Annotated in this window: 52 protein-coding genes (2 of these 52 cut by a window edge); 27 read left to right on the plus strand and 25 right to left on the minus strand. The window is 59.3% G+C overall.

The features are described from left to right. Window positions 1-112, minus strand: the beginning of a protein-coding gene (gene gloB, locus AC3WP4_RS02245) for a hydroxyacylglutathione hydrolase (RefSeq protein WP_074876291.1). The gene continues 656 nt to the left of window position 1, outside the view; only the first 112 of its 768 coding nucleotides appear in the window; its start codon is at window positions 110-112; the stop codon falls past the left edge of the window. A 65-nt stretch (window positions 113-177) separates the two neighbouring features. Here gloB and AC3WP4_RS02250 point away from each other — a divergent pair, with 65 nt between their 5' ends. From AC3WP4_RS02250 to AC3WP4_RS02270, 5 genes are all read left to right on the plus strand, one after another. Beyond that, a complete protein-coding gene (locus tag AC3WP4_RS02250; RefSeq protein ID WP_074876293.1) occupies window positions 178-936 on the plus strand; it encodes a methyltransferase domain-containing protein in 759 nt (252 codons plus the stop codon). A 92-nt stretch (window positions 937-1,028) separates the two neighbouring features. Beyond that, a complete protein-coding gene (gene rnhA, locus AC3WP4_RS02255) occupies window positions 1,029-1,481 on the plus strand; it encodes a ribonuclease HI (RefSeq protein WP_008028618.1) in 453 nt (150 codons plus the stop codon). A gap of 212 nt (window positions 1,482-1,693) precedes the next feature. Then, entirely contained in the window at window positions 1,694-2,452 is a 759-nt protein-coding gene (dnaQ, locus tag AC3WP4_RS02260; RefSeq protein WP_074876294.1) for a DNA polymerase III subunit epsilon, read from the plus strand. Between the two features lie 141 nt (window positions 2,453-2,593). Beyond that, the gene (locus AC3WP4_RS02265) at window positions 2,594-4,849 is read left to right on the plus strand and encodes an Orn/Lys/Arg family decarboxylase (protein ID WP_074876297.1); all 2,256 of its coding nucleotides are present in this window, start codon (window positions 2,594-2,596) and stop codon (window positions 4,847-4,849) included. A gap of 14 nt (window positions 4,850-4,863) precedes the next feature. After that, entirely contained in the window at window positions 4,864-5,478 is a 615-nt protein-coding gene (locus AC3WP4_RS02270; protein ID WP_102614777.1) for a GNAT family N-acetyltransferase, read from the plus strand. On the opposite strand, the gene AC3WP4_RS02275 is transcribed toward AC3WP4_RS02270, so the two are convergent. After that, window positions 5,444-6,337, minus strand: coding sequence for a LysR family transcriptional regulator (locus tag AC3WP4_RS02275; protein WP_102614776.1), 894 nt, complete (start codon window positions 6,335-6,337; stop codon window positions 5,444-5,446). The two genes, AC3WP4_RS02270 and AC3WP4_RS02275, sit on opposite strands and share 35 nt — an antisense overlap. 88 nt (window positions 6,338-6,425) lie before the next feature. Next, window positions 6,426-6,686 (minus strand): hypothetical protein, encoded by a 261-nt coding sequence (locus AC3WP4_RS02280; protein WP_074876303.1) that lies wholly within the window; start codon window positions 6,684-6,686, stop codon window positions 6,426-6,428. Between the two features lie 176 nt (window positions 6,687-6,862). Between AC3WP4_RS02280 and AC3WP4_RS02285 the strand changes: the two genes are divergently transcribed. Beyond that, complete coding sequence (locus AC3WP4_RS02285; protein ID WP_074876305.1) at window positions 6,863-7,423, plus strand: NADPH-dependent FMN reductase; 561 nt, start codon at window positions 6,863-6,865, stop codon at window positions 7,421-7,423. 152 nt (window positions 7,424-7,575) lie between these two features. Continuing rightward, a complete protein-coding gene (locus AC3WP4_RS02290) occupies window positions 7,576-8,859 on the plus strand; it encodes an arsenic transporter (protein ID WP_102614775.1) in 1,284 nt (427 codons plus the stop codon). 113 nt (window positions 8,860-8,972) lie between these two features. On the opposite strand, the gene AC3WP4_RS02295 is transcribed toward AC3WP4_RS02290, so the two are convergent. Continuing rightward, window positions 8,973-9,923 carry a DUF1853 family protein gene (locus AC3WP4_RS02295; protein WP_102614774.1) on the minus strand — a complete coding sequence of 317 codons (951 nt, stop codon included), beginning with the start codon at window positions 9,921-9,923 and terminating at the stop codon, window positions 8,973-8,975. A gap of 107 nt (window positions 9,924-10,030) precedes the next feature. Here AC3WP4_RS02295 and AC3WP4_RS02300 point away from each other — a divergent pair, with 107 nt between their 5' ends. From AC3WP4_RS02300 to pepN, 6 genes are read left to right on the plus strand one after another with little or no spacing between them, the layout of a single operon-like run. After that, the gene (locus tag AC3WP4_RS02300; RefSeq protein ID WP_007906781.1) at window positions 10,031-10,921 is read left to right on the plus strand and encodes an NAD(+) kinase; all 891 of its coding nucleotides are present in this window, start codon (window positions 10,031-10,033) and stop codon (window positions 10,919-10,921) included. After that, entirely contained in the window at window positions 10,918-11,892 is a 975-nt protein-coding gene (locus AC3WP4_RS02305; RefSeq protein ID WP_371916901.1) for a metallophosphoesterase, read from the plus strand. The genes AC3WP4_RS02300 and AC3WP4_RS02305 overlap by 4 nt, the downstream gene beginning before the upstream one ends. After that, window positions 11,889-12,758, plus strand: coding sequence for a rhomboid family intramembrane serine protease (locus AC3WP4_RS02310; RefSeq protein ID WP_074876313.1), 870 nt, complete (start codon window positions 11,889-11,891; stop codon window positions 12,756-12,758). Before AC3WP4_RS02305 ends, AC3WP4_RS02310 begins: the two co-directional genes overlap by 4 nt. 33 nt (window positions 12,759-12,791) lie before the next feature. Beyond that, window positions 12,792-13,052: a YeaC family protein gene (locus tag AC3WP4_RS02315; protein WP_074876315.1), complete on the plus strand. Its 261-nt coding sequence runs from the start codon at window positions 12,792-12,794 to the stop codon at window positions 13,050-13,052. Beyond that, on the plus strand, window positions 13,049-13,879 hold the full coding sequence (locus tag AC3WP4_RS02320) for a DUF2797 domain-containing protein (RefSeq protein WP_102614773.1): 831 nt from the start codon (window positions 13,049-13,051) through the stop codon (window positions 13,877-13,879). Before AC3WP4_RS02315 ends, AC3WP4_RS02320 begins: the two co-directional genes overlap by 4 nt. Window positions 13,880-13,889: 10 nt before the next feature. Then, window positions 13,890-16,547: an aminopeptidase N gene (pepN, locus tag AC3WP4_RS02325; protein ID WP_102614772.1), complete on the plus strand. Its 2,658-nt coding sequence runs from the start codon at window positions 13,890-13,892 to the stop codon at window positions 16,545-16,547. 68 nt (window positions 16,548-16,615) lie between these two features. Here the strand turns inward: pepN and AC3WP4_RS02330 are convergent, their stop codons facing one another. Both AC3WP4_RS02330 and AC3WP4_RS02335 read right to left on the minus strand, forming a co-directional pair. After that, window positions 16,616-19,714 (minus strand): multidrug efflux RND transporter permease subunit, encoded by a 3,099-nt coding sequence (locus AC3WP4_RS02330; RefSeq protein WP_102614771.1) that lies wholly within the window; start codon window positions 19,712-19,714, stop codon window positions 16,616-16,618. A 15-nt stretch (window positions 19,715-19,729) separates the two neighbouring features. Next, the gene (locus tag AC3WP4_RS02335; protein WP_102614770.1) at window positions 19,730-20,887 is read right to left on the minus strand and encodes an efflux RND transporter periplasmic adaptor subunit; all 1,158 of its coding nucleotides are present in this window, start codon (window positions 20,885-20,887) and stop codon (window positions 19,730-19,732) included. A gap of 267 nt (window positions 20,888-21,154) precedes the next feature. Between AC3WP4_RS02335 and AC3WP4_RS02340 the strand changes: the two genes are divergently transcribed. Next, a complete protein-coding gene (locus tag AC3WP4_RS02340) occupies window positions 21,155-21,856 on the plus strand; it encodes a response regulator (RefSeq protein ID WP_074876325.1) in 702 nt (233 codons plus the stop codon). A 4-nt stretch (window positions 21,857-21,860) separates the two neighbouring features. Next, complete coding sequence (locus tag AC3WP4_RS02345; RefSeq protein ID WP_102614769.1) at window positions 21,861-23,162, plus strand: ATP-binding protein; 1,302 nt, start codon at window positions 21,861-21,863, stop codon at window positions 23,160-23,162. Window positions 23,163-23,168: 6 nt separating this feature from the next. Here AC3WP4_RS02345 and AC3WP4_RS02350 read toward each other — a convergent pair whose 3' ends face one another. The 4 genes from AC3WP4_RS02350 to AC3WP4_RS02365 form a co-directional block, all read right to left on the minus strand. Then, window positions 23,169-24,122, minus strand: a complete 954-nt coding sequence (locus tag AC3WP4_RS02350) for a D-2-hydroxyacid dehydrogenase family protein (RefSeq protein ID WP_102614768.1) — start codon at window positions 24,120-24,122, stop codon at window positions 23,169-23,171. 13 nt (window positions 24,123-24,135) lie between these two features. Next, on the minus strand, window positions 24,136-25,161 hold the full coding sequence (locus tag AC3WP4_RS02355; RefSeq protein ID WP_102614767.1) for an alpha/beta fold hydrolase: 1,026 nt from the start codon (window positions 25,159-25,161) through the stop codon (window positions 24,136-24,138). An 85-nt stretch (window positions 25,162-25,246) separates the two neighbouring features. Beyond that, window positions 25,247-25,681: a YqaA family protein gene (locus tag AC3WP4_RS02360; protein ID WP_076031233.1), complete on the minus strand. Its 435-nt coding sequence runs from the start codon at window positions 25,679-25,681 to the stop codon at window positions 25,247-25,249. After that, complete coding sequence (locus tag AC3WP4_RS02365) at window positions 25,681-26,127, minus strand: DUF411 domain-containing protein (RefSeq protein WP_074876335.1); 447 nt, start codon at window positions 26,125-26,127, stop codon at window positions 25,681-25,683. The genes AC3WP4_RS02360 and AC3WP4_RS02365 overlap by 1 nt, the downstream gene beginning before the upstream one ends. A 365-nt stretch (window positions 26,128-26,492) precedes the next feature. On the opposite strand from AC3WP4_RS02365, the gene AC3WP4_RS02370 reads away from it, so the two are divergent. Beyond that, window positions 26,493-27,023, plus strand: a complete 531-nt coding sequence (locus tag AC3WP4_RS02370; protein ID WP_074876337.1) for a hypothetical protein — start codon at window positions 26,493-26,495, stop codon at window positions 27,021-27,023. A gap of 46 nt (window positions 27,024-27,069) precedes the next feature. On the opposite strand, the gene AC3WP4_RS02375 is transcribed toward AC3WP4_RS02370, so the two are convergent. Further along, complete coding sequence (locus tag AC3WP4_RS02375) at window positions 27,070-28,065, minus strand: aldo/keto reductase (RefSeq protein ID WP_102614766.1); 996 nt, start codon at window positions 28,063-28,065, stop codon at window positions 27,070-27,072. Window positions 28,066-28,183: 118 nt separating this feature from the next. Here AC3WP4_RS02375 and AC3WP4_RS02380 point away from each other — a divergent pair, with 118 nt between their 5' ends. Further along, a complete protein-coding gene (locus tag AC3WP4_RS02380; RefSeq protein ID WP_102614765.1) occupies window positions 28,184-29,110 on the plus strand; it encodes a LysR family transcriptional regulator in 927 nt (308 codons plus the stop codon). Here AC3WP4_RS02380 and AC3WP4_RS02385 read toward each other — a convergent pair. The 5 genes from AC3WP4_RS02385 to AC3WP4_RS02405 form a co-directional block, all read right to left on the minus strand. Continuing rightward, window positions 29,099-30,052: a GNAT family N-acetyltransferase gene (locus tag AC3WP4_RS02385; protein WP_102614779.1), complete on the minus strand. Its 954-nt coding sequence runs from the start codon at window positions 30,050-30,052 to the stop codon at window positions 29,099-29,101. The genes AC3WP4_RS02380 and AC3WP4_RS02385 overlap by 12 nt on opposite strands. Then, on the minus strand, window positions 30,052-31,341 hold the full coding sequence (locus tag AC3WP4_RS02390; RefSeq protein ID WP_074876343.1) for a phenylacetate--CoA ligase family protein: 1,290 nt from the start codon (window positions 31,339-31,341) through the stop codon (window positions 30,052-30,054). The genes AC3WP4_RS02385 and AC3WP4_RS02390 overlap by 1 nt, the downstream gene beginning before the upstream one ends. A 68-nt stretch (window positions 31,342-31,409) precedes the next feature. Then, window positions 31,410-33,812 carry an aldehyde dehydrogenase family protein gene (locus tag AC3WP4_RS02395; RefSeq protein ID WP_102614764.1) on the minus strand — a complete coding sequence of 801 codons (2,403 nt, stop codon included), beginning with the start codon at window positions 33,810-33,812 and terminating at the stop codon, window positions 31,410-31,412. A gap of 1 nt (window position 33,813) precedes the next feature. Next, window positions 33,814-34,944 (minus strand): LuxE/PaaK family acyltransferase, encoded by a 1,131-nt coding sequence (locus tag AC3WP4_RS02400; protein WP_102614763.1) that lies wholly within the window; start codon window positions 34,942-34,944, stop codon window positions 33,814-33,816. A gap of 21 nt (window positions 34,945-34,965) precedes the next feature. Further along, window positions 34,966-36,207: an MdfA family multidrug efflux MFS transporter gene (locus AC3WP4_RS02405; protein WP_102614762.1), complete on the minus strand. Its 1,242-nt coding sequence runs from the start codon at window positions 36,205-36,207 to the stop codon at window positions 34,966-34,968. Window positions 36,208-36,732: 525 nt separating this feature from the next. Between AC3WP4_RS02405 and AC3WP4_RS02410 the strand changes: the two genes are divergently transcribed. Beyond that, window positions 36,733-36,921, plus strand: coding sequence for a hypothetical protein (locus AC3WP4_RS02410; RefSeq protein WP_010460665.1), 189 nt, complete (start codon window positions 36,733-36,735; stop codon window positions 36,919-36,921). A 19-nt stretch (window positions 36,922-36,940) separates the two neighbouring features. Here the strand turns inward: AC3WP4_RS02410 and AC3WP4_RS02415 are convergent, their stop codons facing one another. The 3 genes from AC3WP4_RS02415 to AC3WP4_RS02425 all read right to left on the minus strand — a co-directional run bounded on the left by AC3WP4_RS02415 (window position 36,941) and on the right by AC3WP4_RS02425 (window position 43,517). Next, entirely contained in the window at window positions 36,941-37,312 is a 372-nt protein-coding gene (locus AC3WP4_RS02415; protein ID WP_074876349.1) for a fe2+ zn2+ uptake regulation protein, read from the minus strand. 299 nt (window positions 37,313-37,611) lie between these two features. After that, complete coding sequence (locus AC3WP4_RS02420; RefSeq protein WP_074876351.1) at window positions 37,612-38,613, minus strand: FecR family protein; 1,002 nt, start codon at window positions 38,611-38,613, stop codon at window positions 37,612-37,614. Between the two features lie 98 nt (window positions 38,614-38,711). Further along, window positions 38,712-43,517 carry a dermonecrotic toxin domain-containing protein gene (locus AC3WP4_RS02425; RefSeq protein ID WP_102614761.1) on the minus strand — a complete coding sequence of 1,602 codons (4,806 nt, stop codon included), beginning with the start codon at window positions 43,515-43,517 and terminating at the stop codon, window positions 38,712-38,714. A gap of 232 nt (window positions 43,518-43,749) precedes the next feature. On the opposite strand from AC3WP4_RS02425, the gene AC3WP4_RS02430 reads away from it, so the two are divergent. After that, window positions 43,750-44,790, plus strand: a complete 1,041-nt coding sequence (locus tag AC3WP4_RS02430) for an Ldh family oxidoreductase (protein WP_102614760.1) — start codon at window positions 43,750-43,752, stop codon at window positions 44,788-44,790. A 93-nt stretch (window positions 44,791-44,883) separates the two neighbouring features. Here the strand turns inward: AC3WP4_RS02430 and AC3WP4_RS02435 are convergent, their stop codons facing one another. Continuing rightward, window positions 44,884-45,201: an ElaB/YgaM/YqjD family protein gene (locus AC3WP4_RS02435; RefSeq protein WP_074876356.1), complete on the minus strand. Its 318-nt coding sequence runs from the start codon at window positions 45,199-45,201 to the stop codon at window positions 44,884-44,886. Between the two features lie 165 nt (window positions 45,202-45,366). Here AC3WP4_RS02435 and AC3WP4_RS02440 point away from each other — a divergent pair, with 165 nt between their 5' ends. Then, the gene (locus AC3WP4_RS02440) at window positions 45,367-45,618 is read left to right on the plus strand and encodes a hypothetical protein (protein ID WP_008155229.1); all 252 of its coding nucleotides are present in this window, start codon (window positions 45,367-45,369) and stop codon (window positions 45,616-45,618) included. Here AC3WP4_RS02440 and AC3WP4_RS02445 read toward each other — a convergent pair. Beyond that, window positions 45,593-46,528: a LysR family transcriptional regulator gene (locus AC3WP4_RS02445; RefSeq protein WP_074876357.1), complete on the minus strand. Its 936-nt coding sequence runs from the start codon at window positions 46,526-46,528 to the stop codon at window positions 45,593-45,595. The two genes, AC3WP4_RS02440 and AC3WP4_RS02445, sit on opposite strands and share 26 nt — an antisense overlap. A gap of 85 nt (window positions 46,529-46,613) precedes the next feature. On the opposite strand from AC3WP4_RS02445, the gene AC3WP4_RS02450 reads away from it, so the two are divergent. Next, complete coding sequence (locus AC3WP4_RS02450) at window positions 46,614-47,537, plus strand: carbon-nitrogen hydrolase family protein (protein WP_102614759.1); 924 nt, start codon at window positions 46,614-46,616, stop codon at window positions 47,535-47,537. 140 nt (window positions 47,538-47,677) lie between these two features. Here the strand turns inward: AC3WP4_RS02450 and AC3WP4_RS02455 are convergent, their stop codons facing one another. From AC3WP4_RS02455 to AC3WP4_RS02465, 3 genes are all read right to left on the minus strand, one after another. Next, window positions 47,678-48,151, minus strand: a complete 474-nt coding sequence (locus AC3WP4_RS02455; RefSeq protein ID WP_102614758.1) for an LEA/WHy family protein — start codon at window positions 48,149-48,151, stop codon at window positions 47,678-47,680. Window positions 48,152-48,207: 56 nt separating this feature from the next. Beyond that, window positions 48,208-49,680, minus strand: coding sequence for a nucleobase:cation symporter-2 family protein (locus AC3WP4_RS02460; RefSeq protein ID WP_074876365.1), 1,473 nt, complete (start codon window positions 49,678-49,680; stop codon window positions 48,208-48,210). A 243-nt stretch (window positions 49,681-49,923) separates the two neighbouring features. Next, a complete protein-coding gene (locus tag AC3WP4_RS02465; RefSeq protein WP_102614757.1) occupies window positions 49,924-50,817 on the minus strand; it encodes a LysR family transcriptional regulator in 894 nt (297 codons plus the stop codon). 103 nt (window positions 50,818-50,920) lie between these two features. Between AC3WP4_RS02465 and AC3WP4_RS02470 the strand changes: the two genes are divergently transcribed. Further along, on the plus strand, window positions 50,921-52,012 hold the full coding sequence (locus AC3WP4_RS02470) for a polyamine ABC transporter substrate-binding protein (RefSeq protein ID WP_102614756.1): 1,092 nt from the start codon (window positions 50,921-50,923) through the stop codon (window positions 52,010-52,012). A gap of 21 nt (window positions 52,013-52,033) precedes the next feature. After that, window positions 52,034-52,993, plus strand: a complete 960-nt coding sequence (gene speB / locus AC3WP4_RS02475) for an agmatinase (RefSeq protein ID WP_102614755.1) — start codon at window positions 52,034-52,036, stop codon at window positions 52,991-52,993. A gap of 54 nt (window positions 52,994-53,047) precedes the next feature. On the opposite strand, the gene AC3WP4_RS02480 is transcribed toward speB, so the two are convergent. Further along, complete coding sequence (locus tag AC3WP4_RS02480; protein WP_074876373.1) at window positions 53,048-54,100, minus strand: aldo/keto reductase; 1,053 nt, start codon at window positions 54,098-54,100, stop codon at window positions 53,048-53,050. Window positions 54,101-54,303: 203 nt separating this feature from the next. On the opposite strand from AC3WP4_RS02480, the gene AC3WP4_RS02485 reads away from it, so the two are divergent. From AC3WP4_RS02485 to AC3WP4_RS02500, 4 genes are all read left to right on the plus strand, one after another. Continuing rightward, window positions 54,304-55,020, plus strand: a complete 717-nt coding sequence (locus AC3WP4_RS02485) for a helix-turn-helix transcriptional regulator (RefSeq protein ID WP_074876375.1) — start codon at window positions 54,304-54,306, stop codon at window positions 55,018-55,020. Between the two features lie 52 nt (window positions 55,021-55,072). Continuing rightward, window positions 55,073-55,414: a nuclear transport factor 2 family protein gene (locus AC3WP4_RS02490; RefSeq protein WP_008069241.1), complete on the plus strand. Its 342-nt coding sequence runs from the start codon at window positions 55,073-55,075 to the stop codon at window positions 55,412-55,414. Between the two features lie 96 nt (window positions 55,415-55,510). Next, a complete protein-coding gene (zapE, locus tag AC3WP4_RS02495) occupies window positions 55,511-56,629 on the plus strand; it encodes a cell division protein ZapE (RefSeq protein WP_102614754.1) in 1,119 nt (372 codons plus the stop codon). Window positions 56,630-56,645: 16 nt separating this feature from the next. Then, window positions 56,646-57,012, plus strand: the 5' portion of a protein-coding gene (locus AC3WP4_RS02500) for a DinB family protein (protein WP_102614753.1). It continues 215 nt past the right edge of the window; only the first 367 of its 582 coding nucleotides appear in the window; the start codon lies at window positions 56,646-56,648; its stop codon lies off the right edge, out of view.

Consider the following 57,012-nt stretch of genomic DNA (forward strand, 5'->3'; position numbering starts at 1 on the left):
GCACTGGCGCGGCATCGCCCGGATCGACCACCGCGCAACGCTGGGTGCTGTGGTCTTGTAACAACCAGATGTAGTTGTCGGTGAAGGCGGGCAGGGCACTGATCTGTATCATCGTCGGATTCGCCAAGCGGAAAACAATGGCGCATCTTAGAACTTCCTGGCGCGTTGGAGAATGCAATGACCGATAAAGCGTTCGCTCAGGCTGATCCTGAATGGCTGACATTGATCAGCGCGGCCCGTGAATGGCTGTCCGGCCCCATCGGGCAATTTCTGCTGGACGAAGAACGTCGCATGCTCGAAGACGAGTTGGGACGATTCTTCGGTGGCTACCTGGTGCATTACGGCCCGTCGGCCCAAACGCCGCCGTCGGCACCGCAAGTGCAGCGCAATGTGCGGCTCGGCGCGCCGTTGCCGGGGGTCGAGATCGTCTGCGAAGAGCAGGCGTGGCCTTTGAGCGAGCATGCCGCCGATGTGGTGGTGTTGCAGCATGGGCTGGATTTCTGCCTGTCGCCCCACGGTCTGCTGCGCGAAGCGGCGAGCAGCGTGCGGCCCGGCGGGCATCTGCTGATCATCGGGATCAACCCCTGGAGCACCTGGGGCTTGCGTCATGTTTTTGCTCATGACGCGTTGCGCAAGGCTCGCTGCATCTCCCCGTCGCGAGTCGGAGACTGGCTGAACCTGCTGGGGTTCGCGCTGGAGAAACGCCGCTTCGGGTGCTATCGTCCGCCGCTTGCGTCACCGGCCTGGCAGGCTCGTCTGGCCGGCTGGGAGCGCAAGGCCGGTGACTGGCAACTTTCGGGTGGCGGCTTCTATTTATTGGTTGCGCGCAAGATCGTGGTGGGCCTGCGGCCCGTCCGTCAGGAGCGGCGCGAACCGATGGGCAAGCTGATTCCATTGCCGATGGCCAAGGTCAATCGTCGCCGCATCGATCCGTAAGACACTTTTTATTTTTCCGGCCGGGTTTGCCCCGGCCTCGGGCATCGTCGATCACCGATCGGCGAGCCACGGCATTTTCTGGATAGATTGGCATGAGCGATAGCGTAGAACTCTTCACCGACGGCGCCTGTAAAGGCAACCCTGGCCCTGGCGGCTGGGGCGCTTTGCTGGTGTGCAAGGGCGTTGAAAAAGAACTGTGGGGCGGCGAAGCCAACACCACCAACAACCGCATGGAGCTGATGGGCGCTATCCGTGGTCTTGAAGAACTCAAGCGCTCCTGCGACGTGCTGCTGGTCACCGACTCGCAGTATGTGATGAAAGGCATCAACGAGTGGATGGACAACTGGAAGAAGCGCGGCTGGAAAACCGCTGCGAAAGAACCGGTGAAAAACGCTGATCTGTGGAAGTTGCTGGATGAGCAGGTCAATCGCCACAACGTCACCTGGAAATGGGTGCGCGGGCACATTGGCCATCACGGCAACGAACGCGCCGACCAACTGGCCAATCGTGGCGTGGATGAAGTACGCGGGTACAAGCAGGCTTGATTCCGGCTCTACCGATGCACCGCGTCGTGGCCAATCGCGAGCAGGCTCGCTCCCACATTTGATCTTCGTTGAGCACAAAATCTGTGACCCCCGAATTCAATGTGGGAGCGAGCCTGCTCGCGATGGGTGCAACACGGCGTACCTGAAAGACCCCGGCGAGCGTGTTAACATCGCCGTTTTTGCACGAATGACCCGTTGAGAGCTGAGCACTGATGGCCACCAGATCCGTTGTACTCGATACCGAAACCACCGGCATGCCGGTGACCGACGGCCACCGGATTATCGAAATCGGTTGTGTCGAGTTGATCGGTCGGCGCCTGACGGGCCGGCATTTCCACGTTTATCTGCAACCGGACCGCGAGAGTGATGAAGGCGCCATTGGCGTCCACGGCATCACCAACGAATTCTTGGTCGGCAAGCCGCGCTTCACTGAAGTCGCCGATGAGTTCTTTGAATTCATCAAGGGTGCGCAGCTGATCATCCATAACGCGGCGTTCGACGTTGGCTTCATCAACAACGAATTCGCCCTGATGGGCCAGCACGATCGTGCGGACATCACGCAGCACTGCTCGATCCTCGACACCTTGATGATGGCCCGGGAACGTCACCCGGGGCAGCGCAACAGCCTCGACGCCTTGTGCAAACGCTATGGCGTCGACAACTCCGGCCGTGAACTGCACGGCGCCTTGCTCGACTCCGAGATCCTCGCTGACGTTTACCTGACCATGACGGGCGGCCAGACCAGCCTGTCCCTGGCCGGTAATGCTTCCGACGGCAATGGTTCCGGGGAAGGTGCGGACAACTCCGCCACCGAGATCCGCCGCCTGCCGGTCGATCGTCAACCGACGCGTATCATCCGTGCCAGCGAGGATGACCTGGCCCAGCACATGGCACGCCTGGAAGTCATCGCCAAATCCGCCGGCGCTCCATCGCTCTGGCAGCAACTGGCCGAGGCCAAGGCTCAGGCGTAGCGCTGCGATCTTTTGATCTTGATCAAGCGTAACGCGCCCCGATGACCCATTTCAGTGCATCACACTCGCCACATGCGCTCGAACCCTCTACCCTGAGGTGATTGGTGGACCACGGTCTGCCGCCTCAGGACACTGAGCCCCATGTATAAAGATTTGAAATTCCCGGTCCTGATCGTCCATCGCGACATCAAGGCCGACACCGTGGCCGGTGATCGCGTGCGTGGCATAGCCCGGGAGCTGGAGCAGGAAGGCTTCAGCATTGTCTCGGCGGTGAATTACACCGAAGGGCGACTGGTCGCTTCGACCCATCACGGTCTTTCCTGCATGTTGATTGCGGCCGAAGACGCCAGCACCCACTCTCATCTATTACACAACATGGCCGAGCTGATTGGCCTGGCGCGGGTGCGTGCGCCCGACTTGCCGATCTTCGCGCTGGGCGAGCAGGTGACCCTGGAAAACGCTCCCGCCGACGCCATGGCCGAACTCAATCAACTGCGCGGGATTCTTTATCTTTTCGAAGACACCGTGCCTTTTCTGGCCAGGCAGGTCGCGAGAGCGGCGCGCAAATATCTGGATGGTCTGCTGCCGCCGTTTTTCAAAGCGCTGGTGCAGCACACGGCCGACTCCAATTATTCCTGGCACACACCCGGCCATGGCGGCGGCGTGGCGTACCACAAGAGCCCGGTGGGTCAGGCGTTTCACCAGTTCTTCGGGGAAAACACTTTGCGCTCCGATTTGTCGGTGTCGGTGCCGGAACTCGGTTCTTTGCTCGATCACACTGGCCCGCTGGCGGAAGCCGAAGCTCGTGCTGCTCGCAATTTCGGCGCCGATCACACCTTCTTCGTGATCAATGGCACCTCGACCGCCAACAAGATTGTCTGGCATTCGATGGTCGCTCGCGATGACTTGGTGTTGGTGGACCGCAACTGCCACAAGTCGATATTGCACGCGATCATCATGACCGGCGCCATTCCGCTGTACCTGTGCCCGGAGCGCAATGAGCTGGGAATTATCGGCCCGATTCCCTTGAGCGAATTCAGCCGCGAATCGATCCAGGCCAAGATCGACGCCAGCCCGCTGACCAAGGGACGGGCACCCAAGGTCAAGTTGGCGGTGGTGACCAATTCGACGTACGACGGCCTCTGCTACAACGCTGAGCTGATCAAGCAGCAACTGGGCAATAGCGTCGAGGTCTTGCACTTCGATGAGGCCTGGTACGCCTACGCGGCGTTTCATGAGTTTTTCGCCGGGCGTTACGGCATGGGCACTTCCCGCAGTGAAGGCGGCCCCCTGGTGTTCACTACCCATTCCACCCACAAACTGCTGGCGGCGTTCAGCCAGGCGTCGATGATTCACGTTCAGGATGGCGGCGCGCGGCAACTGGATCGGGATCGCTTCAATGAAGCGTTCATGATGCACATCTCGACCTCGCCGCAGTACAGCATCATCGCCTCGCTGGATGTGGCGTCGGCCATGATGGAAGGCCCGGCCGGACGATCGCTGTTGCAGGAAATGTTCGACGAAGCGCTGAGTTTCCGCCGGGCGCTGGCCAATTTGCGTCAGCACATCGCCGCTGACGATTGGTGGTTTTCCATCTGGCAGCCGCCATCGGTGGAAGGCATCGACCGCGTGATCACCGATGACTGGCTGCTGCAACCCGACGCCGACTGGCACGGCTTTGGCGGCGTGACCGACGACTACGTGCTGCTTGATCCGATCAAGGTCACGCTGGTGATGCCGGGCCTGACGGCAGGCGGGGCCCTCAGTCAGCGCGGAATTCCGGCAGCGGTGGTCAGCAAATTCCTTTGGGAACGTGGCTTGGTCGTTGAAAAGACCGGGCTGTATTCGTTCCTGGTGCTGTTCTCGATGGGCATCACCAAAGGCAAATGGAGCACGTTGCTGACCGAGTTGCTGGAATTCAAGCGCAGCTACGATGCCAATGTCAGTCTCGCGACCTGCCTGCCGTGCGTGGCACAAGAGGATGTCGCGCGCTATCAGGGCATGGGATTGCGCGATCTGTGCGATCAACTGCACGCCTGCTATCGCAGCAATGCCACGGCCAAACACCTGAAGCGCATGTACACCGTGCTCCCGGAAATCGCCATGAAGCCATCTGACGCCTATGATCAATTAGTGCGTGGCGAGGTTGAAGCGGTGTCGATCGATGCTCTGGACGGGCGGATCGCCGCAGTGATGCTGGTGCCGTACCCGCCGGGGATTCCGTTGATCATGCCCGGCGAGCGTTTTACCGAGTCGACGCGCTCGATTATCGATTACCTGGCGTTTGCCCGTACGTTCGACAGCAGCTTCCCGGGGTTTGTCGCTGATGTGCACGGCTTGCAACACGAAGATGAGGGCAATGGACGGCTATATACCGTCGATTGCATCAAGGAATGAGGACCTTTCCCAGTATGCAACCGCTCATGAATCCGAAATACCCAGGGCTGTCGGTACGCGTTGCCGACGATGGTTTTGCAGCCTACATCTGGGGCAGTGATTTCAGTTTTGAAGTCGCGGTCTACGGTGCCGCCGAAATCGGTAAACCGGTGGAGCAGTGGCCGGTGACACCGATCACGCCCTATCGCAAGTGCTACGGCATCGATCCCGAGGAGTTCAGCAGTTTCCGCGATGCCGCTGACAGCGCGATCTTCATGGCTTATCTCGATGATGAGCCCGTGGGTCACCTGGTGGTCAGCACCAACTGGAACGGCTTTGCCCATATCGACGAATTGGCGGTGCATGCGCCGGCGCGTCGTCATGGTGTGGCCAAGTCGTTGCTGGATGTGGCGCAGTTCTGGAGCCGCAAAAAGAAACTGCCAGGCATCATGCTCGAAACCCAGAACAATAATCTGGGGGCCTGCCGGCTCTATGAGCGCCTCGGTTACGTCCTGGGCGGAATCGATCATTTGCGTTATCGCGGAATCGATCCGAACACCGCCGAAGTGGCGCTATTCTGGTATCGATTGTTCGATAACCCGCTGGAAACCCCGCTTAGTTCGCCAGCATCGCCACGGCTTGTTCCGTGATGATGCCCAGCAATGCCTGAACTGCCAGCGATGGCTCGCCGCTCTTGAGGGTCAAGGCATACAGGCTTATTGGCACGGCCGGCGCCAGCGGGCACGCATCCAGCCCGGCCGATTTCGCCCCGAGGGCAGTGAAAGGGTCGACGATGGCCAGGCCTTCACCGGCCTCGACCATGCTGCGCATCATCTGGTGAGTCTGTACCCGGGTGTGAATGACCGGGGCAGGACGCAGGGCATGCAGCTTGTTTTCCAGCGCCGGGCTCAGCGGATCATGACCTTCCAGGCCTACCATCGATTGGCCGGCCAGGTCCTGCAGCGAGATGTACTTCTGTTTGGGTTGCAACCAGCCGTGGGGTGCCAGCAGCTGAAGCTTGCCTTGGGCGATCACCTGGCAATGAATGTCGGCGTGATCGGGGTCATGCAGGCTTAATCCCAGATCGCTTTCACGCAGCAGCAGGTTTCTGACGATCTCGCGGGTTGGTTGACTCAGAAGGGTGCAAGGCGCATCAGGAAGGCGTCGGCGCAGGGCGGCAATGCTCTGTGGCAATAGCTGCTGTGCCAAGGGCGGCGTGCAGATAATCCGCAAGGGCGGAGCCTGATATTGCTTGAGGCTGTTGGCCAGCCGCTGAACCGGTTCGAGCGCTTGATAGACGTGGGCGATCTGGACCTGTAACTCCCGCGCCTCGCGCGTGGCCTGCAAGCGTCCACGCACGCTGGAAAACAGCATGAAACCCAACTGATCCTCGGCGTCGCGCAGAATCCCTTCGACTTCAGCCACAGGCAACTGCAGCCATTCGGCGGCGGTGCCCAGGTGACCGGTCTGCAGGAGCGCCTGGATCACTTCGATATGACGTAAACGCATGCGTGAAGTCCATGTTCAGCAGGTGAGGGAGTCAGTGGCTGAATCCTAACTCAAGTGCGCGCATATGACTTCTGCTCATAACACGGGGTTATGAAGCGACGTTGGTTTCCGGCAGATTGCCGACATAAGTGTCGGGCTCACGCACGATGGTCACGTCCGACTGCACCAGCAAAAACTGGTTGTCATCGAGTTTCCGTACGCGGTCGCCAATGGCCAGCTTGTAAGTGGTAACAGGCACCGAGCCAGTGAGGCCGTCTGCCGACGGGGTGGATTCCTGGAACTCATGCACGGAATAAACGCGGCCTTCCGCGTCTCTTGCATGGAACTGACCGACGAGTACTGCTGCCATCTGCTTAGAACCTCTGGGGATAAATCACTCAATTTGCGGCTCTGTAGACCGTGGTTGGGCGAGGTAAGTTTTCCTACAGGAAAAAAATAGTCAGGGGCGACGTTTTTTCAGTCGCCCACTGGTTGAATCGTCATCTATAACTACAAGCTCTTTCATCCGACAGTCGAGAATCTTCCATGAGCAACGTCTATACGATCGCTGTACTGGTCGGCAGCTTGAGAAAGGAATCGATCAATCGCAAGGTGGCGCTGGCCCTGGCCGACCTGGCGCCTGCCAATCTCAAACTGGTTATCGTCGAAATCGGTGATCTGCCGCTCTACAACGAGGACATCGATGGTGCTTCACCGCCGGCAGCCTACAGCACTTTCCGGCAACAAGTGAGCTCATCCGACGCGGTGCTGTTCGTGACTCCCGAATACAACCGTTCTGTGCCTGCGCCGATGAAGAACGCGATCGACGTGGGTTCGCGCCCCTATGGCAAGAGTGTCTGGAGCGGAAAACCAGGCGCGGTGATCAGTGCTTCGCCGGGCGCTATCGGTGGTTTTGGCGCCAACCATCACCTGCGCCAGTCGATGGTGTTTCTGGATGTGCCGTGCATGCAGCAACCCGAAGCTTATCTGAGCGGTGCCGGTTCAGCGTTCGACGAGGCGGGAAAACTGTCCGAGTCGCTAAAACCGTTTCTGCAAAAATTCATCAATGCTTATGGCCTGTGGGTCGAACAACACAAGAAAGCGTGACAAACCCTGTGTAGGAACATCGCACACCAATCTGTCGTAGCCGCTGCTACATCGATCCCAGTGCGTTTGGGAAGGAGGGAGCAAGTTTGCGCTTTACTCCTCCCGTGCATTGCGGCTGAATCGCGGTTTGTTTTCCGACAAGGCTGCACTGCATGCTGACCGCATCGTTGATTTTCCTGCTGACCATCACCTTGGTGATCTGGCAGCCAAAAGGCCTTGGCGTTGGCTGGAGTGCGGTGTTCGGCGCGGTGCTTGCGCTGATTTTCGGAGTCGTTCAGCTGAGCGACATCCCGCTGGTGTGGCAGATTATCTGGAACGCCACCGGGACCTTTGTCGCGCTGATTGTCATCAGTCTGCTGCTGGACGAGGCGGGGTTCTTTGCCTGGGCGGCGCTGCATGTGGCCCGCTGGGGACGGGGCAGCGGACGCAAGCTGTTTGCTTATATGGTGCTGCTCGGTGCGTTGGTGTCGGCATTGTTCGCCAACGACGGGGCTGCGCTGATTCTTACACCCATCGTGATTTCCATGCTGCTGGCGTTGCGTTTTTCCCCGGCGGCGACCCTGGCGTTCGTCATGGGCGCCGGTTTCATCGCTGATACGGCGAGTCTGCCGTTGGTGGTGTCGAATCTGGTGAACATCGTTTCCGCTGACTTCTTCAACATTGGTTTCAATCGTTACGCGGCGGTGATGATCCCGGTCAACCTGGTGAGTGTCGCGGCGACCCTGGCGATGCTGATGTGGTTTTTCCGTCGTGCCATTCCCAAGGACTACGACCCCGAGCAACTGGCGCAACCGGCTTCTGCGATCCACGACCACGCTACGTTTTATGCCGGTTGGGCTGTGTTGGTGATTCTGCTGCTCGGCTGCTTCGCGCTGGAACCGCTGGGGATTCCGATCAGTGCCATTTCTGCGGTGTGCGCGGCGTTGCTGCTGGCCATCGCCGCCCGTGGTCACAAGATTTCCACCCGCAAAGTCATCAAGGAAGCGCCCTGGCATATCGTGATTTTCTCGCTGGGCATGTACCTGGTGGTGTATGGCCTGCGCAACGCCGGGCTCACGGGTTACCTGGCCGGATGGCTGGATGGTTTTGCCGGCTACGGCGTATGGGGCGCTGCCATGGGCACCGGCGTACTGACCGCGCTGCTGTCGTCGATGATGAACAATCTGCCGACGGTGCTGATCGGTTTGCTGTCAATCGATGCCAGCCAGGCGACCGGGGTGGTGAAGGAGGCGATGATCTATGCCAACGTCATCGGCAGCGACCTGGGGCCGAAGATTACGCCGATCGGCAGCCTGGCGACGCTGCTGTGGTTGCATGTGCTGGAGCGCAAGAGTATCCGGATCGGCTGGGGGTATTACTTCAAGGTCGGGATTGTGTTGACGGTGCCTGTTTTGCTGGTGACGTTGGCGGCGCTGGCTTTGCGGTTATCCATCTGAACTGCGTTGGCCCTTTCGCGAACAGGCTCGCTCCTACAGGTATCTTCGTCACAAGGAAATCAAATGTAGGAGCGAGCCTGCTCGCGATAGGGCCAGCCCAGACGCTAAAAAACTCAGCCACTGCCAGGAACGTTAGGCCAAAGATCCGCCACCAGAAACAGCCGCTCTGCCTCTTCCCAATCACCTTGGGCGTTTTCTGTGAGTCGCACCAGCAATTGCGCCGGGGCCAGCGGCTCCAGCTCGCTGAGCCAGGTGTTCAGCTGTTCAACACTCCAGGTCTGCTCCGCCGGATAGTGCGCCGGCGCCAGCCAGGCATGGCGGGGCAGGGGTTGCCAGCGACCGAACGGGCGCTGTACGACAAAGTCTGCCCAGTCCTTCTGGTGCAGCCAGCTACCGCGTAAATGCTGGGGATGCGCACCATTCGGTGGCTCGGCTGACCCCGGCCACGGATACAGCAAATAACCGCCCAGCCAAAAGTGCGCACTGAACTGCTGGATATCCAGCGCCGCCAATACTTCGCGGCTCTCCGGGCGGGCCGAAATCGGCAGTTGATGCTGCGTCAGATGGGCCAGTTTACGGTCCAGCCGATCGTGGCAACCGGGGCCGAGCCACTGCGCCGTGTCGTATCCGTCGCCATTTTGCGGGCCAAGGTAAAGTTTGATCGCCAGTTCCAGATGATGCACGCCGTCACGATCGCGCAGCAGCATGTCCAGCTCACCCAGCGTGTGGCCTTCGCGGCGGATCGGCATATTGGCGGCAATCAGGTCGATACCCGGCGCGTGCTGCACGGCGTATTGCCAGAGGCGTTCGTAGTACAAGCCCAATCGCCGGGTTCGGGCCTGCGCCAGCCAGTGCAGCAAGTCATAACTGTCGTGATCGAGTTGCCGCAGCCACCGTTCCAGCCGATCCGGCGCTTGCACCCAGTCACTGCCGGTCAGCGGATGACGCTGCGGCCACGTCGTCACGCCAAGCATCGGCGGCGCGAGGATGACCCAAGCCAGGTCGCGCACTTCGGGATGGCGCAACTGGTGGGGTAACTGCAGCAAATCGGGAAATAGGATCATCTTGCGAGCATAGCCTCAATCGTGAGTACACCGCTGTGGCTGAAAGGATTTTGTCTATCCCGCGCTTTCGCCCATAATCGTGTTTTTCGCCGTCGCGCAGGAACCTCATGGAGCAATTTCGTAATATCGGCATCATCGGTCGCCTGGGCAGTTCGCAGGTGCTGGATACCGTCCGCCGACTGAAACGGTTTCTGCTCGATCGTCACCTGCACGTGATCCTCGAAGACACCATCGCCGAAGTGTTGCCGGGCCATGGCTTGCAAACCTCGTCGCGCAAGATGCTCGGCGAAGTATGTGACATGGTGATTGTGGTGGGTGGTGACGGCAGCCTGTTGGGTGCCGCCCGGGCGCTGGCCCGGCACAATATCCCGGTGCTGGGCATCAACCGTGGCAGCCTGGGCTTCCTGACCGATATCCGCCCCGATGAGCTGGAAGTCAAAGTCGCCGAAGTGCTCGACGGCCACTATCTGGTCGAAAACCGCTTCCTGCTGCAAGCCGAAGTTCGTCGTCATGCCGAGGCCATCGGTCAGGGCGACGCGCTGAACGACGTGGTGCTGCACCCTGGCAAGTCAACGCGGATGATCGAGTTCGAACTGTACATCGACGGCCAGTTCGTCTGCAGCCAGAAGGCCGACGGCCTGATCGTCGCCACTCCGACCGGTTCGACCGCCTACGCGCTGTCGGCGGGCGGGCCGATCATGCACCCCAAGCTCGACGCTATTGTGATTGTGCCGATGTACCCCCATACCTTGTCGGGCAGGCCGATTGTGGTCGATGGCAACAGTGAGCTGAAAATCGTCGTGTCCAAAGATATGCAGATTTACCCGCAAGTCTCCTGTGACGGGCAGAACCATTTCACTTGCGCGCCGGGTGACACCATCACCATCAGCAAAAAAGCCCAAAAGCTGCGGCTGATTCATCCGCTCGATCACAACTACTATGAAGTCTGCCGGACCAAACTCGGTTGGGGTAGCAAGTTGGGTGGTGGAGGCGACTGATGCTCGATCCCGCGCGTAGCTACGACCTGATCGGTGACGTGCACGGTTGCGCTCTGACCCTTGAGCACTTGCTCGACCGGCTCGGTTACCAGAAACACGCTGGCGTCTGGCGGCATTCGTCGCGCATGGCAGTGTTCGTTGGCGACATCATTGACCGCGGCCCACGGATTCGCGAAGCGCTGCACATCGTTCACGACATGGTCGAAGCGGGTCAGGCGTTGTGCATCATGGGTAACCATGAGTTCAACGCCCTCGGCTGGAGCACGCCGGCGCCTCCGGGCAGCGGCAAGCAGTTCGTGCGTGAACACACCCCGCGCCATGCCCGTTTGCTGAACGAAACCCTGACCCAGTTCGAAGGCCATCCGGCCGACTGGCATGACTTCCTGCAATGGTTCTACGAGATGCCATTGTTCGTCGACGCCGGGCGTTTTCGCGTGGTGCATGCCTGCTGGGATGCAGGCCTGATCGAACCCTTGCGCGCGCTGTTCCCCAATGGTTGCGTCGATGAGCATTTCCTCCAGGCCTCGGCCGTGCCGGGCAGTTTCGCCTGCACCGTGTTCGATCGCCTGCTGCGCGGCACTGACATGCGCTTGCCGCACGGGTTGACCATGACCAGCGGCGATGGCCTGACGCGTTCGTTCTTCCGCACCAAGTTCTGGGAAGACGACCCGCAAACCTATGGAGACATTGTGTTCCAGCCCGACGCCTTGCCCGAACCCGTGGCCCGGACGCCGCTGTCGTCCACTGAAAAAAACACCTTGCTGCGCTATGGCGTCGATGAACCTTTGTTGTTCGTGGGCCACTACTGGCGCAGCGGCAAACCGGCGCCGATCCGGCCGAACCTGGCCTGTCTGGATTACAGTGCGGTGCTTTACGGCAAACTGGTCGCCTACCGTCTGGACCAGGAAACCCGTCTCGATCCGCATAAATTTGTCTGGGTCGACGTCGAGCGGCCGGAGGTGCTGCGATGAGTGCCGTTGCTGTTTTACGCCTGCCGCTGGCGGTGGACTTGAGCGGGTTCGTCAAACTGTTGCAGCGCATGCAGGTGCCGCATCGGGTCAGTGAAGAGGCGGGCGAGCAAGTGCTGTGGGTGCCGGCCAACATCAGCGAAGACGTGCGTGTGTTGTACGAACGTTTCCCGGCCGGTGATCCCGATCAACAGCTGGACATTCCGGTGGCGCAAACCGTCAAGCACCCAGGTTTCGTCGAGCAACTGCGCCACGCCAAGGCGACGGCGTTCGTGTTGCTGCTGAGCCTGCTGGTCGGCGCAGTGACGCTGCTGGGCGAAAACCTCGACACGTTGCGCTGGCTGACCTTCCTCGATTTCCGAGTTGTCGGCGAGTACATCCACTTCGTGCCATTGGCCGACAGCCTGGCGGCGGGGCAGTGGTGGCGTCTGGTAACGCCGATGCTGATCCACTTCGGCATCCTGCACCTGGCCATGAACGGCATGTGGTACTGGGAGCTGGGGCGACGCATCGAGTCGCGCCAGGGCAGCATCAACCTGATCGGCCTGACCTTGCTGTTCGGCCTGGTCTCGAACTACGCCCAGTTTGTTTTCAGTGGCCCGACACTGTTTGGCGGGTTGTCCGGCGTGCTGTACGGCCTGCTCGGGCATTGCTGGATCTTTCAGCTGTTGTCGCCAAACCCGGCTTATCGCCTGCCGCGCGGCGTGCTGGTGATGATGCTGGTATGGCTGGTGCTGTGTATGTCGGGACTGATCTCGTTGATCGGCTTCGGTGAAATTGCCAATGCGGCCCACGTCGGCGGGTTGCTCGTCGGATGCTTGACCGGCTTGTTGGGTGGTTTGTACAACCGCCGTAAACTGGCCGTCTAACCAGTTATGTCAATAAAGAGCGCGGAGCCCTTGATGTCCTCTTTTAACGAAATGATCAACAACATCACCCCCGAGATCTACCAGAGCCTGAAACTGGCGGTGGAAATCGGTAAATGGTCCGACGGTGGCAAACTTACCGCCGAACAACGCGAACTGTCGCTGCAAGCGATGATCGCCTGGGAAATCCAGAACCTGCCCGAAGACCAGCGCACCGGTTACATGGGCGTGCAGGAGTGCGGCTCCAAGTCGATCGAAGTGCCGAATATCCTGTTCAAATCGGATGCCGTCCATTGATCGAGATTGGCCGCGGTGCAATCAGCAAAATGTCGGCGCGCCTTGACGGGCCGAACGTGCAGTACGCGTTTCGTCTGGACGACGTCGAGGTGCCGGTCAATCCATTGATCGGGACCACGGTGCGCCTGGAATACCTGGGAGCGATTCATTGCACCCATTGCGGACGCAAGACTAAAACCAGCTTCAGCCAGGGTTACTGCTACCCGTGCATGACCAAACTGGCTCAGTGCGACATCTGCATCATGAGCCCGGAGCGTTGCCACTATGACGCTGGCACCTGCCGTGAGCCGGAGTGGGGCGAGAAGTTTTGCATGACGGATCACATTGTGTATCTGTCCAATTCTTCGGGAGTGAAGGTCGGGATTACCCGCGCCACTCAGCTGCCGACCCGTTGGATCGATCAGGGCGCCCGTCAGGCTCTGCCGATCATGCGGGTTTCGACCCGTCAGCAGTCGGGCTTCGTCGAAGACCTGTTCCGCAGTCAGGTGGCGGACAAGACCAACTGGCGTGCTTTACTCAAGGGCGATGCGGTGTCGGTCGATTTGGCGCAGGTTCGCGATCAGCTGTTCGACAGTTGTGCCGAAGGATTGCAAAGTTTGCAGGAACGATTCGGCTTGCAGGCGATCCAGACTATTGCCGATGTAGAAACGCTCGAGATCCGCTATCCGGTCGAGCAATACCCGGCCAAGATCGTCAGCTTCAACCTGGACAAGAATCCGATCGCCGAAGGCACGCTGCTGGGAATCAAGGGGCAGTACCTGATTTTCGACACCGGCGTAATCAATATTCGTAAATACACGGCCTACCAGCTCGCCGTGCATCAGTAAGGACTCCAGCATGCGCACCGAACAACCGAAGATGATCTACCTGAAGGACTATCAGGCGCCCGAGTACCTGATCGACGAGACACACCTGACCTTCGAGTTGTACGAGGACCACAGCCTGGTCCATGCGCAACTGGTGATGCGCCGCAATCCCGAGCGTGGCCCGGGCCTGCCGCCGCTGGTGCTGGATGGCCAACAGCTTGAATTGCTGTCGGTGAACCTGGCCGACATCGAACTGACCGCCGCCGACTATCAGTTGACGGAAAACCACCTGACCCTGCACCCGACCAGCACCACTTTCACGGTCGACACCAGTGTCAGGATCCACCCGGAAACCAACACTGCGCTGGAAGGCCTGTACAAATCCGGCACGATGTTCTGCACCCAGTGCGAGGCCGAAGGCTTCCGCAAGATCACCTATTACCTCGACCGTCCGGATGTGATGAGCACGTTTACCACCACGGTGGTCGCCGAGCAGCACAGCTATCCGGTGTTGCTCTCCAACGGCAACCCGATTGCCTCAGGTCCCGGCGAAGACGGCCGGCACTGGGCGACCTGGGAAGATCCGTTCAAGAAGCCTGCCTACCTGTTCGCGCTGGTGGCCGGTGATTTGTGGTGCGTCGAAGACACGTTCACCACCATGACCGATCGTTCCGTGGCACTGCGCATTTATGTCGAGCCGGAAAACATCGACAAGTGCCAGCACGCGATGAACAGCCTGAAGAAATCGATGCGCTGGGACGAAGAGGTCTACGGTCGCGAGTACGACCTGGACATCTTCATGATCGTCGCGGTCAACGACTTCAACATGGGTGCCATGGAGAACAAGGGTCTCAACATCTTCAACTCCAGCGCCGTGCTGGCCCGCGCCGAGACCGCCACCGACGCCGCGCACCAGCGGGTCGAGGCAATCGTCGCCCACGAGTACTTCCACAACTGGTCGGGCAACCGTGTGACCTGCCGCGACTGGTTCCAGTTGTCGCTGAAGGAAGGCTTCACCGTGTTCCGCGATTCGGGTTTCTCCGCCGACATGAATTCGGCCACGGTCAAGCGCATCCAGGACGTGGCGTACCTGCGCACCCACCAGTTCGCCGAAGATGCGGGTCCCATGGCTCACGCCGTGCGCCCGGACAGCTTCATCGAGATTTCCAACTTCTATACCCTCACCGTGTACGAAAAGGGTTCGGAAGTGGTCGGCATGATTCATACCTTGCTCGGCGCCGAAGGCTTCCGCAAAGGCAGCGACCTGTACTTCGAACGCCATGACGGCCAGGCCGTGACCTGTGACGACTTCATCAAAGCGATGGAAGACGCCAACGGTGTCGACCTGACCCAGTTCAAGCGCTGGTACAGCCAGGCTGGTACACCGCGTTTGGCGGTCAGCGAGTCCTACGACGCGGCGGCGAAAACCTACAGCCTGACGTTCCGTCAAAGCTGCCCGGCAACCCCAGACAAGGTTGAGAAGCTGCCGTTCGTGATCCCGGTCGAACTGGGCCTGCTGGACGCCAAAGGCGCGGCCATTGCGTTGCGTCTTTCCGGTGAAGCCAGTGCCCAGGGCACCTCACGGGTCATCTCCGTAACCGAAGCCGAGCAGACGTTCACCTTCATCGACATCGCGCAACAGCCATTGCCTTCGTTGCTGCGTGGCTTCTCGGCGCCGGTGAAACTGAGCTTCCCGTACAACCGCGATCAACTGATGTTCCTGATGCAGCACGACAGCGATGGTTTCAATCGCTGGGATGCGGGTCAGCAATTGTCGGTTCAGGTGCTGCAAGAGCTGATTGCTCAGCAGCAAAAGGGCGAGAAACTGGTACTGGATCAGCGTCTGGTTTCTGCCTTGCGTACCGTGTTGTCGGACGAAACGCTGGATCAGGCGATGGTCGCGGAAATGCTCTCGCTGCCGGGCGAGGCGTATCTGACTGAGATCAGCGAAGTGGCTGACGTTGACGCCATTCACATCGCTCGCGAGTTTGCTCGCAAGCAACTGGCAGAAGGTTTGTTCGAGGCGTTGTGGTTGCGTTATCAGGCCAATCGCGATCTGTCGAAGAAAACCCCGTATGTGGCTGAGGCCGAACACTTCGCTCGTCGCGCGTTGCAGAACATTGCGCTGTCGTACCTGATGCTCAGCGGCAAACCGGAAGTATTAGCGGCGACGCTCGAGCAGTTCGAGACCAGCGACAACATGACCGAGCGCCTGACGGCGTTGGCGGTATTGGTCAATTCGCCGTTCGAAGACGAAAAAGCCAAGGCTTTGGCCAGTTTTGCCGAGCACTTCAAGGACAATCCGCTGGTCATGGATCAGTGGTTCAGCGTCCAGGCGGGCAGCGTGCTGCCCGGTGGTCTGGAGCGGGTCAAGGCGTTGATGCAGCATCCGGCATTCAACATCAAGAACCCGAACAAGGTTCGTGCACTGGTCGGCGCGTTTGCCGGGCAGAACCTGATCAACTTCCATGCGGCCGATGGTTCGGGTTATCGGTTCCTCGCGGATCTGGTGATCGAGTTGAACGGGTTCAACCCGCAGATTGCTTCTCGGCAGTTGGCACCGCTGACTCGCTGGCGCAAGTATGACGATGCGCGCCAGGCGTTGATGAAAGGTGAGCTTGAGCGGATTCGCGCTTCGGGCCAGCTGTCCAGCGATGTGTTCGAGGTGGTCAGCAAAAGCCTGGCCTGACTCAGGGTTCGCTCCTGCAGTGGTTCGCCTGAACCCTGCAGGAGCTCGCTCCCACAGGGTAGGTGGGGTTAGATACCCTTATGGCGCTTGCGCACGAGTTTCATCACCACCACAAAAAACACTGGCACAAACAGCACAGCCAGTGTCGCCGTGATCATCCCGCCAATCACCCCGGTGCCGATGGCTTGCTGGCTCGCTGAACTGGCCCCGGTGGCAATCGCCAGCGGCACCACACCCAGAATGAACGCAAGCGACGTCATCACAATCGGTCGCAGTCGCAGGCGCGCGGCTTGCAGCGTGGCATCGATCAGGTCATGGCCTTCGTCGTACAGGCTCTTGGCGAACTCGATGATCAGGATCGCGTTCTTCGCCGACAGCCCGATGATGGTGATCAATCCAACCTTGAAGAACACGTCATTGGGCATCCCGCGCAAAGTCACGGCCAGTACCGCGCCGAGCACGCCAAGCGGCACCACCAGCAGCACCGAGGTCGGAATCGACCAGCTCTCATACAACGCGGCCAGACACAGGAACACAATCAGCAACGATAAACCGAGCAGGATCGGAGCCTGACTGCCGGATAACCGCTCCTGCAATGACAACCCGGTCCATTCCTGCCCCAACCCCGCCGGTCCTTGCGCCACCAGACGCTCGATTTCCGCCATGGCTTCGCCGGTGCTGTAACCGGGCGACGGTTCACCGGAAATACTGATTGCCGGGTAGCCGTTGTAGCGAGTCAATTGCGCAGGGCCCTGGGTCCACCTGGCCTGGACGAAGGCCGACAACGGCACCATTTTCCCGGCGCTGTTGCGCACGTGAATCTTCAGCAGATCGGCGACCTGACTGCGCTGATCGCCTTCAGCCTGCACCACCACACGCTGCATCCGCCCCTGATTGGGGAAGTCGTTGATATAGGCCGAACCGACGGCGGTGGACAGCACGTTGCCAATGTCGGCAAAGGACACGCCCAGCGCGTTGGCCTGTTTGCGGTCGACTTCCAATTGCACCTGCGGCGCTTCGGCCAGGGCGCTTTCGCGCACGTTCATCAGGATCGGACTTTTCTCGGCGCCAGCGAGCAATTCACTACGCGCCTGCATCAACGTGGCATGACCGAGGCCGCCACGGTCCTGCAAGCGGAACTCGAAACCGCTGGAAGTGCCAAGGCCATCCACCGGCGGCGGCAGCACTGCAAACGCCACGGCGTCCCTGATCTGGCTCAACGCGATGTTGGCGCGATCGGCAATGGAGCTGGCCGAGTCGTCGCTACCCCGGTCAGACCAATCCTTGAGCGTGGTAAACGCCAACGCGGCGTTCTGCCCGCTACCGGAAAAACTGAAACCGAGAATCACCGTGCTGTCGCCGACGCCGGGTTCAGTGGCGTTGTGGGCTTCGATCTGCTCGACCACCTGCACCGTGCGGTTCTTGCTTGCACCCGGTGGCAGTTGAATGTCGGTGATGGTGTAACCCTGATCCTCCACCGGCAGGAACGAGGAGGGCAGGCGACTGAAGCACACGCCCAATCCGATCAGCAGCACGCCGTAGATCAACAGGTAGCGGCCTGTGCGTTTCAGTGCATAGGCAACCCAGCCCTGATAACGCTCGGTCAGTTGCTCGAAGCGCCGGTTGAACCAGCCGAAGAACCCGCGCTTCTCGTGGTGTTCACCCTTGGCAATCGGCTTGAGCAGCGTCGCGCACAACGCCGGGGTCAAGGTCAGGGCGAGGAACGCCGAGAACAGGATCGACGTCGCCATCGACAAGGAGAACTGCCGGTAAATCACCCCGACCGAGCCCTGCATGAACGCCATCGGAATGAACACCGCGACCAGCACCAGCGTGATGCCGATGATCGCCCCGGTGATCTGCTTCATCGCCTTGCGCGTTGCTTCTTTGGGCGACAGGCCTTCGGTGGCCATGAGCCGCTCGACGTTCTCCACCACCACAATCGCGTCATCCACCAGGATGCCGATCGCCAGCACCATGCCGAACATGGTCAGCACGTTGATCGAGAACCCCAGCGCCAACATGGTCGCAAAGGTGCCCATCAGCGCCACCGGCACCACCAGGGTCGGAATCAGCGTGTAGCGGATGTTTTGCAGGAACAGGAACATCACCGCGAACACCAGCAACATCGCCTCGCCAAGGGTGTAAACCACCTTGGTGATCGAGACTTTGACGAAGGGCGAGGTGTCGTACGGGATCTTGTATTCCACGCCAGCGGGGAAGTAGCGCGCCAGTTCGTCCATCTTCGCCCGCACCAACGTGGCAGTGCTCAAGGCATTGGCGCCCGGTGCCAACTGCACGCTGACGGCGGTCGATGGTTTGCCGTTAAGGCGGGTGGAGAACTGGTATTCCTGACTGCCGATCTCGACACGCGCCACATCTTTGATGCGCACCGTGGAGCCGTCGGGATTGGCTTTCAGGACGATGTCGGCGAATTCTTCCGGCGTCGACAACTGGCCTTTGACCAGAATGGTCGCGGTGATTTCCTGGGTGGTGCGGGTTGGCAAATCGCCGATGCTACCCGCCGACACTTGCGCGTTCTGCGCGACGATGGCGGCGTTGACGTCGGCCGGGGTCAGGTTGAAGCCGATCAGCTTCTGCGGATCGATCCAGATTCGCATGGCCCGTTCGGCACCGTACAACTGCGCCTTGCCGACGCCGTCCAGACGCTTGATCTCGTTCATCACGTTGCGTGCCAGGTAATCGCTGAGCGCCACGTCGTCGAGCTTGCCGTCGCTGGAGGTGAGGGTGATCAGCAGCAGGAAACCGGCGGAAACTTTCTCCACCTGCAAACCCTGTTGTGTCACCGCTTGAGGCAGACGCGACTCGACCACTTTCAGGCGGTTTTGCACATCGACCTGCGCCATTTCCGGGTCAGTGCCCGGCTGGAACGTCGCGGTGATGGTGGCACTGCCGAGGCTGCTCTGGGATTCGAAATACAGCAGATGGTCAGCGCCGTTGAGTTCTTCCTCGATCAGGCTGACCACGCTTTCGTCCACGGTTTGCGCCGAAGCACCGGGGTACACCGCGTAGATTTCGACTTTCGGCGGCGCGACGTTGGGGTATTGCGCCACCGGCAACTGTGGAATGGCCAGGACGCCGGCCAACAGGATGAACAGGGCAACCACCCAGGCGAACACCGGGCGATCGATAAAGAACTGCGGCATAAAGAAGCGTCCTGCTTACTGGCCAGAAACCTGGGCAAGTGGAAGAGGGGTGTCGTCGATCTGCACTTTTTCGCCGGGACGGGCGTGCTGCAGGCCTTCGGTGACGATGCGGTCACCGGGCTTGAGACCGGCGGTGACGATCCAGCGATCGTTCTGCACGGCGCCCAGTTCGACCGGTTGCTGGCCGACTCGCTGCTCGGCATCGAGCAACAGCACTTGGGCAATACCGGCACTGTCACGCTGGATGGCCCGTTGCGGCACGCTGATGCCTTGTTGGTTGACCGCTTGCTCCAGACGCACGCGCACGAAGCTGCCCGGCAGCAAATCGAGGTCCGGGTTGGGGAATTCGCTGCGCAGAATGATCTGGCCGGTGCCGGGGTCGACGGTGATGTCGGCGAACAGCAACTTGCCGGGCAACGGATAGAGACTGCCGTCGTCCTGGATCAGCGTGGCTTTGACCTGGTCCTGACCGACCTGCTGCAAGTGGCCGGAACGGAACGCCCGGCGCAGGTCGTTGAGTTCGCGGGTCGATTGGGTGAGGTCGGCGTGAATCGGGTTCAGTTGCTGGATCAATGCCAGCGGTGTGGTTTCGTTCTGCCCGACCAGTGCACCTTCGGTCACCAGCGCGCGACCGATGCGCCCGGAAATCGGGGCGGTGACGGTGGCGTAACCCAGGTTGAGTTTCGCCCGTTCCACGGCAGCCTGGTTCGCGGCGACGTCGGCAGCGGTTTGCCGGGCACTGGCCCGGGCGTTGTCATAGTCCTGACCGCTGATGGCATTGCCTTCGATCAACTGCGCGTAACGCTGCTCTTGCAGGCGCGCCTGGAACGCATTGGCTTGCGCCCTGCGCAGCGCCGCTTCGGCGCTGTCCAGGTCGGCCTTGAACGGCGCCGGGTCGATACGGAACAACACTTCACCTTTTTTTACATCACTGCCTTCACGGAACGCCCGTTGCAGCACCACACCGGCAACCCGAGCGCGGACTTCGGCAATGCGTGGCGCGGCAATCCGCCCGCTCAGTTCGCTGGTGATCGACAGGGGGCGGGCCTGGATGGTTTCAATGCGAACCGTGGCCAGAGGCGCCTGTTCTTCGGCAGTCGAAGCCTTGTCACAAGCGCTCAGCGTCACCGCCAGTGCAATCAGGCTGAGCCTGGCAAGCAGATTCTTTGACATGTAATACCCCAATAATGACCCCCCGCATCCTACGGGGAGGCGACGAGGGTAGCGGTGAAGCTTTGTTGGTGCTGTGTGAAATTGTGTAAGGGTTTTACTCAGGCACGGTTGAGGGCGTATATCCTTCACGCCTCGATTTCTATTGCGACTGTTAGATTGCTTTCGCGAGCAGGCTCGCTCCTACAGTTGAAATGCGGTCCCCTGTGGGAGCGAGCCTGCTCGCGAAAGCGGTCTGTCAAACGCCACTGCACTTTCTGGAAACACCCCATGCCCAACATCCTCCTGGTCGAAGACGACACCGCGCTCTCCGAACTGATTGCCAGTTACCTGGAACGCAACGGCTATAGCGTCAGCGTGATCAGCCGCGGTGACCATGTGCGCGAACGGGCGCGGGTCAATCCGCCGGACCTGGTGATCCTCGACCTGATGCTGCCGGGGCTCGATGGCCTGCAAGTCTGCCGCTTGCTGCGCGCCGATTCGGCCACTTTGCCGATCCTGATGCTCACCGCCCGCGACGACAGTCACGATCAGGTGCTGGGCCTGGAAATGGGCGCTGACGACTACGTCACCAAACCTTGCGAACCGCGGGTGTTGCTGGCTCGGGTGCGGACGTTGTTGCGGCGCAGCAGCCTGATTGAACCGCAGACGGCCAACGACCGCATTCTGATGGGCAATCTCTGCATCGATTTGTCCGAGCGCACCGTGACCTGGCGCGAGCAATTGGTCGAACTGTCCAGCGGTGAATACAACCTGCTGGTGGTGCTCGCTCGGCATGCCGGCGAAGTGCTCAGTCGTGACCAGATTCTGCAACGCCTGCGCGGCATCGAGTTCAATGGCACCGACCGCTCGGTGGACGTGGCGATTTCCAAGCTGCGGCGCAAGTTCGACGATCACGCCGGCGAGGCGCGCAAGATCAAGACGGTGTGGGGGAAGGGGTACCTGTTCAGCCGTTCCGAGTGGGAATGCTGAGTCGATGTTCAGAATCCTGTTTCGCCTGTATCTGGTGACCATCGTTTCGTACAGCGCGGCGATCTATCTGGTGCCTGACGTGGTGATCAAGGTCTTCCAGGAGCGCTTTGTCACCTACAACCTCGATTATTCGCGCGGGCTGCAAACCCTCATCGTCAAACAGTTTCACGCCGTGCCCCCGGCGCAGTGGCCGGCATTGGCCGCGGAGATGGACAAGGAATTCCAGCCGCTGCACATCGTCCTGACCGGTAACGACGACCCCGATTTCACCGCGGATGAGCGCAGGCGTTTGCAGCGTGGCGAGAACATCGTGCGCATTGGCGACTGGGGCTGGCGCACCCTGGCGGTGGCGCCGCTGAACGAGCGGACGGTGGTGGAGATGGTCGTGCCGCCGGACCCGATAGACGTCAGCCTGTTGTACTGGAGCATCAACGTGTTGATCGGCGCGACCATGCTCGCCTGCCTGTTGCTGTGGCTGCGCCCGCACTGGCGCGACCTGGAACGTCTCAAAGGGACGGCTGAACGTTTCGGCAAGGGCCATTTGAGCGAGCGCACACAGATTTCCAGAAGCTCCAACATCGGTAGCCTGGCCAACGTCTTCGACACCATGGCTGGCGATATCGAGAACCTGCTCAACCAGCAGCGGGACCTGCTCAATGCCGTCTCTCACGAATTGCGCACGCCCCTCACACGACTGGATTTCGGCCTGGCGCTGGCACTGTCCGACGATTTGCCCGCCGCCAGTCGCGAGCGTCTGCAAGGGCTGGTTGCGCACATTCGCGAACTCGATGAGCTGGTGCTGGAGCTGTTGTCCTACAGCCGCCTGCAAAACCCGGCGCGGCTGCCGGAGCGGGTCGAAGTGTCGCTGGATGAATTTATCGACAGCATCCTCGGCAGCGTCGACGAAGAACTGGAATCCCCGGACATCGTTATCGATGTGCTCCTGCACGGACAACTTGAGCGCTTCACCCTCGACCCAAGGCTGACTGCCCGCGCCATACAGAACCTGCTGCGCAATGCGATGCGCTACTGCGAAAAACGCATCCAGATTGGTGTGCAGGTGTGTGCCAAGGGGGCGGAAATCTGGGTGGACGACGATGGGATCGGTATTCCGGATGAGGAGCGGGAGCGGATTTTCGAACCGTTCTATCGGTTGGATCGCAGTCGGGATCGGGCCACTGGCGGGTTTGGTCTGGGGTTGGCAATCAGTCGTCGGGCGTTGGAAGCTCAGGGCGGTACGCTCACCGTTGAAGCGTCGCCGCTGGGTGGGGCACGGTTTCGGTTGTGGTTGCCCACCTCAGCCTGACGCGTATCAGCTCAGTACGCGAATCGGTTCTCCCGCAGACCACGCCTGAATATCCTCGATCATCTGCGAGAAAAACTGCTGATAGTTTTGTTGGCTGACATACCCGACGTGCGGCGTGGCCAGCACAGTGTCCAGGGTTCTGAACGGATGATGAGGTGGCAAGGGTTCCTGCTCGAAGACGTCCAGCGCAGCACCGGCCAGTCGCCGTTTCTGCAACGCCTTGATCAACGCCGCCTCATCGACGATCGGGCCACGGGCAGTGTTGACCAGCAGCGCCGAGGGCTTCATCCAGTCCAGCGCCTGGGCGTCCACCAAGCCGCGGCTACGCTCGCTGAGCACCAGATGGACCGATAGCACATCGGCCTGTTCGAACAGTTCCTGTTTGCTGACGCAGGTCACGCCGACTTCGGCTGCGCGTTCGGCGGTCAGGTTCTCGCTCCAGGCAATCACCCGCATGCCGAACACCTGGCCGAACCGGGCAACGCGAGTGCCAATGCTGCCCAGCCCCAGGATTGCCAGGGTCTTGCCATGCAGGTCGCCGCCCAGGCTTTGCTGCCATAAACCGGCTCGCAGGGCGTTGGCTTCAACCACCAGGTTGCGGGTCGCCGCCATGATCAACGCCCAGGTCAGTTCCGGCGCGGCGTGCTTGTAACTGTCGGTGCCACAGACCTGAATGCCCTGCGCGGCGGCGGCTTTCAGGTCCAGGGCGGCGTTGCGCATGCCACCGGTGACCAGCAGCTTGAGATTCGGTAAGCGCCGCAGCAAGTCCTCATCGAACCGGGTGCGTTCGCGCATCACGCAGATCACTTCGAACTCGCCCAGCCTTGCCGCCAGGGTGTCGTTGTCGCCAGGGTAGTCATGGATGAAACTTACCTGGCCGATGGGCTCCAGCACCGACCAGTCCACCACGTCACGGGCCACGTCCTGCCAGTCATCAATCATCGCGATCTGCACTGTCATCGGCTTTACCTCATCAATGAACGGGGTTGGTATTGTTCAGCCAAGCGAGCAGGGCCTGGTGGAATTGCGCCGGTTCTTCCATTTGCGGCGCGTGGCCCATGCCGGGGAATTCGACCAGCGTTGACCGGGGAATCAGTTTCGCCACCTGCTTGCCGAGGACGTCGTAGTGACCGAGTTTCGCCTTGACCTCGGGCGGTACGATGTCGCTGCCGATGGCCGTGGTATCGGATGTACCGATCAGCAGCAGGGTCGGCATCTTCAGGTCCTTGAACTCGTAGTACACCGGTTGGGTGAAGATCATGTCGTAGATCAGCGCCGAATTCCACGCCACCTGCGTATGCCCCGGTCCTTTGTTCAACCCGGCGAGCATGTCTACCCAGCGATCGAATTCCGGCTTCCAGCGGCCGCCGTAATAGGTGTTGCGTTCATAGGTGCGGATGCCGTCGGCGGTGAGTTTCAGCTCGCGCTCATACCATTGATCGACCGTGCGATAGGGCACGCCGAGCGCTTTCCAGTCTTCCAGGCCGATGGGGTTGACCAGGGCCAGTTGTTCGACTTGGTCGGGGTATTGCAGCGCATAGCGCGTGGCGAGCATGCCGCCGGTGGAATGCCCGAGAACACTGGCCTTTTGAATGCCCAGGGCCTTGAGCAATTGCTGGGTGTTGGTCGCCAGTTGCTGGAAGCTGTACTGATAATGGTCGGGTTTGCTGGAGGTGCAGAAACCGATCTGGTCCGGGGCGATGACCCGGTAACCGGCTTCACTCAGGGCCTTGATCGAACTGTCCCAGGTGGCACCGCAGAAGTTCTTGCCGTGCATCAGCACCACGCTGCGTCCGTTGGCCTTGCCGTTGGCGGCGACATCCATGTAACCCATTTGCAGGGATTTGCCCTGGGATTCAAAGGCGAAATGCTTGACCGTGTAGGGGTATTCGAAACCTTGCAGCTCCGGCCCGTATTCCGGGCCTTCGGCGTGGGCGATGACAGGCAATGCAGCGGTCAGTAGCAGGCTGGGCAGCCAGCGGAAAGGGGTGAGGGACATGGGCGAGCTCCATTGGAAATCGGCCGATGCTGGATCGGCATGATTAGGGCGACATTAAACACAGGCAATCGCCGTGGCTAATCGTTCAACCCATCCAGCCCACTGTGGCCATGGCCAACACACCATAACGGGCGCCTTTGGCGAGGGTCACGATCAGCAGGAATCGCCCCAGCGGCTCGCGCATCACGCCGGCCACCAAGGTCAGCGGATCACCGATCACAGGCACCCAGCTCAGCAGCAACGACCAATGACCGTAACGCTGATAATGCACCCGGGCTTTTTCCAGATGGCGCGGGCTGACGGGAAACCAGCGCCGATCATGAAACCGCTCGATACCGCGTCCCAGCCACCAGTTCACCAGCGACCCCAGGACATTGCCCAATGTCGCCACGGCGAGCAGCGACCAGAGCCAATACTTGCCGCTGAGCAACAGCCCCACCAACACCGCTTCGGACTGCAAGGGCAGCAAGGTTGCCGCACCGAATGCGGCAAAGAACAGCCCGATGTACGCACCGAACATCAATGGGCCGGGTAGTCCGCCACCACCATGTCGGTGCCATCTTTCTTCAGGCCGATCACTTGATACGCATCACTCATGCCGTCCATTTCCATGCCGGGTGAACCCATGGGCATGCCGGGTGCGGCGACACCCAACAGATCGTCGCGCTTGCTCAAGGCCAGCACCTGATCGGCGGGGACATGACCTTCAACGAATTTGCCGTTGATCAAAGCGGTATGACACGACGCCAGACGTGGAGGCACGCCGTGCTGTTGCTTGAATTCGCTCATATTGGCTTCGACGTGATCGTCGACTTTGAAGCCGTTGGCTTCCAGATGGCTGATCCATTTTTTGCAGCAACCGCAATTGGCATCGCGGTGAACCTCGATCGGGATCAGGTCGGCGGCCTGGGCCAGGGAGGAAATGAACAGGGCGCTCAGGGCGACCAGACGCAGGTGGGTTCGCATGGGGGATCTCGTCTCGAATAGCGGCCAAAAAATGCATTTTGACCATTCTAACCAGTATCGAGGCAGGAGATTGTTTCGAAGTAATACGAGTTTCAGCCGCCGCACATTCTTTGTAGCAGCTGCCGAAGGCTGCGTCCGGCTGCGTAGCGTCGAAAAATCACACTCCCAATGGATAAGCCAATGAAACAGGGCGCTTTTCCGCTTGTATCGTAAATGTACGAGAATTGTAAAAAACCGGAATAAATAGTTGGTATGGCAAGTGGCCAGGCTGATACTCGCCCGCTCTAATCCAGATTAAACAAGGAGCTTTGTATGGTCGCCTCACACGGATGTCTGTTTCAGATAGCGCAGTCGGGAGTTCGGTCATGACTATTGGCTATACCGGTGCCTGGACTTCCAAGGCAGGTTTGCTGGTCAAGGACACAGGCGCTGGCAAGCCTGTGACGCACAGCGCCAGGGTCAAGCAAATGCTGGCATTGGTGGGAAGCGATCCCAGTGCGCTCAACACGAAGTTGATGGATGAGCAGAAACTGCACAGAAACATCAAAGGCTTCGATCCGGAAAATGTCACCGCCAAACAACTGGGCAATCTCAGTGCGTTCTTGAAAGCCAAAGGACTGATTTCTGATATTACTTCAATGACCTTAATGAATGCCGGTGACAAGTTTGACCGGTTCGGAATACAGAAAGACCCGGATGCGAAATTCAATGCACTGGAGTATTTCGCCACTCAACTGGACACCATCCAGAACAACAGCATCAAGGGTGACAAGTACGCTGCGGGACTGATCCCGGAATACAAGAAAGCGATCTACGTACTGCAGAATTTACAAGCTTATGGCAAGGGCAACGGCACATCAGTGCCTACCGACAAGGGCGTCAGCTCAAAGGCGTGACGGTTTGTCCTGGCCCACTCAACTTGTCGAATGGGCCAGGTGTCGGTTACCGGTCAAGTAACTCCATGACTTCTTCCGGATAACGTAAACCCGCCGTGGCATTGGCCGGGAATATCGCTTCCAGTGCTTGCAAGTCTTCGCCGCTGAGCTTCACATCCAGCGCGGCCACATTTTCTTCCAGGTATTTACGCTGTTTGGTTCCGGGAATCGGGATAACGTAATCACCCTGAGCCAGCACCCATGCGAGCGCGAGTTGGCCGGCGGTCACGCCTTTGTCTGCGGCCAGGTCCTGCACTTGCCGCACCAACAACAGGTTTTTGGCGAAGTTTTCGCCTTGAAAACGTGGGCTGAAGCGCCGGTAGTCGTCTGCCGCGAAATCATCAGGGCTTTTCAGCGCTCCAGTGAGAAAGCCACGGCCCAAAGGGCTGTAAGGGACGAAGGCTATTCCCAGGCGCTGACACGCGGCCAGACAACCGTTTTCCTCCTGATCACGGCTCCATAACGAATATTCACTTTGCAGCGCACTGATCGGATGAACCTTGTGCGCGCGCTCAAGTGTTGCGACCGAGGCCTCGCTCAAACCCAGGTATCGAACCTTGCCGGCTTTCACCAGGTCGGCCATGGCACCGACGGTTTCCTCGATGGCCACCTGCGGATCGATGCGGTGCTGGTAATACAAATCCAGAGTCTCGACACCGAGACGCTTGAGGGTGCCGTCGATAGCGACGCGAATGTACTCCGGTCGGCCATTGACGCCCCGCGCAACCGGATTGGCCGGGTCGCGAACGATCCCGAATTTGCTGGCCAGAAACACCTGGTCTCGCTTGCCGACGATGGCTTTGCCGATCAGTTCTTCGTTGGTGTGCGGGCCGTACATGTCGGCGGTGTCGAGCAGGTTGATGCCCAATTCCAGCGCGCGATGCAGTGTGACCGTGGCTTCGCGGACGTCCACGCCAGTCGTGTAGAAATCGGTCATGCCCATGCAGCCCAGACCCATCGCGCTGACGAGTGGACCGTTTTTGCCCAGTTGACGTGTTTGCATTGAAATCAGCTCCCTGTGAAGTGAAGTCCATTGTTGATCTCGACAAAAACAAGATAAACCGGCTAAAACTGCTATCACTGTTCGTAATTTCTAAATAATCAGCCGGTAAGCAATAGCCATGGACCGTTTTAATGCGATGCGCGTGTTCACTCGAATCGTCGAACTGGGCGGTTTTGCCAAAGCGGCGGATAGCCTGCAATTGCCCCGTGCCTCCGTGACCATCCTGATCAAACAGTTGGAAGCGCATCTCGGTGTGCAACTGTTGCAACGCACGACGCGGCAGATCAGCCTGACGCTCGACGGCGCGGCCTATTACCCTCGTTGCGTGCGGTTGCTGGCGGATCTGGAGGAAACCGAAGCGGTGTTCAGCACTGCACGCAATAACCCCAAGGGGCTGCTGCGCGTGGACATGCCGGCGGGCGTAGGGCGCTTGATAGTGATCCCGGCGTTACCGCAATTCACTGCTCGATATCCTTTGATCGAGCTGGAAATCGGCTTGAATGACCGGCCTGTCGACTTGATACGCGAAGGCGTCGATTGCGTGCTGCGGGGCGGCGACTCACTGGATGATTCACTGGTGGCGCGGCCGTTGGTCATGCTGGACCAGGTCACGTGTGCCAGCCCCGATTACTTGAAGCGATTCGGAACGCCTCAGTGTCTGGCTGACCTGGAAGGCCATCAGATGGTGGAGTACTTCTCCAGCAACAATGGCAAGCGTTATGGGCTGGAGTTCATGGTCAATGATCAGGTTCAGCTCATTGATTTGCCCAAGCAAGTTTCGGTCAACAGCGCCGATGGTTACCTGGCCGCGTGCGAGGCGGGGTATGGTCTGGTCCAGGCCCCGTCTTACCACGTAGCGCGCCAGTTGAGCGAAGGCCGTTTATGTGAAGTCCTCAGTGCGGTGCCGACACCGGGCATGCCGCTGACCGCGCTTTACCCGCCACACCGCCAGTTGTCCCGGCGGGTGAGGGTGTTTGTCGACTGGCTGGTAGAGCTTTGCGCGCAGCCGGGCAATGACTTTTATCGAAAAGCCTCACGCGGCTGAGCGGGCTCTGTTCAGCGCTTCGGCGCTACTCTGCATGTTGGTGTTTTGCTGTAAATCGTCATGCAAGCGTTGCATGTGCGGGCAATGCAGGTCGAGGTGTCGAGACTGCGCCCCTCGATGAAACAGTGCGAACCACCCCTGGGCACTGGAGGTAGGCGTCAGCCCGGTAAAGGTGAAACCAAGGGCCGCCAGATTGCGAACGTCCTGGGCAAAGTGCCGTGACAACTGAAGTTTGGCCGAGATCAGCCAGTGCCTGGGCAATTGCCGGACCTGCTCAAGCAGACGTTTGGTCAAACGCTGAATGACCATGTCGAATCTTTTATGGTGTTGCTTGAGTTGCAAGGGCAGGGAAGACAACGGCGTCATGTCCGCATGAGTCCCGAACACAGCACACAAGTGCTGCATAAACCCTCGGCAGCTTTCAGGCCATGGGATATCGGGAAGTGGACGCGTTTGCCCTTCGACTACATGGCAACCCATCACGATGGTTTCCGGCAGCGGCTCGGCGAAGGGCGAAGGGACGTAGTCAGGTAGCAAACCCGTGCTGTGGAAGCCGATGCTTGCAGCCATGCGTTGCGTGTAGGGATGGTGTGTCACTTGTTTGATCGAGACGCTGTTGAACCCCATGGAACCTGATAGCGACAACAACTCCCGACCCAGACGGGTCGCGATGCTCTGCCCCTGCGCGGCGGGATGTACCACGCTGAGGGCCAGTTCGGTGGTGTCCGCAGGTGTGTCATGACACAACGCGGCATGCCCTAGAACGCGTACGTCGTCCACCGCCAGCATCGACTTCCAGCGTCCCTTGGCATTGTGCTGATCGATCATGTTCGGCAAATACACATCCGGCTGAACGTAATGATCGCCATAGACCTCGCGAAACAACTGGCTTACGGCACGTGCGTCGGAGGGGCGATAGGGGCGAAAAACCAAATGCGGCATCATGCGGGCTCCGACAATGGTGCGTCATACACGCGCAGGTCCTGGACCCGCAATTGTTTGCCGGAGCGTGGGTGAAGCTTCAATGCGGTGACTGCACAAGACAACACTCGCAATTCCAGCAGACCCTCGCGGCTCAACTCCTCGATGGCGGGATAGTGTTCAACCAACGCCTCGTACAACGCTCGGCACACCGGTACGGTGGCCATCGATAGCGTTGAGGGAACCCACTTCACACTCAAAATATCTTTGTATCCGTCATGTTCGATCAGCAATTGCCATTGGTCGTTGTGGGCAATGCGCTGGACGATCTGCTGGATGTCGTCGATCAGCAGCGACAGCACGCCGACGCGCACTCGCTGGCTGTGCACGCTACGTCCCTTGAGGGCGAATTTGCGATTTGGGGCTGAGCCGGGCTCGCGCCAGCACGCGCGGTCGCCCACTGGATAACGCAGCAGTGGCATGAGCCGGCGGGTCAGACTAGTCACCACCAACAATCCGGTGCGATCGCATTCTTCGATGACTTCGCCGGTGAGTTCATCGATGATCTCGAGCAAGGTTTGTGGTTCAAACACCCGATGCTCGCCCAAGGCGCAGTCGCGAGCGCTGGCCCCGATAAGGCCGGCATCTACGCTGGCATAGCCAATGGACGCGATGCGCACGTTGGGAAATACGTCGGTGAGGATTGCTACCTGCTGGGCAAACAGGCTTTCGCCGCCATACAACAACGTCTCAACCCCGCGCAGTACTCGCCGATGCTGGTTCAGGTAGGCAGCGAATCGCAGCAGCTGTGCCGGGACGCCGACCAGCACGTTGATCCGATGCTGATCAATCGCATCGGCCAGTGCGCCCAGCTCCGCGTGTCCAGTAAACGGAAACTCGCAGATCGATCGCCTGACGTGTACCAGGGAGTCGTGGATGAACAGAAAGCTGGCATAGAGATCTCCGGAAAAGAACAGATTGGCGACACGGTCGCCGTCATTCAGTTGTGAGGAGAAGCTTTCTCCAAATGTACTGACCAGTTCTTGCCATTCGCTATAGGTGTAAACGGACAGTTTGCCCTGGCTGGTCGATCCGCCGGTTTGAAACACCAGCGCGTCGTCGACCTTTGCGGTCAGGACCGGCCAATGATTCAAGTCATGGCTGTCAGACCAATAGTCCACAGCGTTGGTCAGCGGTATATCTTGCAACTTAATGCCCTGCGACGGTAAGTGTTCCAGTTGCTGGCGGTAGAAGTTTGAATGTTGTCGTATATAAGACAGCAGTTGTTCGAGTGAATAAGTCGATTTCACTGGATTCTCTCTTTTCTATCAGGCGTCTAGACAGTCGGAAAACAAGTTGTGAGTAGTTCTCGGTATTTTTATTTTCTTTTATCAATAACCAACGGTGTTTTGCCGCTGTGTTTATTCCGAGTGAATGCTTGTTCCTTGCATGTTTGAACTTCAACAATTAACAGGTTGGCGTTCACGGCGTTTGCCAGCGCTTGATCGTTCAATAAGGCGCGGCGGACCTGATCGGCGTCTGCATTCGACAAAACTGTCAGCCGCTCGACGCCATCTGGGCTGTGGTCGAGAACTATCTGCATGGGCGCGCCGACGCTATCGTGCAGAGCCGACGGTGAAATGAATTCCGTGCCCATTCGCACCAGTTTGCCGTGGCGCTGGAGCAGTTCGAATCGGGGTGAGTCCAGCCCGCACGGACAGGCTCCGGGCATCCAGCGACCGGTGTCACCCACGTCATATCGGCGCACGGTCTGGCCTTGACGTGCTCGTGAGGTAAACAGCAGGCGACCGACCTCATTAGCCTGGACCGGTTCATCCAGTTCGATCTGCACGATTTCCAGATGCTGGGTTTCGCACATCAAGTGAAACACCCCGTTCGCGGTGGCTGCGCACGCATGCCCCAAAGGACCGGCGTCGACGGAACCATAGATCGCCGAGCGGATCATCGAAACCCCGCAACTTTCCATGAGGCTCAGGCTGGTTTGGCCCGGGTGCTCGCCGCCGAGGAACACTTTGCTGATACCTGCGTACGCGCGAAGTCGGGCCTGCTCGCTGAAGAACAGACGATGCAAGGTGCTCGGCATGCCGATCAGCACGGTGACACGCTGGTCAACGATCAATTGGGCGATTTCGCTGAAGTCATTGTCCTGGGGCGCCCCCATGGGGAAATGTGTGACGCCCATCTGCTCCAGTATTTTGGTAAAGCTGAGGAACCCCCCGTACAGGCTGCCGCCGTAAAACAGGTTCATGACCCGGTCCTGTGCAGGATCGAGGCCGGCGGCGAACAGGCCGTCTGCCGCTGCGCGCATCTGTCGTTGAAAGTCGCGATAGCTGAAGCCGGCGAGGGCGGGAGTGCCGCTGCTCCCTCCCGAGCGGAAATACAATTGCGCTGCGGCGCCCATCGGTTGGGTCGTGAAGGCGTTTTTGTCCATGATCGGCGCATCGGCAATGTCAGGGGCCGGTGGGACCGGGTCGAGCGTCGCCCGGCCCGGCAAAACATCCGCCGACAGGCTCACCGAGAGGCGGCGACTCAAACGCGTCAACGCGTAAACGCCATCATGCGGCTCACCGGCGTAGCCATCATGAATCCCCGGGCAAGGCGCAATACGGGTGACGCCAGCGTTGACCAGTGTTCGCACAAGTCCTGGCGTTTCTGTCGCAGAGCAAATCAGTGCGCAGCTTTGCAGGACCGTGCGCCAGGGCAAGAGCGTCTCGGCGATCAAGTGTTGCGGCACAGGCTTGAGTAGCAGCGTACGAAACAGTGGCGATGGCGCGAGCGTCTGATGGTGTTCCCAGATGATCCGCCATCCATGGCCGGCCCAGACCTGGCCGCGTTGGTTCGCAAAACAGTAATCCAGTTGCGCCATGGCCGTGCGGGTGGTGATTTCGCACGCCTCCTGGTCCGTGGGTACCAGCGCCGGCCAGCGCGAGGCACGGCGCGTGAAGGCTTCGCTCAAACGCTCGCCCAGGTCTTGCAGAATGGCCGGATCATTGCTGTCCACCAGCACCCATTGCGGGCTGGAACACGCTTGTTGATCCAGGCTGCACACTTCATCCACCAACGCATCCAGCGCCGAAGGGCTGGCCGCGTCAGGCGACAGATAAGCGAAACTGATCCTGTGCCCCCAATCGATCCAGCGACATCCGGCGGGGATCTGCTGACGAATCGCCGTGAGTGCCTTTTCACCGCCCCAGGCTGACACGCCATCGGCCTGAGTGCAGAGTTCGGCTATCAGGGAAGTGCCCACGGGCAGTACCGCGACGAACTCGGCAAGCCTGCCGCTGGTGTCGCACTTCACAAATTCAGCCAACAACTTTGCAGTCAAACCCGCATCGCTGGCGCTGGGGCGTAACCAGTTGATGTTACCGGCCAGCAGGCTTTCGAGAACCGCGCAGAACGCCAGCATCGGCGCATTGCCCGGCGTCACATGCACCACCAGTCCCAAGGGGTGCCAGCTTTCAAAGTGTGGCTGCCGGTAGTCGATACGTCTCAGCGAACGGGGTTGCGAACCCAGTTCTCGCTCAAGCTTTGTGCTCAGGTTGCTGCGCTGGCAGAACTCGCTCAGCCCCTGACATTGATCGTCGTCCAGAGGCAGGTTCAGGCTGCGAGTCTGTAACTGCGCGGCGAAACGAGCCGCGGCTTCAATGACGGTCTCGCTGTCGATCGGTGCAGAAAGCAGCCCGGGCAATTGTTTTCGAAGGCTGTCGAGGGCGCTTTGCGGGGTAACGTCGTCACGCAGTTGGCCATTGATCAGGTACATATCAAGCCCCTCCCAGCAATTCGGAAGCCGCCATCGCGCAACTGCGACTGGCGGTGGTGCCGGCACGCCCGTGCAGCTCGAACCAATCGGTGCTCAGGCCGCATCCGCAACTGGCGCCGGGGTGTAATGTCGCCAGGTCGCCCATGACCACCGCGTGAGCAGGGCTTGACGAAATGTACGGGGAGACGAATTCCAGCAAGCCGCGCTGGCCGTATGGCTGGACCGTGAAATCGGATGGGTTGCGCACGAAAACCTTCGAATAAACGGGGGCATGAAAATGATGACGGGCACACTGGATATAGGGCACGGCATGCTCGACGGCTCCGTAACCATCGCGACAGCGGGACAGGTCGACACCCAATTGCCGATTGATTCGGGCGTACAACTCAAGCAATGGAATCTCTTGTGCTGCCTGGGTTTTCCAGCCACCCCCCAAAAACACCAATGACTGAGCTGGAAGCTCGAGATTCGGTGCGCCGGTGTCTTCCATGTGCTGTAGCGCATGGGAAAGAAACGCAGGAAATCCAAGAATTCGCACGGGCAAGCCCTCGTCGGCAAACTCCTGCAAGGCGCGAATCACGCCAAACAGGTCGAACTCGTGACCTTTGGCCGTCCGGCGCAATCCGTAGACGAGCCGATTGACGGGCGCATAGCTGCACAGAAACTGGTCGGTGTAAGCGGTGCCCAAGGTGATGGCAGCCTCGGGCTCGTAGCTCAGGAGCAAATAATTGCAGGGGCTGTGCGGCGTATCCCAGCCGTAGTGCCGGAAAATGTGGCTCACCATCCCTTGAGCCGCCGCCATGCTGCGAGAGTCATAGCGCATGCGACTTTTCTGGCCGCTGGTGCCGGATGAGGTCAGCTCCAGCGCCCCTTCGCCGGTAGGACCGAACAACAGGTGACGTTTAAAATAGTTGGCGAAAATCGGTGGCAATCTGGACCAGTCATCCAGTGTTTCGAGATCTTGGGCATCGAGCCCGTTGGCGTTCAGCCAGCGTTCGTAGCCAGGCGTGTGGTGACAATGAAACAAGCTGGTTTCCCCCATCGCCTGATCAAACAGTCCCTCAGGGACGGAATTCAGGCAATAGGGTTGCGTTAACGCGCAAAGCGCATCGGTGCGGGGTAAATGGATCATCAGAAGACCTGCTGTGGGGTGTCAGACGGCAAGCGGGATTTGAGAGCGCCGCAGAAACAGGCGCAGGGGCGCCAGGCTCAGCAGCCCCGCGATACCCGCCATCAAAGCGAAGGATTCGTGGCTGTCACCGGCACCGACGGCCGCAATAAGCGAGCCGCCGCCGCCCATGACAGCGATCGAGATCATACCGATCATGGCCGAGACCAGACCTTTGCTGTCATCGCTGGCGAACAGCGCAAGCCGGTACAACGCGGCATTGCTCATGCCCAGTCCCACGGCGTACAGCGCCAGGCAACTGATCAGCACGACGGTCGAACCGCCGTAGATGCTGACGGCGACTAACGCGATGAGGCCGCCGCAAAACGGCCAAAGCGCGTATCGAATCAGTTGTGGCAGTTCAACGTTGGCAATCAGTCGATTGAGGATCAGATTGCCGAGAATGACGGCTGTAAATACCGGGATTTGCCACAGGCCGTAGTGCAGCGTTGATAACCCCTGGTTGTGGATCAGCAAGAGCGGCGCCAAGCCGATCCAGGCAATCAACGGCAGGCTCATCACGCCCAGCGCGACAGCGGCGCACAGGAATCGCGGGTTAGTCAGCAACGCCGCATAGCGGCGTAGGGTGCCGTGCCATTCAAAGCGTACTGCTTCCAGTCGCTGACCGTCGTGGCGCAGGGTGCCCACGGTTTCCGGCATGAACAAATAAAGCCCGAGCCAGACCATCACGCCGCCGATACCCAGCAGTAAAAACAGCTCCCGCCAGGACAACCATTCCAGCAGCAGACTGCCGAGCAACGGCCCCAGTAGCGGGGAGAGCAACGCAACGTTCCCCAACAGCGCCATGATTTTGACCGCGTCGGCTTCGCAGAAAACTTCTTGCAGGGCCGGGTAGCTGACCGCGATGACAAACCCCAACCCCATGCCCTGAATCAGTCGCAAGCCATTGAACGCGGAAATGCTTTGCACCTTGAACGCGGCGGCGCAGGCCAGGGCGAATACCGCACAACCGATAAGCAACATCCGGCGGCGGCCGAAATGATCGGACAGCGGGCCAATAAGCCATTGCAGAAGAATGCCGCCGGCCAAATAAAGATTGAAGGCGTAAGGGACATGGTCGGGACTGGCATCCAATTGATGGGTAACGGTCAACATGCCCGGCATGATCATATCGCTGGCCATATAGGTCAGCAGTTCGAAAAAAGTGATTGCAAGGCAAAAGCCCAATAGATGTCGGGAGCTGATATTGATTAAAGGCTTGTGCATGGCGTCTCTTTTTTGCGCGAAGTTTAATATCGGGTCTTTTGCAACGCGCCGAGATTAATCACGGAACATGAATAGCTCCAATGAACTATTGAAACTCAAGGTTTCGATAGTTTTCGCTATGTTTCGATATTCCATTGATAGGAATAGGTAAATATGCCCGTACGAAAAATACTCGCGACAGGGCGGGCATTTATTTAGCAGTTATCGGATTGGGTATTTAGCTTACGAATGAAGGTTCAAATATCCACGTTATCGATGCTGGTAATACCCCGGCCCACCACGGTCGTAATGGTGATCGCCGTGGGGGAAAACGATGCAGCTGCTCAGGGCCAGGAGAGCGAGCAGGGGGAATCGGCAGTGCGATTCGACGGAACATTTCAAAATCCTCACGGGGCAATAAAGCCAAATCCAGTGATCGGCTGTAACATGAGACCCCGTTTTGTAGTGTCCTATCATCGGAGAAAGGTAGGGCTTGGCACGCGCTCTGATACAAATCGGATAATTTTTCAGGTTCAGGAACTCGCAATGACTCAGTCGCAACGTTTGAAATACTCGATTCTGATCTCGCTCGTGGTGTTGGGGATCATGTTCGGACTTTCGTATCTGCAAAACGCAGGTGTCATCAGCGAGAAGCTGTTTCAGTACATCGCCATCGGCGTGGCGGTGATCGTGGTGGTGGTCAATGGCGTGATGCGCCGCAAGGTCAAACCCTGAACGACGCATCTTGCGCGGATCACTCGCGATGAAGAATGGCTGCAGCGTGCGGATGCAGGCTGTAGCTTTTGTCCGGATTGAGCGTGATCACGCCTTCGCTGCACAAGCGTTTCAACACTTCCCGCACACTGAGAAAGGACAGGGGAATACCCAGCTCCAGCAAGTGGCTGTGCACGCCGCGCACGCCGAGGCTACGGTCGCTTTCGGCGGCAGTCAGCAAGGCGTCGATGACTTTGAGGCGGATCAGGCTGGTTCGCAGGCCAAAGCTCTTGAGCAGCAACCTGATCCGCTCGTTGCCATTGCGCTCAATGCGTTGACCAAAAACACCGGAGCCCATGGCGGAGCCCTTTGGCGCACTGCTACCGTCCGTTGGCAGTTGCGAGTTGTACATGCAAAAACTCCTTTTTCGAGCCGGCCAGGAAATGTGATGGGTGCTCTCATTCAATAAGACGTACGAGCGGGGCAAATAATGAAGCCCCGAATGTAGAAATTTTGTCGCCATCACGTCAGCGCCCCGTGAGATGCCTGTGAAAAGCGCTTTCATGGCCTAAATTTTTTGTCAGCGGTACTCGATATTTGCAGGTTCGTGACCTTCGATGACTAAGGGCCACCAGAAAGGTGGCCGCACAGTAACGCTGAAGATGCTGGAGCGAGAAAAAGCAGGCCGCACCCCGCAAAAGGGGGCGGCCTTCAGCTTTTTGGGGGGTGTTGCGCAAGGGAGTTGAGGACCGGATTGCCATCCTTGTTGCGGGTCAGGTAGACCGGCAATACCTTGGGCAGGGAAGCCACCAGGTTGTCGAGCTCCTTGATGTTGTAGATGCCGCCGATGCGAATCGAGCCGGTACTGCTGTCGGCCACCATCACCGGTTTGCTCAAGTAGCGATTGATCAATGGCAATGCATCGGTCAACGCCAGATCATCGAGCACCAGTTTTCCGCTGCGCCAGGCCAGTGAGTTGTCATTGTCGTAGGTCTGACTGATCCGCGGAGTGAAGTCGCCGCGTCTATAGCTCGCCTGCATTGCTGGTTCGAGGCGCAAACCGTCACCCGCAACGGCGTCGTTACTGCTCACCAGCACCGAACCTTCTATCAGGTTCACGCGTACCTGATCTTCATACATCCAGACGTTGAATCTGGTTCCGGTTACCCGAATCCTGCCTTCGGCCGCTTTGACAATGAAGGGGTGTTCAGTGTCATGGCTGACGTTGAAGAAGGCTTCGCCTTTTTTCAGCGTGATCCGACGTTGATCCTTGTAGTTGCTGAACGTCAGCTCACTGCCCAGGTTCAGTTCCACCTGACTGCCATCGCTCAGGGTGACCTGGCGGACATTGTCGTTCGCTTCGAAATGTTGATAGGAATTGGGCAGCCAGCCCAGGTTCCAGCCGCTATAGGCCGCCAGCGGCAACGCCACGGCACAAACCGCGGCGGCGATACCGAAGGTGCGCCAAGGCGTTGCAGGTTTGGCGCGGACCATCGGGACTACGGTGGCTGGACGGGGCAGGTCCCCCGCGACATCCCAGATCTCCAGCATCGCCTCGTACTCGAACGCGTGAAGCGGATGAGCGTCATGCCATTGCTCGAATGCCAGCCGCTCTTCAGCGGTGCAATCGTTGGCGTGCAGACGCATGCACCAATGCGCAGCGGCATCGGTGATTGCGTCATATTGGGCTTGCGAGAGTGAGTTGTCGGTCATTGACCCATCCTGATTTCCCGCATTCTAACCTTGAGGGGAAGTCTGCGAGAACAACCGTCATGGCAATTGCCCAGCAAATCGGTCGTTATTTTTCTGATTCACGGGGTGCTGGTATGCAGTTGGCGCCCCATTTGGCTGATGAGCCATGAAACGCTGTCGGCGTTACCGAGTTGCACCTTGAGTCTGACCAATGGATCACGCTTGAAGATCTTGCGGGCAGCGCTCAGGTTTTCTCCGCCGGTCAAGGTCAATATATGCGCCTTTACCCGATCAGTATTTTCATAGGAAGTGCTGCCTGGATCCTCCCACACACCAGTATCAGGATCCTCGGTCATGAACAGCTGGGTAAGGGGAGTCTTGATCGAGAGTGCGGTTTCCTGAAGCGTGGTCAACGCGTCCTTGAGGTCATTGGCAGTTGCACTGGCCTGTCCAATCAGATGGGGGAATGGCCTGCTGGAATCGAGGTAAGCGATGTCTTCGGTTTTGCAGACGATATGGGAAAGCTCATGAATAAGGGTGACTGCTTGAGCATGGGTTTTGATAGGGAAGGCAGGCTCGGAAAGATGTTTGCGGTAGAACTCGAAACCGGTGTCGAAGAACTTTTCGGCCAAATAGATTTTCCGCTTTGCATCCGTTGGAACAGTGAAACCGAATGTCGTTGGCGCGCCACTGACCAGCCTGCCGATTACAAAACGATTGGTTTTCGGCTTTCGGAGTGAGGGGTCCAACAAGGCGGTAAAAATGTCTCCCAAGACTTTTTCAAGCTGGTTCACATGCGCGGGCTGCACTTGCGGTACGTCAATTAAATCCATGATGAGTTGATGCACGGGAGTAACCGTGTTGTCGGAAGATTTCAGCAATTGCAGATTTTGAAAGCAGTTCCAGGCATAGGTGGTTGCCAGGTCCAGCGCTTCGTCAATCTGACGAGCCTTTTGCGGAAACAGTCTACGGATTTCGCTCATTCCATCGGCATCGACGTTCATGCTCTCCCAAACCGAATAGGCGGTGCGCAACCGATTGCTGATGCTGAAGCGGGGGGCTGGCGTTTCCCTATCCAGGACCCATTGTTTCGACACGTTCTGACTCAGCCGAGGACCGCGAACGTTGGTGTCGGCGATGCGCCAGTGTGTGCCGCGCTTTGTGACTGGATATACCTTCCCTTCAACCGGTGCGTAGGTTTTATTTGTCGTCGGATGGGAATAGAGGCCGAGACTTGAGTTTAATGTGAGCGAATTGAGGTCGACATCAAGGCTTTCATGACGCTTCAACTGCGTACGTTCGGGGGCTGTAATGGCGACTACCTGCCATTTGAAGCGGGTATCGGAAGTTTCTGGTGCCGGTGTAGTGGGCGTTGAAGATGGCTTCGCTTGCGATTCCAGCGACAGTCGCAACGTGGCGAGTTGTGCAATGCCGCTGATAAATTCCTTTATCGCCGCTCCCCATTTGTGCGTTTGAAGGTCTTCGGCGGACTGCTTGATGTCTCGGTAACTGCGCCACACCGTAATCGGGTAGGCAAGCTTGCCCATCAGGAACGTAAATGCCCCTTGCAGATCTTCACCCAGCACATGCTTGATGGTTGCCCACTCAGCCTGCTTGTTGTCATCGGCCTGACAACCGAGCAATCGTGCCAGTAAAGCGGCGTTGTCATCGAACAAGTGCCCGAACAGATTCCCCTTGATCGGGTTGGACGCCAGCGTCACCTCGGCAAGGCGGCTATTGGTGGTCTCCATCCTGTGTTCGAGCAGTATCCGATCAGGCTGCGGCAGGTTCATGAGTACCCAGTCGAGCAGATCGCCGCGTGTCTTCAGTTCATTCAGGAGCTGTGTTTCATTTTTATACTCTTTCACCCCGTACCCGGGGCTATGAGGCGCGACAAGGACCTGTGGCGCGGTGCTGTCGGCCGATGAGCCAATCAGATAAACGCCAGGCACCTTGACCGGTTGTTGACGCTTGATGCCCAGGAGCTCAAGTGGGCGGATGATCGCGTGGGCACCGTCGACTGCCGCGCGGGCGATAGCGTCGGGCATGTCCATGACTTGGCGTATCAGATCAAACCCCGTCTCGCTGAGGCGCTCCTGCAATTTTTCCGTGTGGGCGTAATGCATCAGCTGCCAGGGCAATTGCGTGTAAAAACGCTTCCTGCGGTCCTTGGCATTCGCCTGGGTGTCTGCAAAGGCTTCGTTCAGTGTCTTTTGTTGAAGTTCACCCAGCTTCAAGTTTCGTATCAGGTCTTTGATGTAGCTTTGGTCCATATCCTGGGGGATCGCGGTGTTATCGAGCGACACCAGTTTGAAATGGGTTTTGTCCAGATCCTTGAAATGGGTCAGGGCAAAATCGGTCAGGGTTTGGGTGCTGGCCGCAGACCTCGAGCGCTTGTCGATCTGTATCTGGACCTTATCTGGATCGATGTCGAACGTATCTGCCTTGAGTTGTTTTTCAAGTGCATCGTGCGCCGTGCGTGCCAGGGAGCGTATGCCAGTGAGGTAGTCCTGATCATCGGTCACGTTGTTGAGGTATTGCTGAAGCAACTCCCCGTGCAGTATCTGGTCTTGAATGGACGCCTTGGCCAGCCATGCCGGTAGTTTTTGCTGAGTGATCAGGGATTGGGCGATGTCCGTCGCGCGATCTGATCCGGTCATCGGTTGGCGCAATGCCACCAGCATCAGGAGATTGGCCAGGGGCGTCGCGGGAAGTTTCGTGGCCAGCGCACGGATGACGCACGCCTGGTCCAGCTGGACAAAGGGCTTTTGCACGTGATCGAGAAAATCCTCATCTATTCGCTGCAGCGGCGCCAGGGTGTAGCTCCGGCCAGCGACTCTCTCGCTGCGTCCAAGGTTCTCCAGAAGGGTGGTGCGATCGTCGGTGTCCTTGAGACGTCGATCCAGCTCGGTCAGCAATGGAGGCAATGCCTTGAAAGCTTCGAATCCCGAGGCTGGCGTCCACAAAATCGCCTTGCCTGAATGCTTCGGGTCCAGGCCTCCACGTTCAGTCAGCACAAAACAACTGGCCAGTTTCAACGTGGCTGTGGCCCCGCTTGCCTTCAATGCCAAGGAAAATACGTCCGGCAAAAAACCGTTCAATGCTGCCCGCTGCAAGCGTACCGGGGTATCAAGCACGGTGTTGATGATCGCCTGTTCCGTGGCACTGAGGGTGCGCATGACGGCGTGCAGTTTCAATTCGCTGCGCAATGCCGTTGACAGGGTTTGAGTGAAACGCGATTGCAGGCTCCCAAGCGAGGAGTTGAAGATACGCTGCACTTCGGCAATCGTTCGAGTGTTCGCGGGAATGACCGGCTGGTTTTCGAGCAGTAGCTCCAGCGGCTGCTTAACGGTGGAAAGAATGGCCAGATGCTCCTTGGCCGACTCGCCGCGAACGGCCGCTGGTTGCGCGCTCGGGCGCCGGTCTGCGTGTGTACTCCAGCGTCCTTCGGCATCGGCGGCCAGCAGTCGAGCGTCGATCAGTCCGCGGACATCCAATGCCTTGTCGAACAAGGCTCGGGGATCCTGCGTGCCTTCGCTTTCACGGTATTCGCTCAGCGCATAGGCCAGATTCTCGCGTTGCTTGCCAAGGATGTCGGTCATCAATTGTTCAAACACCGAGCCGATGATCGGTTCACCGACAATCACTTGTTCTTCCGGCTTCATTGAAAGAAACGTAGTGCGTTCGTCCAATGACAGAAAGTTGAGCAGCGTGTCTTCATGTCCTTGGCTTTTCAACATCTGCGCGACGATTTTCCCGACAGCGGGGAGGTCGCTCGTAGCCTCGATGCCTCTCGACGGGGTGTACAGAAAATCCAACGTGTCGCTGCTGCCGATCATCAGGGTGGAGGCGAGTTCCACGTATTGCTTGAAGGGGGCGGTGACACGGACTTTTTCGGCACGAAGCGGATCGTCGATGTCAGGTTCAAGGCTGAGATTCATCAGTCGCAGGTATTGCTGCGTCGTTAGAACACGTTGTTGGCGCTGTAGCAAAAGTTTCAGGTGAAAGGTATCGCGCAAACCCTCGGCAAAAAACTTCCCGCGTAACTGCCCATTGTTCATCGGTGTGTTCCAGAACGTCTTGAGCAGGTCTTGCAAGCGCGGGGTCAGCGTTTGTGTGATCTCTTTGACTGCGTTTTCCCAGGCCTGGTTATCGGCGGCGCTGCTCACATTGTGCAGGGGGTTGGAAAAAACTCTGGTATCGCCAGTGGGCCACTGATGGGTCAGGTAGTAATGCAGCAGCGTTTCGCTCAGTGAATGCGAGGAAAGCAATTGCTGGTCATCGCTTTCGATGACAAAGCTCTTAACTCGGGTAAGGCGCTGGTCCAGTTCGGGGAACGTTTCATGCAACGCGGTCTTGAGGGTTTCGTCCAGCATCGATTGCAGCGTTGGCAACTTGAGCAACTCGCCCATCATCGCCCTGATGTTCTGAGCCTGATTGCGTTCGAGGATGAGTTCCTGGTCCTGTAGCACCGCACCTTCGATGACTTGCGTGGTAATGCCCGGCGCAGTGGCGGCAGCCAAGGCGCTGCGTTGTTCAAGGGAAAGAAAGCGCAGCAGCTCACGCTTTCCAGTGGGCTGCGTCAGCCATTCCTGGAGTTTGCTTTTGAGGCTCTTGAAGTCCGCGAATTTGACCAGGCCTTTCCACGGTGTATAGAGCGTGATTTCCCCATCATTGGGCCGGCTCATGGAAAAAGCGCCGGCCAAGGGGATGCCTGACGCGTCAGGTACGCTCAGAAGCAACCGGTCGACGTGCATGGGCTCGCTATTGGCGATACGGGCCGCATGCGTTGCCAGATAAACAGCACTCAACCACTTCAAATCATCAAGCGTGAAGGACAGTGCCTTTTCGCGTTCACCGGGTTGTTCGGCTTTGGATGCAAGTTCTGCCTCGTCGAAAAAATACGGCAGTGGGGGAGTCATCATGGTTTTTCCTCGATGCGCTACGACCGGCGGGTAATCGCCTGTCGTTGGATTGAGGAAAAAACAGTACGGCCAGTGGCTGGCTCGGGTGCGGTACATATTGCTTGAACCGAACAGGCTGTCGAGACTTGACAGGACGCTGGTAGAACAGCGCTTAATCGACAACTGTTTTGGGTTGCCTTGCAACCTCGCTGCACCCTGTTGCCCGTACTCAAAAATAAAACTGGAGCTTCAGATGACCGCAACGCCCGAAGTGGCCGTCAGTTCGAACACTCAAACGCTCGATTTCGACGCGCTCGTTGTTTTGCTCGAGCAGATTTTTCAACGCCATGGCACCTCCGCCGATGTCGCCAGGACACTGGCCCTCAACTGCGCCGGCACCGAACGCGATGGCGCCCATAGTCATGGTGTATTCCGCATTCCCGGTTACGTGTCGACGCTCCAGAGTGGCTGGGTCAATGGCCAGGCCGTGCCAGTGGTCGAGGACGTGGCTTCGGGTTTTGTCCGGGTCGACGCGTGCAATGGTTTCGCCCAGCCGGCCCTCGCCGCAGCACGCGGGTTGTTAGTGGAAAAAGCCCGCAGTGCCGGCATTGCGGTGCTGGCTATTCGTAACTCCCACCATTTCGCCGCCTTGTGGCCGGATGTCGAGCCCTTCGCCTATGAAGGTCTGGTCGCACTGAGTGTGGTCAACAGCATGACCTGCGTGGTGCCGCACGGTGCCGATCGCCCGCTGTTCGGAACCAACCCGATCGCTTTCGCCGCCCCTCGGGCTGACGGCGCTCCGATTGTCTTCGACCTGGCGACCAGCGCCATTGCCCATGGCGATGTGCAGATCGCCGCACGCAAGGGTGAGCGTTTGCCGCCAGGCATGGGGGTGGACGGCCTCGGCCAGCCGACCCAGGACCCGAAAGCGATTCTGGAGGGCGGCGCGTTGCTGCCATTTGGCGGCCATAAAGGTTCGGCGCTGTCGATGATGGTCGAGCTGTTGGCAGCGGCGTTGACCGGCGGCAATTTTTCCTTCGAGTTCGATTGGTCGAACCATCCGGGGGCCAAGACGCCGTGGACGGGCCAACTGTTGATCGTGATCGACCCGAGCAAGGCGGCCGGGCAGAGTTTTGCCGAGCGCAGTCAGGAACTGGTCAGGCAGATGCACGGTGTGGGGCTCAAGCGTTTGCCAGGGGATCGACGTCACCAACAACGTGCCAAGTCCAGCACCGAAGGCATCCCGCTCGACGCTCAGACGTTGGCGAATTTGCGGGAATTGGCCGGGCTCTGAGTCCGGCATACTCTCGGTCTGCATAAAAACCGGGCATGAAAAAGGCGAGCTGCGTGCTCGCCTTTTTGCGGGTACTGATTAAAACGGGGGCGCTTAACGTCGACCCAGCAACAACCCGACTACCAGGCCGAAACCGGCAGAGATGGCCACGGTTTGCCACGGATGACCACCAATGTAGGTTTCAGTGGCTTCGACCGCAGGTTTGGTCCGGTCACGAACGCTGGTGACGGAGTCCCTAGCCTGCTGAAGTTTCTGGGCGATTTGCCCACGAAGTGTGTCCGCTTCCTCACCGACGAGCGAGGCGCTGCTTTTGAGCAGTTTCTCTGACTCTTCGATCAGAGCCTGAAGTTCGCTGAAGGCTTGATCCTTGATCTGTTCTTCGGCAACTTGTGCGGCGGTTTTCCGGGCCATTGAGGTACTCCTTGCAGTTAAATGGACAGTGAACAGTGGAGTGTGTCATCAGCGAAAAAGTTGCAGTGGATTTTCGCGTAGACCCAACCTTGACGAAAAATCCTGAGTCGGACATTTCTTCCTACAGTGTAAGATGTCGCCTATTTTACGCAGCAGGTAACTCCCATGAGCTTCAATCTGGCCGACAAACCCCTTGCCGAGCGCGCTGCGCTGGAAGATGAGAAATCCCGTCTGTTCGATCTCTGGCAAAGCAACCTGGGCAAGTCCAAGGGTGAAGCCGCGCGGTTGTTCGGTGAACGCGCCAAGCGCAAAGGCAAATGGGCCGAGTGGGTCCGTGCCGAACTGGATGGCATGTCGCCCCCGGAATTCGCCAATATGGTGCGCAGCGAAGTCAATCGCCTGATGGCTGCCAAGTAGCGCTCGCAAAACTCGCGACAATCGCTTCGCGCACTTTCAACACCACCGGATCGAGCAGCGTACTGGTGCGCCAGCCGAGTTCGATCGGGTATCGCGGCAACGCCAGAGGGCAGGGCAGCAGTGCCAGTCCGCTGAGCGCTGCAATGCTTTGCGCCGCATGGGCCGGAATGGTCGCCACGGCCTGACTGCCCTTGAGCAAGTGCGGCAACGCGGCAAAGTGTGTGGTCGAAGCGCATACCCGCCGAGCCAGCCCCAGCGCCGCCAGCCCTTCATCGGTGATCCCGATAAAGCCGCCCGACGACACCAGAATGTGCTCGCGGGCGACGAACTCATCCAGGCTCAGGGTCTGTTGACCCTCGGCCAGGCTGAGCGGGTCCGCCAGGCACAGATAGCCGCCTTCCCCCAGTACCTGACGGCTGAGCAAGCGTTCGGCAAACCCACCGGCGGTGATCGCCAGATCGATGCTGCGTTCCATCAACGCCTGGGCGACGATCTGACTGTGGGTCTGACGAAAGATCAGCCGCAGCTTCGGCGCGACGCGGGCGATTTCTTCAATCAGCCGTCGCCCATAAGCGATTTCGAAATCATCGGACATCCCCACGGTCACCGAGCGTCCGTCATATTGGTGGGCGGCCGGATCGACCATCGCCAGGCTCTGCCGGCATTTGTTCAGGGCATCGCTGACCACCGGTTTCAATTGATTGGCCTTGAGTGTGGGGGCGAGTCCGCGGCCGGTGCGTACGAACAACTGATCGCCATACACCTCGCGCAATCTTCGCAATGCCGCGCTGACCGCCGATTGGGTAACGCCCAGGCGCAAAGCGGCTCGGCTGGCGCTGGATTCCTCGTGGAGCGCTTCGAAAACTTTCAGCAGGTTGAGATCGACGGCGGCGATATTCATTTGGTTCATATCATTAAGCAGCAAACGGGGCTTTATTCATGATCCTTTGGCGCCGGAGAATGGGCAACCCCTCATTGCTTTCGGAGTTACTGCGATGCCCAAGTCAATCGTTGCTGCACTGCAAATCGGCGCCTTGCCCGGTGGCAAGGCCGAGACACTGGAACAGATCCTTTCCTGGGAAAACGCGATCATCGAATCCGGCGCGGCGCTGGTGGTCATGCCCGAAGCATTGCTTGGCGGTTACCCCAAAGGCGAGGGCTTCGGCACTCAGCTGGGTTACCGCCTGCCGGAAGGGCGTGAAGCCTTCGCCCGGTACTTTGCCAACGCAATCGACGTGCCCGGCGCGGAAACCGAAGCCTTGGCCGGGCTGTCAGCGCGCACCGGCGCCAATCTGGTGATCGGTGTCATCGAACGTGCCGGCAGCACCTTGTTCTGCACGGCGTTGTATTTCGATCCGCAGGCAGGCCTGGTCGCCAAGCACCGCAAGCTGATGCCCACCGGTACCGAACGGTTGATCTGGGGCAAAGGCGATGGTTCGACGTTGCCGGTAATCGACAGTCAGGTCGGGCGGATCGGCGCGGTGATTTGCTGGGAAAACATGATGCCGCTGCTGCGCACCGCGATGTACGCCAAGGGCGTGGAGGTCTGGTGCGCGCCAACGGTGGATGAGCGGGAAATGTGGCAGGTCAGCATGCGCCATATCGCCCATGAAGGACGCTGCTTTGTGGTCAGCGCCTGTCAGGTTCAGGATTCACCGCACGCCTTGGGCGTGGAGGTCGCCAACTGGCCGGCGGACCGCCCGTTGATTGCCGGTGGCAGCGTGATCGTCGGGCCGATGGGCGACATTCTGGCGGGGCCGCTGCGTGACAGCACCGGTTTGCTCAGCGCAGAAATCGATACCGATGACCTGGTCCGCGCCCGTTACGACTACGACGTGGTCGGGCACTACGCGCGCCCGGACGTCTTCGAACTGACAGTAGATGAGCGGGCCAAACCCGGTGTCCGCTTCAACACATAACCCCTGTGGGCGAGCCTGCTCGCGATAGCGGTGGGCCAGGCATCTAATGCGTTGAATGTGCCGCCGTCATCGTCGGAACGCCGCCCGGAGCAGGCTCGCTCCCACAGTTATTCGGTGTCCCCTGTCGGAGCGGGCTGCCCTCACCAGGTGCCGGTCGTCGACGTTGGCAGGCTAAGTTTGCCAGTGTCCACGAAACGCAGGGTGCCGAACACGCCGCCCGCGAGTTTGCCGCGCAGGACGTAGGGCAGGTTGTCGAGGGTTTGGGTTTTGCCCAGGCCCAGGGTCTGGCGCAGCACGGAGAACGCCGAAACACTCACCGGCACGGTCAGCACGGTTTCGGAAAAACGTGCAATCGAGCCCGATTGATCACTGACACCAGAAGCGAGCGGCTGGCCGTTGACTTCCAGGTCCAGGGCGACGCCGTTGTAATTGATGGTGGTCTCGTTGGGGTTTTGCACGCGTATTTTCACGGCAAAGCGTACTTCCATGTCCTGGCTTTGCAACGGCTCGAAGCCGACCACGTTGATGTTCAGCGGGTCGCGATTGGGCAGCAGGGCGCAGGCGCTCAGGGAAAGCAAAAGCAGGCAAAGGATAACGGTGTGGACACTGCGCATGAACGTGCTCTCTTAAAGAAAAGGCCGAACCGCCAGTGGCTCGGCCAGGAGCATTTCTAGCGGTTCAAGGGTGCGACAGCGGCAGGCGAGACGGGTTCACCCTTGGCCGGGACATCCGGGTTTTCCATGACCCGCAGGATCGAGGCTTCCGGATCGAAATCGTCTTCTTCCAGCTCGATGAACTCTTCAGGCAGGAAGATGTTGAGCACGATAGCGCACAACGCGCCGACGGTGATCGGCGATTCGAAGATGTTGTGCAGCGCCTTCGGCAACTCGCGCAACACTTCCGGCACGGCTGCGACACCCAGGCCCATGCCGAGGGAAATCGACACGATCAGCATGTTGCGTCGGTGCAGGCCGGCTTCGGCGAGGATCTTGATCCCGGCGACGGCGACGGTGCCGAACATCACCAGCTCAGCGCCACCGAGTACCGGTTTGGGCATCAGTTGCAGCACCGCGCCGATCATCGGAAACAACCCCAGCAGCACCAACAAACCGGCAATGAAGAACGCCACGTAGCGGCTGGCCACGCCGGTTAGCTGAATCACGCCGTTGTTCTGGGCGAAGGTCACCATCGGCATGCTGTTGAACACGGCGGCCATGGCCGAGTTGAGGCCGTCGGCGAGCAGGCCGGACTTGATCCGGCGGATGTAGATCGGACCTTTGACGGGCTGGCGGGAAATCATCGAGTTGGCGGTCAAGTCACCGGCGGCTTCCAGTGGCGATACGAGGAAAATCACCGCCACTGGCACAAACGCCACCCAATCGAAGTTAAAACCGTACTTGAACGGCACCGGCACGCTCATCAAGGGGACTTCGGGCAGGCTGGCGAAATCGACGTCACCCATCAGCCAGGCCACGAGATAGCCGAGGGTCAGGCCGATGACGATCGCACCGAGGCGCAGGAACGGTACATCGACCCGGTTCAACAGCACAATCGTTCCGAGCACCAGGGCCGCCAGGGCCAGATGACTGGCCGCGCCGAGGTCCGCCGCACCGAAGCCGCCGGCGATGTCGGTCATGGCGACTTTGATCAGCGACAAACCCATCAGCGTGATGATCGTGCCGGTCACCACCGGGGTGATCAGCATCCGCAATTTGCCGATGAACTGGCTCAACACTACTTCGATGAAGGCGGCGAAAAAGCACACACCGAAGATGGTCGACAGGATTTCATCGGTGCCGCCGCCTCGGGCCTTGACCATGAAACCGGCACTGAGAATCACGCTGATGAATGAGAAGCTGGTGCCTTGCAGGCACAGCAGGCCGGAACCGATCGGGCCGAAACGTCGCGCTTGAACAAACGTGCCGAGCCCCGAGACGAACAGCGCCATGCTGATCAGGTACGGCACCTCGCTTTGCAGGCCGAGGGCGCCGCCCATGATCAGGGTCGGGGTGATGATGCCGACGAAACTGGCGAGCACGTGTTGCAGGGCGGCGAAGACAGTGGCGGTCAGGTGCGGGCGATCGTCGAGGCCGTAAATCAGGTCGTTATTGCGCGAGGCAGGGGCTTTTTCGGAGGCGGTCATGGTGAGGTGCGTGCCAGAAGGCGGGCCGGGTCAAAAATGGAGGCGCAGGATGCCAGCAGCGGGCATCAAGGGCAAACGATACAGAAGTGATATACACAGAACCCGTGGCGAGGGGGCTTGCCCCCGTTGGGCTGCGAAGCAGCCCCTAGCATTCCTTCAGGCAAAACTGTTTCAGCTGATCTTGCGACTGCTTCGCAGTCGAACGGGGGCAAGCCCCCTCGCCACAAAAACTGTTCTGGGGCTTCAGGAGAACGCCGCGAGTAGATCCTCTTCAAAGGCTTTCTGTGCATCCCCCGGCACCTGGGCGCGATGGCGGGCCAGATGGAATGCCACGTCGAAACTCATATCGCCACGGCGCACGGCCCGCAGCAGTCCTTTGTCTTCCCAGCTGCGGGCAAAGTGTTCGGGTAAATAACCGACGTGCTTGCCAGAGAGAATGAAGGCGAGGGTGCCTTCGACTTGCTCCGAGCGCGCCGAACACCTCTTCCCCTGGAAGGGCTCGTCGCTGCGCAGGAAGCGGTAAGGGTGATCGACCCGATCGCAAGCCTGTAGCGCTTGATCGTCAGGCGCCTCATTGGTGAACAACGGATGGCCGGCGGCGCAATACAAGTGCTGGGTTTCGGTAAACAGTTCGCGGTAGTCAAAAGCACTTTGCACTTGTGAGAAATAGCCGATCGCCAGGTCCAGTCGTTGTTGCAGCAGCAAGCGTTCCATCTCGCCGGGCATGGCGCTGATCAATTCGATACGTACCGATTCGTCCCGTTCGCGAAAACGCCGGATCGCATCGGCCACCCGTTGCAGCACGGATTGATCGAGCGCTTCGGACAGCCCCAGCCGCACCTCGCCGATCAGGCGCCCGGCCACTCCATTGGATTGATGGCGGAAGGCTTCGATGGACTCGAACAGGCTGCGAGTTGCATTCAGCAGTTGTTCTCCCTTGGGTGTGATCTTGAAACCACCCTTGCCGCGACTGCACAGGCGATAACCGAGTCGGGTTTCCAGTTTGGCCATTTGCTGGCTGATGCTCGACTGACTCAAGCCCAGTTCCCCCTGGGCTGCACTGAAACCACCGCACTCCACCACGTTGACGAACAGACGCAGCAGTTGCAGATCGAGATCGTGGAGTTGGCTGAGCATCAAAACATTACTCCTGGATAAAGTCAGGATAACTAACTTGGTATTTTTCCAATGTATCCGACGACGCATTCTGCATCCACTTCATCTGGTCAGGTGTTCCGTCATGGCTCCCATGTTCAAGCTGTGTTTACCCGCGCTGTTCCTCGCCATGGCTGTATCGGCCCAGGCCGAGGAAAAAGCCCTGAATCTCTACAGTTGGTCCGATTACGTAGCGCCGGAAACCTTGCAGCGTTTCGAGCAGGAAACCGGTATCCACGTGCGCTACGACACCTTTGATTCCTCGGAGGTGCTCGAAACCAGGTTGCTCACCGGGGGCAGCGGTTATGACGTGGTCGTGCCGTCTTCCAGCGTGCTGGCCCGCGGATTGGCCGCCGGTGCCTTGAAAGAGATTCCCCACGAAGGCCTCAAAGGTTACGCCAACCTCGATCCGGATTTGTTGGAAAAACTCGCCGCCGTCGACCCCGGCAATCGCTATGGCGTGCCCTACACCTGGGGCACCCTGGGCTTGGGGATGAATGTCGTGGCGGTGAAACAGCGCTTGCCGAATGTGCCGCTCAATAGCCTCGATTTGCTGTTCAAGCCTGAGTACGCCAGCAAACTGAAGGACTGCGGCATTGCCATTCTCGATTCGCCTCAGGAAGTCGTCGGCCTGGCGTTGCATTACTTGGGTAAAGATCCCTACAGCACTGACAAGGCTGATCTGACAGCCGCTGAGGCGTTACTGCTTCAGTTGCAACCGAATGTGCTGTACGTCGCGACCGGTCGACAGATCAGCGATCTGGCCAATGGTGATGTTTGCCTGGCGCTGACCTACAACGGTGACGCCAGCATGGCCGCCGACCAGGCGCGCAAGTCCAATAAACCGTTCGAAGTGGCGTACCGGATTCCGAAAGAGGGCACGCTGGTCTGGCAGGACAACCTGGCGATCCCCAAGGACGCGCCTCACCCCGAAGCGGCCCGCGCCTTTATCGAGTTCATGTTGCGCCCTGACTCCGTCGCGGCGCTGACCAACACACTGTTCTTTGCCACGGCCAACCAGGCCGCAACGCCGCTGGTGGATGAGGCGGTGCGCAGCGACCCGGACATTTATCCACCCGCCGACGTTCGCGGTCTGCTGTACGCCGACCGCAGCATGAGCCTCAAGGACCTGCGCCAGCGCACTCGCTTGTGGACCACTTTCCGTAGCCGCCAATAAGCCAATAACAAGGAGCACCTGATGGACATCCCGATGCAAAACGATCAGGCCATGACCCGCGACAGCCTCTACGGCACCGCCGCAGAAAGTACCTACGCCGGTATCACTAGTTTCATGCGCCGTCGCTACAGTCGCGACTTGCGCGGCGCCGACGTAGCGGTCAGCGGTGTCCCGTTCGACACCGCCACCAGCAACCGCCCCGGTGCGCGTTTCGGACCACGGGGCATTCGTGCCGCGTCCACCGGGATTGCCTGGGAGCGCCATTGGCCATGGACGTTCGACCCGTTCGACCATCTGGCGGTGATCGACTACGGCGATTGCGACTTCGATTACGGCACACCGCAGTCGGTGCCGGAAAGCATTGAAGCCCACGCCGAACACATACTCAACGCCGGTAGCGCGATGCTGACGTTCGGCGGGGATCACTTCATCACGTACCCGCTGCTCAAGGCCCATGCGCGTAAGCACGGTCCGCTGTCGTTGATCCACTTCGACGCCCACAGCGACACCTGGCCGGACGAAGACGGCAAGCGCGTCGATCACGGCACGATGTTCTGGCACGCGGCCAAGGAAGGGTTGGTGGATCCGTCGCGTTCGGTGCAGATCGGTTTGCGCACCACCAATGACGATCACCAGGGCTTTCAAGTGCTGGATGCGCGGCAAGTGCATCGAGGTGGCGTTGATGCGATTGTCGAGGCCATTCGGGCACGGGTCGGTGATCACCCGGTGTACCTGACGTTCGACATCGATTGCCTCGATCCGGCTTTCGCTCCAGGCACCGGAACGCCGGTGTGCGGCGGCCTGAGCACGGTGCAGGCGCTGGAAATCCTCGGCGGCTTGCGCGGGATTAACCTGGTGGGGATGGACGTTGTGGAAGTGGCGCCGGCCTACGACAGTGCGGACATTACCTCACTGGCGGCGGCGACGTTGGCGATGGAAATGCTGTGCCTCTATGCCGCGAAGCATAAGGTCGACCGATAAAACGCGGTCAAAACTGTGGGAGCGGCGGTGCGGCGCTCCCACATTTAATCTGTGTCAGGCCACCGGGATGATCGGCAGATCCAGGGTTTCAGCCCCGGTAAATCGCGCCATCGACCCGGCAATGGATTCATGGGGCACGCCCATCGCCACACCACTGACCCCATCAAGCCGCGACAACTGTTCAGCACTCAATTGCACATTCAGCGCCCCCAGCGTCGCATCCAGTTGCTCACGGGTGCGCGAGCCGAGAATCGGGATCAGCGCAGTGGTCGAGCGCTTGGCTTTTTCCCGCAGCCAGGCAATGGCCACGTGCGTCGGGCTGGTGTCCAGTTCTGCGGCGACGGCCAATAAAGTGTCGAGCAGGGCGGTTTCACGGGCGCTTTTCTCGGCGTGGATCAGCATGCCGAGTTTGGCAGCGCGGTTGTCGCCATCGTTGGTGCGGTACTTGCCGGTGAGGAACCCGCCACCCAACGGTGACCATAACGTAGCGGCCAAGCCCAAGGCTTCGGCCATCGGCAGTTGTTCACGTTCGGCGGTGCGTTCGGCGAGGCTGTATTCCACCTGAATCGCCGCAATCGGCGAGAAACCACGAATCTCGGCCAGCAAATCTGCCCGAGCGATGCGCCACGCCGGGAAGTTCGACAGCCCGGCGTAATGAATCTTGCCGGCGCGTACCAGGTCGTCGAAACCGCGCAGGATCTCTTCCATCGGGGTCACGCCATCGCTCATGTGGGCCCAGAACAGGTCGATGTGGTCGGTGTCGAGTCGTTTCAGGCTTTCTTCGACGGCGCGAACCATGTTCTTGCGGTTGTTGCCGGTGTGGGAAATACCCGCGGCCGGCGTGGTCCCCAGGGTGTATTTGGTGGCGATGACCAGGCGATCCCGTTCCGCTGCGATGAATTCGCCAAGCATGGCTTCCGACTGGCCAGCCTGATAGCCGTTGGCGGTGTCGATGAAATTGCCGCCGGCCTCCAGGTAGCCATCAAAGATGCGTTTGGCTTCGTCGCGCTCGGCGCCATGACCCCAACCGGTGCCGAAGTTACCGGCGCCCAACGCCAGTTCCGAGACCCGCAAGCCGGTTTTGCGGCCGAAGACTTTGTAATGCATGGGATGACTCCTGAAGGAAAAGACGTGGGGTCGAATAGAAAAGTTTGTCGACATGCATTTAATATGATGTTGGTAATATTTTGCGTCAAGGCGCTTTTCCGTTCGCAAGAGGATGGCCGACCACCGGTCTGACTGCTACTGCCACTTTCTGACAGGTGCCTCTGCTAAGCTCCGACAACTTTTACGGACAGAGCCTGCCGATCGTGTCGCGTACCACTCGTTTACTGACCTTGTTGCAAGTACTGCGCGGCAAAAGTCGTCCGGTGACCGCGGCGACGCTTGCCGGCGAATTGCAGATTTCTGAACGTACGCTGTACCGCGACATCGCCGAACTCTCCGCCCTCGGCGCGCCAATCTACGGCGAAGCGGGGATCGGCTACGTGCTGCGCAGCGGTTTGTTTTTGCCACCGTTGATGCTCAACGCCGATGAAACCGAAGCCATCGTGCTGGGGTTGCGCTATGTGGATCAGCGCGGTGATGAGGTGTTGAGCAAAGCGGCGGCCGATGCGCTGGCCAAGATTGCGGCGGTATTGGCGCCCGAAGCGCTGGACGCGTTACGCAACCCGACGGTGTTGCCGGGACCGCCCGGCTATGGCTTTGCACCCAACGCCGTGCCGCTGAATGTGTTTCGCCAAGCCATCCGCGATCAGGCCAAGCTCCATATCGATTACGCGGACGCCAACCAGGTGCCGAGTCAGCGGCTGATCTGGCCGCTGGCCCTGGGTTTTTTGAACGAGGTGCGAATCATCGTCGCCTGGTGTGAGTTGCGCAGCGCCTATCGGACCTTTCGCACTGACCGGATCTCGGCGGCGAACGAGCAGGGCGAGCGTTATCCGGGGCGGCGCAGCGACCTGCTGCGCACCTGGCGCAAGCAGATGCAACTGGACGAAGCCGGGCGCTTCACTCCTGACAAGAACTGACACAGGCTTGTTTTAGCATGGCTGCAGAATCAACAAACAAGGAGCCGTAACCATGTCCAATCCCGCCTCTTCACTGGCGCCCGCCATCGCCGCCTACATTGCTGCCGCCAATGCCCGCGACACCTCACGGGTTGCCAGTTTTTTCGCTGAGGATGCCAATGTGTTCGATGAAGGCCAGCACCAGGTCGGCACTCACGCCATCGCGCAATGGATGCAAGACACCGCCCAGCGATACCAGCCACGGGTCGAAGTGCTCGACGTGCAACTGCGCACCGGCAAAGTGTTGGTGCATAACCTGATATCCGGAACGTTTCCGGGCAGCCCGCTGGAATTACGCTACATGTTTCGCCTTAATGAACAGGGCAAGATCGCCCGGTTAGACATCTCCCTCTAACCGATCACAACAGATCGCCTGTAGCCGCTGCGTTGTGGCGAGGGGATAAATCCCCTCGCCACAACACAGGTGCCACATGGACGTATACTGCCGCGCATGAATGTCGACTCCCCCTTAAACGCCTGGCAACACGCCATCGAACAGAAGGGCTTCGTCCAGGACGAAGCCCAGGAACATGCCGTGTGGGCGCTGCAGAAATGCTACGAGGCGCTGCATGAAGGGCGCACGCCGGTCACTGGCGTGTACCTCTGGGGTCCGGTCGGTCGCGGCAAGACCTGGTTGATGGACCAGTTTTACCAAAGCCTGAAGGTCCCGGCCCGCCGCCAACATTTCCACCACTTCATGGGCTGGGTGCATCAGCGTTCGTTTCAGCTGACCGGCACCGCCGACCCGTTGAAGGCGCTGGCTCGCGAACTGAGCGAGGAAGTGCGGGTCCTGTGCTTTGATGAATTGTTCGTCAACGACATCGGCGACGCGATCATTCTCGGGCGTTTGTTTCAGGTGATGTTCGAACAGGGCGTGGTGGTGGTCTGTACCTCCAATCAGCCACCGGATCAGCTGTACGCCGATGGCTTCAACCGCGACCGGTTCGTGCCCGCCATCGAGGCCATCAAGAAACATATGCAGGTGATTGCGGTGGATGGCGGCGAAGATCATCGCCTGCATCCAGGCAAAGGTTTGCAGCGTTACTGGGTGGCGGCACCGGGACAACCCAGCGCTCTGGGTGAAGTGTTCAAGGCACTGACCGTCGGCCAGTCGGTGTCCAGTGACCCGATCAAGGTCGGCTACCGCTCACTCAATGTCGTGCAGGCCAGTCAAACCGTACTCTGGACTCGTTACGCCGATCTCTGTGAGCAGCCGTTTGCCGCCATGGATTTCATCGCTCTGTGCGACACCTTCAGCGCTATTCTTTTGAGTGAGGTGCCCAACCTCAGCGCGCAAAAGCGCGAAGGGCGCATCGCCCGAGGCACTGAAGACGGTGTCGAGCGGGTAGCGGCGGGCGATCGCGAGTTGCCGCAATTGTCGGTGCATGACGACGGTGTACGGCGTTTCATCGCCCTGGTGGACGAGTGCTACGACCGCAAGGTGCCGCTGTGCCTCGAAGCGCAGGTGCCCATGGAATCGTTGTACACCGAGGGTTATCTGGAGTTTCCGTTCCGCCGCACCCTCAGCCGTTTACAGGAAATGCAGCTGCAACGTTTCGCCGAAGCTTGAACAAGGAGCCGCGAACATGAATCAGCCTCTGTCGCACCATTTGCTGACGATGGCCTATCAGAATGCCTGGGCCAATCATCGACTCGCCAAGGCCTGGAGCCAGTTGAGCCCGACCGAGCTGACGGCGCCCCGGGTCAGCTTCTTTCCCAGTCTGCGCGCTACCCTCAACCACATCCTGACCCGCGACTGGTTTTATGTGGATGCGCTGGAGCGGGAGTTGCGCGGCGATGACCCGCATCCTGACTGCTCTGTGTTTTTCAACCAGGACGAGCCGTTTACGCACGCCGCAGACCTCAAGCGCGAACAAGCGCTGGTGGACCGTCGACTGATTGCCTATTGCGAGCAAATGCGCGACGCAGACCTTGGCAAGATCGTGACCATCG

The sequence above is a fragment of the Pseudomonas sp. FW305-20 genome (genome assembly GCF_058788075.1).

Coding starts and splice junctions, on each gene's coding strand:
- AC3WP4_RS02250 (WP_074876293.1), top strand. CDS start 178: ATGACCGATAAAGCGTTCGCTCAGGCTGATCCTGAATGGCTGACATTG.
- rnhA (WP_008028618.1), top strand. CDS start 1,029: ATGAGCGATAGCGTAGAACTCTTCACCGACGGCGCCTGTAAAGGCAAC.
- dnaQ (WP_074876294.1), top strand. CDS start 1,694: ATGGCCACCAGATCCGTTGTACTCGATACCGAAACCACCGGCATGCCG.
- AC3WP4_RS02265 (WP_074876297.1), top strand. CDS start 2,594: ATGTATAAAGATTTGAAATTCCCGGTCCTGATCGTCCATCGCGACATC.
- AC3WP4_RS02270 (WP_102614777.1), top strand. CDS start 4,864: ATGCAACCGCTCATGAATCCGAAATACCCAGGGCTGTCGGTACGCGTT.
- AC3WP4_RS02275 (WP_102614776.1), bottom strand. CDS start 6,337: ATGCGTTTACGTCATATCGAAGTGATCCAGGCGCTCCTGCAGACCGGT.
- AC3WP4_RS02280 (WP_074876303.1), bottom strand. CDS start 6,686: ATGGCAGCAGTACTCGTCGGTCAGTTCCATGCAAGAGACGCGGAAGGC.
- AC3WP4_RS02285 (WP_074876305.1), top strand. CDS start 6,863: ATGAGCAACGTCTATACGATCGCTGTACTGGTCGGCAGCTTGAGAAAG.
- AC3WP4_RS02290 (WP_102614775.1), top strand. CDS start 7,576: ATGCTGACCGCATCGTTGATTTTCCTGCTGACCATCACCTTGGTGATC.
- AC3WP4_RS02295 (WP_102614774.1), bottom strand. CDS start 9,923: ATGATCCTATTTCCCGATTTGCTGCAGTTACCCCACCAGTTGCGCCAT.
- AC3WP4_RS02300 (WP_007906781.1), top strand. CDS start 10,031: ATGGAGCAATTTCGTAATATCGGCATCATCGGTCGCCTGGGCAGTTCG.
- AC3WP4_RS02310 (WP_074876313.1), top strand. CDS start 11,889: ATGAGTGCCGTTGCTGTTTTACGCCTGCCGCTGGCGGTGGACTTGAGC.
- AC3WP4_RS02315 (WP_074876315.1), top strand. CDS start 12,792: ATGTCCTCTTTTAACGAAATGATCAACAACATCACCCCCGAGATCTAC.
- pepN (WP_102614772.1), top strand. CDS start 13,890: ATGCGCACCGAACAACCGAAGATGATCTACCTGAAGGACTATCAGGCG.
- AC3WP4_RS02330 (WP_102614771.1), bottom strand. CDS start 19,714: ATGCCGCAGTTCTTTATCGATCGCCCGGTGTTCGCCTGGGTGGTTGCC.
- AC3WP4_RS02335 (WP_102614770.1), bottom strand. CDS start 20,887: ATGTCAAAGAATCTGCTTGCCAGGCTCAGCCTGATTGCACTGGCGGTG.
- AC3WP4_RS02340 (WP_074876325.1), top strand. CDS start 21,155: ATGCCCAACATCCTCCTGGTCGAAGACGACACCGCGCTCTCCGAACTG.
- AC3WP4_RS02345 (WP_102614769.1), top strand. CDS start 21,861: ATGTTCAGAATCCTGTTTCGCCTGTATCTGGTGACCATCGTTTCGTAC.
- AC3WP4_RS02350 (WP_102614768.1), bottom strand. CDS start 24,122: ATGACAGTGCAGATCGCGATGATTGATGACTGGCAGGACGTGGCCCGT.
- AC3WP4_RS02355 (WP_102614767.1), bottom strand. CDS start 25,161: ATGTCCCTCACCCCTTTCCGCTGGCTGCCCAGCCTGCTACTGACCGCT.
- AC3WP4_RS02360 (WP_076031233.1), bottom strand. CDS start 25,681: ATGTTCGGTGCGTACATCGGGCTGTTCTTTGCCGCATTCGGTGCGGCA.
- AC3WP4_RS02365 (WP_074876335.1), bottom strand. CDS start 26,127: ATGCGAACCCACCTGCGTCTGGTCGCCCTGAGCGCCCTGTTCATTTCC.
- AC3WP4_RS02370 (WP_074876337.1), top strand. CDS start 26,493: ATGACTATTGGCTATACCGGTGCCTGGACTTCCAAGGCAGGTTTGCTG.
- AC3WP4_RS02375 (WP_102614766.1), bottom strand. CDS start 28,065: ATGCAAACACGTCAACTGGGCAAAAACGGTCCACTCGTCAGCGCGATG.
- AC3WP4_RS02380 (WP_102614765.1), top strand. CDS start 28,184: ATGGACCGTTTTAATGCGATGCGCGTGTTCACTCGAATCGTCGAACTG.
- AC3WP4_RS02385 (WP_102614779.1), bottom strand. CDS start 30,052: ATGCCGCATTTGGTTTTTCGCCCCTATCGCCCCTCCGACGCACGTGCC.
- AC3WP4_RS02395 (WP_102614764.1), bottom strand. CDS start 33,812: ATGTACCTGATCAATGGCCAACTGCGTGACGACGTTACCCCGCAAAGC.
- AC3WP4_RS02400 (WP_102614763.1), bottom strand. CDS start 34,944: ATGATCCATTTACCCCGCACCGATGCGCTTTGCGCGTTAACGCAACCC.
- AC3WP4_RS02405 (WP_102614762.1), bottom strand. CDS start 36,207: ATGCACAAGCCTTTAATCAATATCAGCTCCCGACATCTATTGGGCTTT.
- AC3WP4_RS02410 (WP_010460665.1), top strand. CDS start 36,733: ATGACTCAGTCGCAACGTTTGAAATACTCGATTCTGATCTCGCTCGTG.
- AC3WP4_RS02415 (WP_074876349.1), bottom strand. CDS start 37,312: ATGTACAACTCGCAACTGCCAACGGACGGTAGCAGTGCGCCAAAGGGC.
- AC3WP4_RS02420 (WP_074876351.1), bottom strand. CDS start 38,613: ATGACCGACAACTCACTCTCGCAAGCCCAATATGACGCAATCACCGAT.
- AC3WP4_RS02425 (WP_102614761.1), bottom strand. CDS start 43,517: ATGATGACTCCCCCACTGCCGTATTTTTTCGACGAGGCAGAACTTGCA.
- AC3WP4_RS02430 (WP_102614760.1), top strand. CDS start 43,750: ATGACCGCAACGCCCGAAGTGGCCGTCAGTTCGAACACTCAAACGCTC.
- AC3WP4_RS02435 (WP_074876356.1), bottom strand. CDS start 45,201: ATGGCCCGGAAAACCGCCGCACAAGTTGCCGAAGAACAGATCAAGGAT.
- AC3WP4_RS02440 (WP_008155229.1), top strand. CDS start 45,367: ATGAGCTTCAATCTGGCCGACAAACCCCTTGCCGAGCGCGCTGCGCTG.
- AC3WP4_RS02445 (WP_074876357.1), bottom strand. CDS start 46,528: ATGAACCAAATGAATATCGCCGCCGTCGATCTCAACCTGCTGAAAGTT.
- AC3WP4_RS02450 (WP_102614759.1), top strand. CDS start 46,614: ATGCCCAAGTCAATCGTTGCTGCACTGCAAATCGGCGCCTTGCCCGGT.
- AC3WP4_RS02455 (WP_102614758.1), bottom strand. CDS start 48,151: ATGCGCAGTGTCCACACCGTTATCCTTTGCCTGCTTTTGCTTTCCCTG.
- AC3WP4_RS02460 (WP_074876365.1), bottom strand. CDS start 49,680: ATGACCGCCTCCGAAAAAGCCCCTGCCTCGCGCAATAACGACCTGATT.
- AC3WP4_RS02465 (WP_102614757.1), bottom strand. CDS start 50,817: ATGCTCAGCCAACTCCACGATCTCGATCTGCAACTGCTGCGTCTGTTC.
- AC3WP4_RS02470 (WP_102614756.1), top strand. CDS start 50,921: ATGGCTCCCATGTTCAAGCTGTGTTTACCCGCGCTGTTCCTCGCCATG.
- speB (WP_102614755.1), top strand. CDS start 52,034: ATGGACATCCCGATGCAAAACGATCAGGCCATGACCCGCGACAGCCTC.
- AC3WP4_RS02480 (WP_074876373.1), bottom strand. CDS start 54,100: ATGCATTACAAAGTCTTCGGCCGCAAAACCGGCTTGCGGGTCTCGGAA.
- AC3WP4_RS02490 (WP_008069241.1), top strand. CDS start 55,073: ATGTCCAATCCCGCCTCTTCACTGGCGCCCGCCATCGCCGCCTACATT.
- zapE (WP_102614754.1), top strand. CDS start 55,511: ATGAATGTCGACTCCCCCTTAAACGCCTGGCAACACGCCATCGAACAG.